The sequence below is a fragment of the Aureimonas sp. N4 genome (genome assembly GCF_001463925.1).
Classification (GTDB): Bacteria; Pseudomonadota; Alphaproteobacteria; order Rhizobiales; family Rhizobiaceae; genus Aureimonas; species Aureimonas ureilytica_A.
Genome location: NZ_BBWS01000029.1, coordinates 1 through 56,113, shown reverse-complemented (window position 1 = coordinate 56,113; position 56,113 = coordinate 1). Strand labels below are relative to the sequence as shown.

Annotated in this window: 53 protein-coding genes and 1 riboswitch (1 of these 54 cut by a window edge); of the genes, 30 read left to right on the top strand and 23 right to left on the bottom strand. The window is 64.9% G+C overall.

Features of this window, described 5'->3' with window-relative positions; genetic code table 11:
• The 8 genes from betC to AUL28_RS08805 all read left to right on the top strand — a co-directional run.
• Positions 1–1,495 carry the 3' portion of a choline-sulfatase gene (gene betC, locus AUL28_RS08840; RefSeq protein WP_062231730.1) on the top strand. 29 nt of this gene lie to the left of the window's left edge, so only the last 1,495 of its 1,524 coding nucleotides appear in the window; its start codon lies beyond the left edge, outside the window; it ends in the stop codon at positions 1,493–1,495.
• A 100-nt stretch (positions 1,496–1,595) separates the two neighbouring features.
• Positions 1,596–1,683, top strand: a riboswitch (glycine riboswitch).
• Positions 1,684–1,829: 146 nt separating this feature from the next.
• The gene (locus AUL28_RS08835; RefSeq protein ID WP_244493458.1) at positions 1,830–3,143 is read left to right on the top strand and encodes a D-amino acid dehydrogenase; all 1,314 of its coding nucleotides are present in this window, start codon (positions 1,830–1,832) and stop codon (positions 3,141–3,143) included.
• A gap of 126 nt (positions 3,144–3,269) precedes the next feature.
• Positions 3,270–3,875, top strand: coding sequence for an N-acetylmuramidase domain-containing protein (locus AUL28_RS08830; protein ID WP_062231863.1), 606 nt, complete (start codon positions 3,270–3,272; stop codon positions 3,873–3,875).
• 95 nt (positions 3,876–3,970) lie between these two features.
• Positions 3,971–4,732: a trehalose-phosphatase gene (gene otsB, locus AUL28_RS08825; RefSeq protein WP_062231726.1), complete on the top strand. Its 762-nt coding sequence runs from the start codon at positions 3,971–3,973 to the stop codon at positions 4,730–4,732.
• On the top strand, positions 4,729–6,180 hold the full coding sequence (locus AUL28_RS08820) for an alpha,alpha-trehalose-phosphate synthase (UDP-forming) (RefSeq protein ID WP_062231724.1): 1,452 nt from the start codon (positions 4,729–4,731) through the stop codon (positions 6,178–6,180). The genes otsB and AUL28_RS08820 overlap by 4 nt, the downstream gene beginning before the upstream one ends.
• A 76-nt stretch (positions 6,181–6,256) precedes the next feature.
• On the top strand, positions 6,257–6,898 hold the full coding sequence (locus AUL28_RS08815; protein ID WP_058600173.1) for a 2-dehydro-3-deoxy-phosphogluconate aldolase: 642 nt from the start codon (positions 6,257–6,259) through the stop codon (positions 6,896–6,898).
• Positions 6,899–7,009: 111 nt separating this feature from the next.
• On the top strand, positions 7,010–7,879 hold the full coding sequence (locus AUL28_RS08810; protein WP_062231861.1) for an alpha/beta hydrolase: 870 nt from the start codon (positions 7,010–7,012) through the stop codon (positions 7,877–7,879).
• Positions 7,876–8,550, top strand: coding sequence for a GNAT family N-acetyltransferase (locus tag AUL28_RS08805; protein ID WP_062231722.1), 675 nt, complete (start codon positions 7,876–7,878; stop codon positions 8,548–8,550). The genes AUL28_RS08810 and AUL28_RS08805 overlap by 4 nt, the downstream gene beginning before the upstream one ends.
• Positions 8,551–8,609: 59 nt before the next feature.
• On the opposite strand, the gene AUL28_RS08800 is transcribed toward AUL28_RS08805, so the two are convergent.
• From AUL28_RS08800 to AUL28_RS08780, 5 genes are all read right to left on the bottom strand, one after another.
• On the bottom strand, positions 8,610–9,053 hold the full coding sequence (locus AUL28_RS08800) for a hypothetical protein (protein WP_058600175.1): 444 nt from the start codon (positions 9,051–9,053) through the stop codon (positions 8,610–8,612).
• Positions 9,054–9,550: 497 nt separating this feature from the next.
• Positions 9,551–10,681 (bottom strand): autotransporter outer membrane beta-barrel domain-containing protein, encoded by a 1,131-nt coding sequence (locus AUL28_RS08795; RefSeq protein ID WP_062231720.1) that lies wholly within the window; start codon positions 10,679–10,681, stop codon positions 9,551–9,553.
• Between the two features lie 90 nt (positions 10,682–10,771).
• Entirely contained in the window at positions 10,772–11,752 is a 981-nt protein-coding gene (locus AUL28_RS08790; protein WP_062231718.1) for a 2-hydroxyacid dehydrogenase, read from the bottom strand.
• A gap of 11 nt (positions 11,753–11,763) precedes the next feature.
• Positions 11,764–12,801, bottom strand: coding sequence for a LacI family DNA-binding transcriptional regulator (locus tag AUL28_RS08785; RefSeq protein ID WP_058636741.1), 1,038 nt, complete (start codon positions 12,799–12,801; stop codon positions 11,764–11,766).
• Between the two features lie 157 nt (positions 12,802–12,958).
• The gene (locus AUL28_RS08780; protein WP_062219573.1) at positions 12,959–13,426 is read right to left on the bottom strand and encodes a MarR family winged helix-turn-helix transcriptional regulator; all 468 of its coding nucleotides are present in this window, start codon (positions 13,424–13,426) and stop codon (positions 12,959–12,961) included.
• 144 nt (positions 13,427–13,570) lie between these two features.
• On the opposite strand from AUL28_RS08780, the gene AUL28_RS08775 reads away from it, so the two are divergent.
• The 3 genes from AUL28_RS08775 to AUL28_RS08765 are packed head-to-tail and all read left to right on the top strand — an operon-like array spanning position 13,571 to position 16,571.
• Entirely contained in the window at positions 13,571–14,419 is an 849-nt protein-coding gene (locus AUL28_RS08775; protein WP_062231716.1) for a creatininase family protein, read from the top strand.
• A 5-nt stretch (positions 14,420–14,424) separates the two neighbouring features.
• Positions 14,425–15,594, top strand: a complete 1,170-nt coding sequence (locus AUL28_RS08770; RefSeq protein ID WP_062231715.1) for a CobW family GTP-binding protein — start codon at positions 14,425–14,427, stop codon at positions 15,592–15,594.
• Entirely contained in the window at positions 15,594–16,571 is a 978-nt protein-coding gene (locus tag AUL28_RS08765) for a WD40 repeat domain-containing protein (protein ID WP_062231713.1), read from the top strand. The genes AUL28_RS08770 and AUL28_RS08765 overlap by 1 nt, the downstream gene beginning before the upstream one ends.
• Before the next feature lie 140 nt (positions 16,572–16,711).
• On the opposite strand, the gene AUL28_RS08760 is transcribed toward AUL28_RS08765, so the two are convergent.
• Together AUL28_RS08760 and odc2 are read right to left on the bottom strand one after the other, a co-directional pair.
• Positions 16,712–17,302: a GNAT family N-acetyltransferase gene (locus AUL28_RS08760; RefSeq protein ID WP_062231860.1), complete on the bottom strand. Its 591-nt coding sequence runs from the start codon at positions 17,300–17,302 to the stop codon at positions 16,712–16,714.
• Positions 17,303–17,550: 248 nt separating this feature from the next.
• Positions 17,551–18,684, bottom strand: coding sequence for an ornithine/lysine decarboxylase (gene odc2 / locus AUL28_RS08755; protein ID WP_058600184.1), 1,134 nt, complete (start codon positions 18,682–18,684; stop codon positions 17,551–17,553).
• A gap of 529 nt (positions 18,685–19,213) precedes the next feature.
• Here odc2 and AUL28_RS08750 point away from each other — a divergent pair.
• The 4 genes from AUL28_RS08750 to AUL28_RS08735 all read left to right on the top strand — a co-directional run bounded on the left by AUL28_RS08750 (position 19,214) and on the right by AUL28_RS08735 (position 22,592).
• A complete protein-coding gene (locus AUL28_RS08750; RefSeq protein ID WP_058636735.1) occupies positions 19,214–20,131 on the top strand; it encodes a LysR family transcriptional regulator in 918 nt (305 codons plus the stop codon).
• A gap of 41 nt (positions 20,132–20,172) precedes the next feature.
• The gene (locus AUL28_RS08745) at positions 20,173–20,691 is read left to right on the top strand and encodes a L,D-transpeptidase (RefSeq protein WP_058600186.1); all 519 of its coding nucleotides are present in this window, start codon (positions 20,173–20,175) and stop codon (positions 20,689–20,691) included.
• Positions 20,692–20,799: 108 nt separating this feature from the next.
• Positions 20,800–21,471, top strand: coding sequence for a DUF1007 family protein (locus AUL28_RS08740; protein WP_062219564.1), 672 nt, complete (start codon positions 20,800–20,802; stop codon positions 21,469–21,471).
• Positions 21,472–21,515: 44 nt separating this feature from the next.
• Complete coding sequence (locus AUL28_RS08735; protein ID WP_062231711.1) at positions 21,516–22,592, top strand: nickel/cobalt transporter; 1,077 nt, start codon at positions 21,516–21,518, stop codon at positions 22,590–22,592.
• Positions 22,593–22,618: 26 nt separating this feature from the next.
• On the opposite strand, the gene AUL28_RS08730 is transcribed toward AUL28_RS08735, so the two are convergent.
• Positions 22,619–23,383, bottom strand: a complete 765-nt coding sequence (locus AUL28_RS08730) for a gamma-glutamyl-gamma-aminobutyrate hydrolase family protein (RefSeq protein ID WP_062231710.1) — start codon at positions 23,381–23,383, stop codon at positions 22,619–22,621.
• Positions 23,384–23,662: 279 nt separating this feature from the next.
• Between AUL28_RS08730 and AUL28_RS08725 the strand changes: the two genes are divergently transcribed.
• From AUL28_RS08725 to AUL28_RS08710, 4 genes are all read left to right on the top strand, one after another.
• Positions 23,663–24,370, top strand: coding sequence for a hypothetical protein (locus AUL28_RS08725; RefSeq protein WP_058600190.1), 708 nt, complete (start codon positions 23,663–23,665; stop codon positions 24,368–24,370).
• A gap of 101 nt (positions 24,371–24,471) precedes the next feature.
• Positions 24,472–25,017 carry a regulatory protein RecX gene (locus AUL28_RS08720; protein WP_062231707.1) on the top strand — a complete coding sequence of 182 codons (546 nt, stop codon included), beginning with the start codon at positions 24,472–24,474 and terminating at the stop codon, positions 25,015–25,017.
• Positions 25,018–25,179: 162 nt separating this feature from the next.
• The gene (locus AUL28_RS08715) at positions 25,180–25,743 is read left to right on the top strand and encodes a type 1 glutamine amidotransferase domain-containing protein (protein ID WP_062231706.1); all 564 of its coding nucleotides are present in this window, start codon (positions 25,180–25,182) and stop codon (positions 25,741–25,743) included.
• 139 nt (positions 25,744–25,882) lie between these two features.
• Positions 25,883–26,137, top strand: coding sequence for an aa3-type cytochrome c oxidase subunit IV (locus AUL28_RS08710; protein WP_058600193.1), 255 nt, complete (start codon positions 25,883–25,885; stop codon positions 26,135–26,137).
• 64 nt (positions 26,138–26,201) lie between these two features.
• On the opposite strand, the gene AUL28_RS08705 is transcribed toward AUL28_RS08710, so the two are convergent.
• From AUL28_RS08705 to AUL28_RS08690, 4 genes are all read right to left on the bottom strand, one after another.
• Entirely contained in the window at positions 26,202–26,702 is a 501-nt protein-coding gene (locus tag AUL28_RS08705; protein ID WP_062231703.1) for a DUF992 domain-containing protein, read from the bottom strand.
• A gap of 201 nt (positions 26,703–26,903) precedes the next feature.
• On the bottom strand, positions 26,904–27,767 hold the full coding sequence (locus tag AUL28_RS08700; protein ID WP_058600287.1) for a tetratricopeptide repeat protein: 864 nt from the start codon (positions 27,765–27,767) through the stop codon (positions 26,904–26,906).
• A gap of 440 nt (positions 27,768–28,207) precedes the next feature.
• Positions 28,208–28,447, bottom strand: a complete 240-nt coding sequence (rpsU, locus tag AUL28_RS08695) for a 30S ribosomal protein S21 (protein ID WP_026358568.1) — start codon at positions 28,445–28,447, stop codon at positions 28,208–28,210.
• A gap of 149 nt (positions 28,448–28,596) precedes the next feature.
• Complete coding sequence (locus tag AUL28_RS08690) at positions 28,597–30,576, bottom strand: FUSC family protein (RefSeq protein ID WP_062231701.1); 1,980 nt, start codon at positions 30,574–30,576, stop codon at positions 28,597–28,599.
• 344 nt (positions 30,577–30,920) lie between these two features.
• Between AUL28_RS08690 and AUL28_RS08685 the strand changes: the two genes are divergently transcribed.
• Positions 30,921–31,829, top strand: a complete 909-nt coding sequence (locus AUL28_RS08685; protein WP_058634738.1) for a hypothetical protein — start codon at positions 30,921–30,923, stop codon at positions 31,827–31,829.
• Positions 31,830–31,932: 103 nt separating this feature from the next.
• Here the strand turns inward: AUL28_RS08685 and AUL28_RS22600 are convergent, their stop codons facing one another.
• The gene (locus tag AUL28_RS22600; protein WP_156419938.1) at positions 31,933–32,082 is read right to left on the bottom strand and encodes a hypothetical protein; all 150 of its coding nucleotides are present in this window, start codon (positions 32,080–32,082) and stop codon (positions 31,933–31,935) included.
• Positions 32,083–32,428: 346 nt separating this feature from the next.
• Between AUL28_RS22600 and AUL28_RS08675 the strand changes: the two genes are divergently transcribed.
• The 3 genes from AUL28_RS08675 (at position 32,429) to AUL28_RS08665 (ending at position 35,187) form a co-directional block, all read left to right on the top strand.
• On the top strand, positions 32,429–33,340 hold the full coding sequence (locus AUL28_RS08675; protein WP_058600198.1) for a class I fructose-bisphosphate aldolase: 912 nt from the start codon (positions 32,429–32,431) through the stop codon (positions 33,338–33,340).
• A gap of 143 nt (positions 33,341–33,483) precedes the next feature.
• Positions 33,484–33,906, top strand: a complete 423-nt coding sequence (locus AUL28_RS08670) for a Fur family transcriptional regulator (RefSeq protein ID WP_058600199.1) — start codon at positions 33,484–33,486, stop codon at positions 33,904–33,906.
• A gap of 492 nt (positions 33,907–34,398) precedes the next feature.
• A complete protein-coding gene (locus tag AUL28_RS08665) occupies positions 34,399–35,187 on the top strand; it encodes an outer membrane protein (protein ID WP_058600200.1) in 789 nt (262 codons plus the stop codon).
• A 153-nt stretch (positions 35,188–35,340) separates the two neighbouring features.
• On the opposite strand, the gene AUL28_RS08660 is transcribed toward AUL28_RS08665, so the two are convergent.
• Both AUL28_RS08660 and AUL28_RS08655 read right to left on the bottom strand, forming a co-directional pair.
• Positions 35,341–36,294 carry a carbohydrate kinase family protein gene (locus AUL28_RS08660; RefSeq protein ID WP_062231697.1) on the bottom strand — a complete coding sequence of 318 codons (954 nt, stop codon included), beginning with the start codon at positions 36,292–36,294 and terminating at the stop codon, positions 35,341–35,343.
• An 86-nt stretch (positions 36,295–36,380) separates the two neighbouring features.
• Positions 36,381–37,133: a DUF3750 domain-containing protein gene (locus AUL28_RS08655; RefSeq protein WP_062231695.1), complete on the bottom strand. Its 753-nt coding sequence runs from the start codon at positions 37,131–37,133 to the stop codon at positions 36,381–36,383.
• A 127-nt stretch (positions 37,134–37,260) separates the two neighbouring features.
• On the opposite strand from AUL28_RS08655, the gene AUL28_RS08650 reads away from it, so the two are divergent.
• Positions 37,261–38,259: an asparaginase gene (locus tag AUL28_RS08650; RefSeq protein WP_062231693.1), complete on the top strand. Its 999-nt coding sequence runs from the start codon at positions 37,261–37,263 to the stop codon at positions 38,257–38,259.
• Here the strand turns inward: AUL28_RS08650 and AUL28_RS08645 are convergent.
• A complete protein-coding gene (locus AUL28_RS08645) occupies positions 38,240–39,529 on the bottom strand; it encodes a TIGR03862 family flavoprotein (RefSeq protein ID WP_062231691.1) in 1,290 nt (429 codons plus the stop codon). The genes AUL28_RS08650 and AUL28_RS08645 overlap by 20 nt on opposite strands.
• Positions 39,530–39,714: 185 nt before the next feature.
• On the opposite strand from AUL28_RS08645, the gene AUL28_RS08640 reads away from it, so the two are divergent.
• From AUL28_RS08640 to AUL28_RS08625, 4 genes are all read left to right on the top strand, one after another.
• Positions 39,715–40,110, top strand: coding sequence for a VOC family protein (locus tag AUL28_RS08640; protein WP_062219535.1), 396 nt, complete (start codon positions 39,715–39,717; stop codon positions 40,108–40,110).
• 64 nt (positions 40,111–40,174) lie between these two features.
• Positions 40,175–40,717 (top strand): twin-arginine translocation signal domain-containing protein, encoded by a 543-nt coding sequence (locus AUL28_RS08635; protein ID WP_062231689.1) that lies wholly within the window; start codon positions 40,175–40,177, stop codon positions 40,715–40,717.
• Between the two features lie 103 nt (positions 40,718–40,820).
• A complete protein-coding gene (locus AUL28_RS08630; RefSeq protein WP_062231687.1) occupies positions 40,821–42,389 on the top strand; it encodes a GMC family oxidoreductase in 1,569 nt (522 codons plus the stop codon).
• A 193-nt stretch (positions 42,390–42,582) separates the two neighbouring features.
• The gene (locus AUL28_RS08625) at positions 42,583–43,032 is read left to right on the top strand and encodes a pseudoazurin (protein WP_062231686.1); all 450 of its coding nucleotides are present in this window, start codon (positions 42,583–42,585) and stop codon (positions 43,030–43,032) included.
• A 54-nt stretch (positions 43,033–43,086) separates the two neighbouring features.
• Here AUL28_RS08625 and AUL28_RS08620 read toward each other — a convergent pair whose 3' ends face one another.
• Positions 43,087–43,386 carry a ribbon-helix-helix domain-containing protein gene (locus AUL28_RS08620; protein WP_058600209.1) on the bottom strand — a complete coding sequence of 100 codons (300 nt, stop codon included), beginning with the start codon at positions 43,384–43,386 and terminating at the stop codon, positions 43,087–43,089.
• Between the two features lie 136 nt (positions 43,387–43,522).
• Between AUL28_RS08620 and pyc the strand changes: the two genes are divergently transcribed.
• On the top strand, positions 43,523–46,984 hold the full coding sequence (gene pyc, locus AUL28_RS08615; protein ID WP_062231684.1) for a pyruvate carboxylase: 3,462 nt from the start codon (positions 43,523–43,525) through the stop codon (positions 46,982–46,984).
• Between the two features lie 29 nt (positions 46,985–47,013).
• On the opposite strand, the gene AUL28_RS08610 is transcribed toward pyc, so the two are convergent.
• The gene (locus tag AUL28_RS08610; RefSeq protein ID WP_062231682.1) at positions 47,014–48,090 is read right to left on the bottom strand and encodes a glycosyltransferase family 2 protein; all 1,077 of its coding nucleotides are present in this window, start codon (positions 48,088–48,090) and stop codon (positions 47,014–47,016) included.
• 10 nt (positions 48,091–48,100) lie between these two features.
• A complete protein-coding gene (locus AUL28_RS08605) occupies positions 48,101–50,416 on the bottom strand; it encodes a Tex family protein (protein ID WP_062231679.1) in 2,316 nt (771 codons plus the stop codon).
• Positions 50,417–50,548: 132 nt separating this feature from the next.
• Here AUL28_RS08605 and AUL28_RS08600 point away from each other — a divergent pair, with 132 nt between their 5' ends.
• Positions 50,549–51,370 (top strand): bifunctional allantoicase/(S)-ureidoglycine aminohydrolase, encoded by an 822-nt coding sequence (locus AUL28_RS08600; RefSeq protein WP_062231677.1) that lies wholly within the window; start codon positions 50,549–50,551, stop codon positions 51,368–51,370.
• 262 nt (positions 51,371–51,632) lie between these two features.
• On the opposite strand, the gene AUL28_RS08595 is transcribed toward AUL28_RS08600, so the two are convergent.
• The 4 genes from AUL28_RS08595 to AUL28_RS22045 all read right to left on the bottom strand — a co-directional run.
• Positions 51,633–52,601 carry a glutathione S-transferase family protein gene (locus tag AUL28_RS08595; RefSeq protein WP_062231676.1) on the bottom strand — a complete coding sequence of 323 codons (969 nt, stop codon included), beginning with the start codon at positions 52,599–52,601 and terminating at the stop codon, positions 51,633–51,635.
• Positions 52,602–52,613: 12 nt separating this feature from the next.
• Entirely contained in the window at positions 52,614–53,447 is an 834-nt protein-coding gene (locus AUL28_RS08590; protein ID WP_062231674.1) for a VOC family protein, read from the bottom strand.
• 558 nt (positions 53,448–54,005) lie between these two features.
• Positions 54,006–54,833 (bottom strand): DUF4435 domain-containing protein, encoded by an 828-nt coding sequence (locus AUL28_RS08585; RefSeq protein ID WP_062231672.1) that lies wholly within the window; start codon positions 54,831–54,833, stop codon positions 54,006–54,008.
• A 112-nt stretch (positions 54,834–54,945) separates the two neighbouring features.
• Positions 54,946–56,113 (bottom strand): AAA family ATPase (locus AUL28_RS22045; protein ID WP_210168746.1); only part of this gene is annotated, 1,168 nt, incomplete at its 5' end.

Sequence of the window (56,113 nt, the reverse complement as noted above, 5' to 3'; positions counted from 1 at the left end):
CGTCATCATGGTGGACCAGCTCAACGGCACCTTGTTTCCCGACGGGCCGGCGTCGTTTCTCCATACGCCGCATCTCAAAGCCTTGGCCGAGCGCTCGGCGCGCTTCGTGAACACCTACACGGCGAGCCCGCTTTGCGCGCCGGCCCGCGCCTCCTTCATGAGCGCGCAACTCCCGTCCAAGACGCGCGTCTATGACAACGCGGCCGAATTCGCCTCGGATATCCCGACCTTCGCCCACTATCTGCGCCGCGCGGGCTATCGCACTGCGCTGTCGGGCAAGATGCATTTCGTCGGCCCGGACCAGCTTCACGGCTTCGAGGAGCGGCTGACGACGGATGTCTACCCGGCCGATTTCGGCTGGACGCCGGACTACAGCAAGCCCGGCGAGCGGATCGACTGGTGGTATCACAATCTCGGCTCCGTCACCGGGGCAGGGGTGGCCGAGATCACCAACCAGCTCGAATATGACGACGAGGTCGCCTACCACGCCAAGGCGAAACTCTATGATCTGAGCCGGGGCCATGACGAGCGGCCCTTCTGCCTGACCGTCTCCTTCACCCATCCGCACGACCCCTATGTCGCGCGCCGGCGCTTCTTCGATCTCTACGAGGGCGCGCCTCATCTCCTCCCCGAAATCGGCCGTCTGCCCGACGAGGCGCAGGACCCGCATTCGCGCCGTCTCATGGCCGCCTGCAACGATCAGGACTACGACATCACGGACGAGATGATCGCCCGCTCGCGCCGGGCTTATTTCGCCAATATCTCCTATATCGACGAGAAGGTAGGGGAACTGATCGACGTGCTGGAGGCCACGCGCTTGGCCGACAACACCGCCATCCTCTTCGTCTCCGACCATGGCGACATGCTGGGCGAGCGCGGTCTCTGGTTCAAGATGAACTTCTTCGAGGGCTCGGCGCGCGTGCCCATGATGCTGGCCGCGCCGGGCGTGGCTGCTGGCACGTTCCGCCAGCCCGTTTCGACGCTGGACGTCCTGCCGACGCTCGCCGATCTCGCCGGCGTCGATCTCGGCTCGGGCGCGGACTGGATCGACGGCGTGTCGCTGATCGACACGATGGCGCGGGGCGAGCGGCGCGCGGCGGTTCCGATGGAATATGCGGCCGAAGGCTCGGTCGCGCCCATGGTCTCGATCCGCGAAGGGCGCTGGAAGTTCAACCGCTGCCCGTCCGACCCGGACCAGCTCTTCGACCTCGACGCCGATCCGCACGAACTGACCGATCTGGCGGGTGATCCTGCCCATGCGCAGACGCTGGCAGCCTTCGCGCAAAAGGCCGAATCGCTGTGGGATCTCCACCGCTTCGACCAGGAGGTGCGCCAGAGCCAGGCGCGCCGGCATGTCACCTACGAGGCGCTGCGCAACGGGGCCTATTACCCCTGGGATTTCCAGCCGCTTCAGAAGGCGTCCGAGCGCTATATGCGCAACCATATGGATCTGAACATTCTGGAAGAGTCGCAGCGCTTCCCGCGCGGCGAATAGAATTGCCACGATTTTGAGCGCCGTGCCTTAACTGAGGCACGGCGTGCCGGCTCTTCGCGCTTGCTGCGGCATGGGATGTCGCGTATCTTAAAGTCCATATTCGCTGTATGCGGGAGAGACCGGCATTTGCCGGCGCCGAAGGAGCAACCGCCCCGGAAACTCTCAGGCAAAAGGACCGCGCGGCGCAAGACACATCCGGAGAGTGACGGCGATTCCACGCAGCCGTCCGCCGAAGGAGAAAGCGGTTTCGGGGGATAATCCTCGTGCCGTGAAACTCTCAGGCCAATGACGGAGGGGCACGACCAGACCCGATGCGCTCGGGCGAAGGATGATCGTGACCTCTGTTGCCGTTATTGGCGCCGGTATCACCGGCGTAACCACCGCCTATAAGCTCATGTCCCAGGGCCTTGACGTGACGGTGTTCGACCGGAACGCCTATTCGGCCATGGAAACCTCCTTCGCCAATGGCGGCCAGCTTTCGGCTTCCAATGCCGAAGTCTGGAACTCGCCGGCTACGTTCCTGAAGGGCATCAAGTGGATGCTCAAGAAGGACGCCCCGCTGCTCGTTCATCCGAGCCCGACCTGGCACAAGCTGTCCTGGATGTTCGAATTCGTCATGGCCGCCCGCTCCTATGAGGAGAACACGGTCGCGACCGTGAAGATGGCCATCGCCGCCCGCCAGCACCTGATGGACATGGCCGAGCGGGAGGGGTTCGACTTCGACTGCGTGAAGCGTGGCATCCTGCATGTCTATGAGACGGAATCGGAGTTCAAGCACGCGCTGCGTGTCAACGAGCTTTATGCCAAGGGCGGTCTGCACCGCGACGTGCTCGACGATGCCGGCATCCACCAGATCGAGCCCGCGCTCGCTGGCACGTTCCGTGGCGGCTTCTTCACGCAGAGCGACTTCACCGGTGATATCCACAAATACACGCGCGGCCTTTCGGCGGCCTGCGAGCGCAAGGGCGTCTCCTTCCGCTACGAATCCGACATCACGCAGCTTTCCACCCGTGAGGGCGGGGGCGTTGCCGTCTTCTCCCGCAAGGCAGGGACGGACGGCGAGGGCATCCGGCAGGATTTCGACGCGGCGGTGATCTGCGCCGGCGTCGGCTCGCGCCGCTTCGCCGCCATGCTGGGCGACCGGGTGAACATCTATCCCGTGAAGGGCTATTCGATCACCGTCAATCTCGAGGACGAGGCGAGCCGCGAGGGCGCGCCCTATGTCTCGCTTCTGGATGACAAGGCCAAGATCGTCACCAGCCGGCTCGGCCCCAATCGCCTGCGCATCGCCGGCACGGCGGAATTCGCGGGGGAAAATCGCGACATTCGCATGGCGCGGATCAAGCCCTTGGTGGACTGGTGCCGCTACCGCTTCCCCGGCGTCTCGACCGCCTCGGTCGTGCCCTGGGCGGGCCTGCGCCCGATGATGCCCGACATGCTCCCGCGCGTCGGCCGGGGCAAGGCCAAGGGCGTCTACTACAACACCGGCCACGGCCATCTCGGCTGGACGCTCTCGGCCATCACGGCCGATACGATCGCCGCCGAAGTGGCGGGCGATTACAAGACCTCCGGCACCCCGGTGCGCGGCGAGTTGAAGTCGGTCGACACGGTTCGTGCCGAGGCCGAGCGGCTGACGGAAGCGGCCTGACGCAGCCCTTTTCCAGCGTCTCACGAGGGGCGCTGGAAGGCTCTCGTGCCTGCAATCTATCCTCATTTTATCCCCGCCCGCTGGCGAGCGCCCATTCTGGCGCTCGTTCAACAGGCGGGGTTTTTCATGCCGATCTCCAGGGAAGTTCTCGATGCCGCGCGCGAGGTCGAACGCGCCACCGGCGCACCGGCGGCCGCGCTCGTCGCCATCGCCATCGTGGAAACCAATGCACGGGCCTTCGCGCCGGTGGGCGAGGGGCGCGAGCCGCTGATCCGCTTCGAAGGCCATGTGTTCGATCGGCGCCTCAACGAAGAGAAACGCCGGATCGCGCGCACGGCTGGCCTTTCCGCTCCGCGCGCCGGCCAAATCCGCAACCCAGCGGGGCAAGACGCGCGCTGGCGTCTCCTGCGCCAGGCTGCGGCGATCGATGCGAATGCTGCCTATGAGGCGACCTCTTGGGGGCTGGGGCAAGTGATGGGCCTGCACTGGCAGACGCTCGGCTATGCCAGCGCGTCCGCGTTGGCAGAGGAGGCGCGCCGGTCCGCCGAGGGGCAGTTCGCTCTGGTCGCGCGCTTTCTGAAAACCGGGCCGTTTGTCGAGCGGATGGAGCGAGGCGATTGGGAGGGCTTTGCTCGGCTCTACAACGGCCCCGGCTTCGCCGCCAACGCCTATGACCGGAAGATCGAAAGCGCCTTTCGGCAGGCCTCGCGCCTTCTGTCCAACGCGGCTTAACCCGCCGAACGAAGCGAGGCGGGGGGGGGAGCAAAGCGGCCTTTTTGCGGCACCGGCATGTTTCCAAATCGGCAAAAGGGCCTATCTCGAAAGGCATGAACCTACCGCCTCCGATCGACCCCGCCCGCCACGCGCTCTTCATCGACTTCGACGGAACGCTGGTGGATCTCGTGGACGACCCGACCGGCGTCGTCATCTCGCCCGAGGCGGTGGAGCGCCTTGGGCAGTTGCAAGCGGCCTGCGCCGGGGCCTTCGCCGTCGTCAGCGGCCGGCGCATCACCGATCTCGACCGTTTCCTCCAGCCCTTGCAATTCGCCGCGGCCGGCGTTCACGGGCTGGAGCGCCGCGACCAGCCGGGCGCGCCGGTCGTGCCGCTCGCCGGCCCGGAAGGGCTCGATCCGATCCGCGTGGCGCTCGCGGCGGGTGTCGTCGCGGAGCCTCGGTTGCGGCTTGAGGATAAGAAGACCGCGCTCGTCGTGCATTATCGCGGCTTTCCCGAGTTGCAGGAGGCCGCGATCCGCCTCGTCTCGGCGGCGGTCGGCGAGGAGCCGGGCTTCGCCGTGATGAAGGGTGACAACATCGTCGAGGTGCATCTGGCCGGCATGGACAAGGGCAAGGCCATCGAAGCGCTGATGGCCCATGCGCCGTTCCAAGGGCGCCAGCCCATCTATGTCGGAGACGACACGACGGACGAATTCGGCTTCTATGCCGTTCGCAAACTGGGAGGGATCTCGATCAAGGTCGGCGACGGAGCGACCGAAGCGGAATTCCGTCTGGCCTCGGTAGACTCGGTCCATCGCTGGCTCGGGGTTGCGAGGCGGGAGGCCTCGCAGCAGCAAGGGGAAACACAGTCATGAGCGAAACCCAACAGCGACTTGTCGTCGTCTCGAACCGCGTCGGCCCCTTGAGCGACGAAGGCAAGGCAGGTGGGCTCGCCGTCGGTCTCGCGGACGCACTGCGCCGGCGCGGCGGCCTTTGGTTCGGCTGGAGCGGGGACGTGTCCGAGGATGCAGCCAGCAGCGACTATCGCACCGAGACCCACGGCCATACCTCGCTCACCACGATCGACCTGACGCAGGAGGAACTGGACGGCTTCTATTTCGGCTATGCGAACCGTTCTCTCTGGCCGCTCCTTCACTACCGGCTCGACATCGCCTCCTTCGACCGCGCTTCGGCCCGCACCTATCGACAGGTGAACCGGCGCTTCGCCGAACGGCTGAGCCCGCTTCTGACGCCCGACGATCTCGTCTGGGTCCACGACTACCATTTCTTCTTCATGGGGCAGGAGCTGCGCCGTTGCGGCTATGACGGGCGGCTCGGCTTCTTCCTCCATATTCCCTTCTGCCCGCCCGATCTGATGTCCGCGTTGCCCGGCAGCCAGGATATGGTGCGCGCCATGCTGGCCTATGACGTGATCGGCTTTCAGACCGAAGGCGACCGGCGCAATTTCGTGGCCTTCTGCGTGCAGGAACTGGGCGCGGAGGATATCGACGGAGACCGCGTGCGTACGCAGGACGGGCGCATCGTGCGCGCGTCTGCCTTTCCGATCGGCATCGACGCGCATGGCTTCGCCGAGTTCGCCCTGTCGGACGAGGCGCGCGAGCACGAGGCCATGGTGCGCGACATCTCGCGCGGCCGGCATCAGATCGTCGGCGTCGATCGCATGGACTATTCCAAGGGCCTGCCGGAGCGGTTTCGCGGTTTCGAGCAGCTTCTGGAGGACGAACCGGAGCAGCGTGGCAATGTCCAGTTCCTCCAGGTTGCGCCGCTGTCGCGCTCCGAACTGGAAGCCTATGCCGATCTTCGGGTCGAGCTGGAGGGGCTGGCCGGCAATATCAATGGCCGCTTCGCGACGCTCGACTGGAACCCGATCCAGATCATGGTCAACGGCTTCACGCGCCGAGCCCTCGCGGGCATCTACCGCGCGGCGCAGATCTGCATGGTGACGCCGCTGCGCGACGGCATGAACCTCGTCGCCAAGGAGTTCATCGCCGCGCAGGACCCGGCCGATCCCGGCGTCCTCATCCTGTCGCGGTTTGCCGGAGCGGTGGCCGAGTTGCCCGAGGCGCTGATCGTCAATCCCTATTCCACCGACGAGATCGCCCACGCCCTGTCGCGCGCGACCGCCATGCCGCTGGAGGAGCGGCGCGAGCGTCATGAGGCGATGCGCGCCCGCGTCTTCGCCAACACGGCCCATAACTGGTGCGAGACGTTCCTGGCCGTTCTGGACGATCGCAACGAGCGTGAGCTTCAGCCGCGCTCCTGGTGGCATCGCCTGGGCTTTGGCGGCGCGCCGCGTTCCTAAAATCGTTTCAGCTCGGCCGCCGATGGTTTAAGGAGGCGGCGGACACTTGTGACCTGCCGCCCGAAGGGACCGGACGATGACCCAGAAGACCCATGCGCTGCTCGAAATCCTGCAAGTTCAGCCGGTCATGCCCGTCGTGGCGGTGGAAAGCGCAGCCGATGGCGTGAAGCTCGCACGCGCGCTCGCCGAAGGCGGCCTGCCGGCCATCGAAGTGACGCTGCGCACCCCGGCCGCGCTCGACGCGATCCGCGCCATTTCGGCCGAAGTGCCGGAGGCGATCTGCGGCGCGGGTACGATCCTGACGCCGCGCCAGTTCGACGAAGCCGTCGAGGCCGGCTCGCGCTTCATCGTCTCGCCCGGCACGACGCATGAGGTGCTGGACGCGGCCAAGTCCTCTGACGTGCCGCTTCTGCCGGGCGCGGCGACGCCGAGCGAGCTGATGGCCATGATCGAGGAAGGCTACGAGATCCTGAAATTCTTCCCGGCCGAGCAGCTGGGCGGCATTCCCTATCTGAAGTCGCTCGCCCCGGTCTTCCCGAAGATTCGCTTCTGCCCGACGGGCGGGGTGTCGCCCAGCAATGTCGGCGATTATCTGGCGCTGCCGAACGTCATCTGCGTCGGCGGCTCCTGGGTCGCGCCCAAGGACATGGTGTCGGCCGGCCGCTTCGATACGATCACCCAGCTCGCCCGTGAGGCGGCTGCGCTGCGCGTCCGTTAAGGCTCTCCGTCAGGGGAGGGAGGCTGTCGCCCGACTCCGACCACCCGCCTTGCGGTGGCGATTTTTCGCCGCCGCACCATCTTCTCGCGCGACCTCTGCTTTGGATGTGCCATGCCGCGCCTGTTTCCCAGCCTTCTCGGCCTCCTGTCGCTTTGCGTGCTCGCGGGCTGCTCGGGGCCGGCCGTTCTCAACGCGTTGACCTCACGCGCCGGTTTCGAGACGACCCGCGATCTGCGCTATGCGCCGGGCGAGCGCGGAACCTACGACCTCTACGTTCCCGACAATGCCGACACCCGCACGCCGGTCGTCGTGTTCTTCCATGGCGGCAGTTGGGACGGCGGCTCCAAATCGCTGTATCCCTTCGTCGGCCAGTCGCTGGCCACCGCCGGTTTCGTGGTGGCGATTCCCAATTATCGGCTCTACCCACAGACCGTCTTTCCCGGCTTCGTGGAGGATGGCGCGCGCGCCGTGGCGGCGGTTGCACGCCTTGCGAGCCAAGGCGGCCACGGACTGCCCGCCGGGCGCCATCCGCTCTTCGTCATGGGCCATTCGGCCGGCGCGCAGATCGGCGCGCTATTGGCCTTCGACGGGCGTTATCTCCAGCGTGTCGGGCTCGATGCGCGAGCACTATCGGGTTTCATCGGGCTGGCCGGGCCTTATGATTTCCTGCCGATTCAAGAGGAACGCTACAAGCGCATCTTCCCGCCGGCGGTCCGGGCCGACAGCCAGCCCGTGCGCTTTGCCAGCGGCCGCGCGGCCCCGGCGCTGCTCATCACGGGTCTCGCCGACACGACGGTCGAACCGAAGGAAACGCAATCCATGGCCCGCGCCATTCGCGAGAAGGGCGGACAGGTGGACGTGCGCACCTATCCTGGCCTCGACCATGTGGGTGCTGTCAGCTCCCTTGCCACGGCGCTGCCGCTGGGTAACCGTGATGTCCGAGATAGCGTGATTCGCTTTGTGAAAGACCATTCGAGATGACCGAACGCTCCCTCGCGAACTGGCAGCCGTGCGCCCTTCCGGGCAACGAGCCGTTGGTCGGCCGCCATGTTCGCGTGGAGCCCATCGTGGACGACCGGCATTTCGCCGATCTCGAAGCGGCCTTTCGCGGCCATGACGCGCTCTGGACCTATCTCGCCTATGGGCCGTTCGATGGGGCGGAGGCGTTTTTGCGCTATGCGCAGGCGACCTATCTCTCAGCCGATCCGAAGTTCCACGCGATCATCCCGGCCGGCTCGGGCAAGGCAGAGGGCGTCGCGGCGCTGATGCGGCTCGACCCTGCCAATGGCGTGGCCGAGATCGGTCATATCTGCCTCGCGCCCACGCTTCAGAAGACGCGCGCTTCGACGGAAGCTTTCGCACTTCTCTACGGGCGCGTCTTCGACGAGCTGGGCTATCGCCGCCTGGAATGGAAGTGCGAAAGCACCAACGCGCCCTCCCGCCGCGCGGCGGCGCGCTACGGCTTTCAGTACGAGAGCCTGTTCCGACAGCATATGGTGGTGAAGGGCCGGAACCGGGATACGGCCTGGTTCTCGATCATCGATCCTGAATGGCCGGTGGTGAAGGCTGGTTTCGAGCGTTGGCTGGCGGACGAGAATTTCGATGGCGAGGGCCGGCAGCGCCGCTCGCTCGAAGCCTGCCGCGAGGGCTGAAGGCCCAAACACAAACGGCGCCTGACGGCGCCGTTGTCATGTCCGATGGACAGCTCGGCTCAGCCGCGCGCGGGGACGATCGTGATCAGTGCGTTGTTGGGATAAACGCTCTCATACATCACGCCGTCGCCCGGCATGAACTCCAGAACCGTTTCGCCGTGATGGTCGGTCATCACCAGCGACCCGTCATCTTTGCGCTCCCAATAGGCGACACGGGCGAGGTCCGGCGACTTCGCGCAGGACGGACCCATGGGCACGCGATGCACCACATCGTCCTCGACCGGACCATTCACCTTGCAGCTTGCGCCATTGCGCAGATCGATCAGGCGAACCGCCTCGGCGGCAGCCGGCTGGCCGTCGACGGGGATGGAGGCGGTGATCTCGGGCGCTGGCGACATGGCGGCCACGAGGCTGTCGGTCGAGGCGACGGCAGGCCCCTGAAGGTAGGAAGCCAGGATCGTACCCGCGAATCCGACGACGAGAGCGACGGGGGCGAATCTCATATTCGATCTCCTGCGGCACAGGCCCCGCGCGCATTGGGGGAGAAAGCGCGAGTGTCCTGAAAATCGAGGCGAACGGGCCACACTGACGCGACCATGTTCACTGAGGAGGCACTATCACCCCATTAATCTTACCTGAAGGTTAACGCGGCGAATTTGCAACGAGTTTTTCGCAAGTGCGAAATGTATCCTTCGTCATGATCGGCGTCACATTCGGGTCGAGGCAGGAGATTCGGAGGCCATTTCCACGCGTTTCGAAAGTCGTCGGGGAATCAATCTGCTCGCGCGATAAGCGCCCGGCCGATAGAGCCTCTTCAACTGCGCGGGCTTCTTCCGACGGGCGATCAGCTTGGCGATCACCGGGTTGCCCGCCTGGCCGTAATGCTTCGACGCCGAAGCGAATCCGCTCCGGCACAGCGCGGACCAAGATCGAAAGCGCTTACCTGAAATGCGCGGCGGGCAGATGGTGCAGCAAGAGCGACGTGCGGATCAAACTCGCGCTAGAACTTGCCGCTGATCTTCATTTCCATTGATGAGCGAGGCGCGGCGTTCTCCCAAACCGTCTTATGCTCGATGCGGGCGCTCCAATCGGGCGTGATATCGGCGCGGATACCAGGCGTGAAGGTGAGACTGGCGAAGCCCGACCGGCCGAACGCATCGTCCGCGCCAATGGCGCGGGTGCGCGAGAGGTCGCGCAGCATCTCGACGCGCAGGCCGGGGCGCAGCGATAGCCCATAGGCCTTCAGCGTGTAGTCGGTGCGCAGGCCTGCCACGGCCGAGGCTTTGCTCGCGCCGACGCCGTTGGATGCGGAACCGAACGAGGGCAGATCAGTCCCGAGCCGCGAGACCTGTGTGCGGCCATAGGGCGAGATCATCCAAGGGCCGCTGCGGTGCTCATAGCCGAAGGTGAGCGCGCCGAAGCCCTGCGCCAACCCGCCGACAAAGGCCGGGCTCTCCTGCGTACGGCTTTCAGTGAGCCGCGCGCCGCCTGCCACGACATCCACGAAGGTTCGCTCGGTCGGATGGAAACTGCCATAGGTCGCCATACTGAGGGCGCTGACGGTGGAATCGCCGATGCGCTGGTCGATCCCCAGCGCCATGCCGAGCGAGGCGCGCGAGGACAGGGCGAGATCGAAGCCGCCGGATAGGCCGGCCGAACTGCGGCCGCCATCCAGCATTCCCGACCGGGCGCGGCCCATCTCGACCTCGCCGGCGGTCCAGAGATTGAGCGGCGTCGCGCTTTTGGCCTGCCTGCGGATTTCGAGCGTTCGGTTGGGTACTTCCCGCGCGTTGAAGTCGTCGTCGAGATAAAGGCTGGGCAGAACCGGCATGGGCACCGGGTCGAGAAAAGGGTCCAGCGTGCGGTCGGCATGAGCTTGGCCGATGCGCAGCGTCAGGTCGAGATCGGTGTTGTCGGTCTGCGCGGGGTCGCGCAACTCTTCCATCCGCTCGCCCAGCCGGGCGATCGTGCCCGACGCCAGATCGGCGGCGAGACCCGTGGAGCCTTCGACGGTCTGCGCGGCTTGCACGGGCGGAGACAAGAGACTTGCGCCCAGCGCCGCCGGCAGGATCATGTTACGAAGCCATGCCCCGGAGAGATGGGGCACGGTTGTGAGCAAGGCGTCGGTCATGAACCGCCTCCCTGTATTCCGATGCTTAAAATTCTTCGCATCGCAATATGACGCCAAGCTGGCGCGGGCGGAACCCTCAGTTCGCGCGTATCAGCCCTGCCGACGCGTCAGACCGGCCTTTTCGCTTTCGGGAACGGGCGTTTCCAGCCGCTCGCCAGCAAACCAGCGCGACAGATTGTCGGCCACCAGATTACCCATCAGAATGCGGGTGTCGCGCGAGGCGGAGGCGACATGGGGCAGGAGAACCGTGTTGCGCAAGGCCCGCAGCCGCTCCGGGATGCGGGGTTCGTCCGCGAAGACATCGAGCCCTGCCGCCGCGATCGTGCCTTGTTCCAGCGCCTCGATCAGCGCGGGTTCATCGACCGTCGTGCCGCGCCCGATATTGATGAGGATGCCCTCGTTACCGAGCGCGGTGAGAACGTCCGCATTCACTGCCTTCTCCGTCGCCGGCCCGCCGGGCGCGGCGATGAGGAGGATGTCGGACTTCTCCGCCAGCGCTTCGAGCGATGCATCATAGGGATAGGCGACGTCGCTGCGCTCGGAGCGGTTGTGATAGCGGATCTTGACGCCGAAGGCTTCGAGCCGATGCGCGATGGCGAGGCCGATGCGCCCGAGGCCCATGATGCCGACCACCTTGTTGCGCAAGGAGAAGCGCGTCAGCGGATAGGGGCCGGAGCGCTCCCACTCGCCCGAGCGGGCATGGCTCTCGGCATGGTGCAGCTCGCGCACGGTCATGAGCACGAGGGCGACGGCGGTGTCGGCGACTTCCTCGGTCAGGACGTCGGGCGTGTTCGTCACCGCCACGCCGCGCTCGGCCGCATGGGCCGCGTCCACCCCGTCATAACCGACGCCGAAATGACCGACGATCTCCAGCGCGGGCAGGGCGTCCATCGTCTCGTTCGGCAGATGGCCGGCGACCGCCACCGCCTTGACCTCGGCGCACTCCGCCTCGCTCAAGCCTTCGAGGGTGCGGCTTTTCTGATGCCGGACCGTGAAGCGGCGTTCCAGCTCGGCCAGGCCGTCGCTGTTATAGGGGCCGAAGACGAGAACAAGCGGGGAGGGGGAGGCCAAGGCGTCGTCCTTCAGGAATGAGGCGGTTCGGAGCCGGTATGTTTCAGGAAGCTGGAGCGGCGGATGCGAAGCTCCGGCTTGATGAGTTCCACCTGCTCCACGGCGGGCGCGCCGGACAGGCGGGCCAGAAGCGCGCCGGCGGCGCGGTGGCCGACCTCGCTCTGGCCGTTGGAGACGGTGGTGAGCGGCGGCATGGCGATGGCCGCCTCGTCGATGTCGTCATAACCGCAGACGGCGATATCGACGCCCGGCCGCAGGCCGGCGCGCGACAGGCCGTACATCAGCCCGAGCGCGACGAGATCGGAAAAGCAGACGACGGCATCCGGCCGATCGGGCAGGTCCAGAAAGGCGCTGGCCGCGTCGAAGCCGGAATGGCGCGAGCGCGGCCCCTTGATCCACCATTCCGGGCGCACGGGCAGGCCGGCTTCCTCCAGCGCGTTTTGATAGCCGCGCTGACGGTCGCGTCCGGTCGAGGTCTGTTCGGTGCCCCCGATCAGGGCGATCTTCCGGTGCCCTTCTTCGATGAGATGGCGCACCACGAGCGACATGCCGTAGGTGTCGTCGCCCCGGAATGAGGTGACGCCCGAGCCCTCGACGGTTCGCGCGATCAGCGTCACCGGCAGATCGTTGGTTTCGGCCAGATGAATGTCGGAAGCGGGCGTGCCGATGGCGGGCGACAGGATCAGCCCGTCCGCGCCGAGCTGCAGCAGCGTATCCAGAAAGGCGCGCTGCTTGGCCAGATCGTCATAGTGATTGCACAGAATGAAGGTCTGCCGGTGCCGGTCCAGCTCGTCCTCGATCGACTTCAGAATCTCGCCGTAGAAGGGGTTCATGATGTCGTGGACGCAAACGCCGACAATGCCGGATTTGGAAGTGCGAAGGCTGGCGGCGCGGCGGTTGTAGATATAGCCGGACTGGCGCGCTTCTTCCTTGATGCGCTCCCGCGTCGCCTCGGCCACGAGCGGGCTGTCACGAAGCGCCAGCGACACCGTTGCCGTCGACAGGCCGAGCGCCTCGGCGATCGTCGATAATTTGACCTTTTGAGCCACCTATACGCCGTTCCGCACTCGCCCGGTTGTCCCTGACCTATGGGTTTAAGGACTGGCCGGCGCGCGCGCAACAGGAGGCGTGCGGGATGCCCGCTGGCGAGCCGGTTCGGGTGGGTGTTCAATGCGCGGAAAGCGTCGTTCCGCACCGGGGAAGGGGTTACTCGTCGCTCTCCGGCGCCAGCATGGCGTCGTCCACCGCGCCGAGATTGCGCTCGATGCGGCGCAGGAGCTTTCGCAGAAGCTTGCGCTGCTTGGCCGAGAGACCGGCCAGCGCGCGCTTTTCGGTGGCCGCCTGCGCGCGCCGGACGCCCTCCACCAGCGACTGTCCGCGCTCCGTCAGATGTACCGTGCTGCCGCGCCGCTCCGGAGGGCCGGCGCGCTTTTCCACCAGATCCTGCGCGGCGAGGCGGCTGATCGTCTTGGTGACGGTGGGCGGGCGAACGCTCAGCTTGTCCGCGAGATCGCGCAAGGTGAGATCGTCATGATCGGCGATCACGAGCAGCGCGGTGTCCTGGCCGGGATGCAGGCCCTCTCCGGCGAGCCGGGCCGACAGGCTGGTGCGGGCCGCGCGCGAGGTCAGCGTCAGTTGCCCCAGAACCTCGCGCTTCTTCTTCTTGCCTCTCATGCCGCTCCCATGCCCTCTTTTCGCGCGGGCAGCATGAACCGGAGCCCGTGTCATAGTCCATCCGAAACGCCGCGCTCGCCGGTTTGCAGCGCTTGCGGGGGACGTTAAGAGGCTCCATCCGTTCGAACGCCCGGAAGGCCCGCCATGACGACGCTTCGTCCCCGCTTCGAAGAAAACACCAGCGCCGGTCTGGCGGCGCTTGGCCCCGCCCTCGCGAAGGCGGTCGCCGTCGTGCCTATCTCCGCGATCGAGCAGCATGGCGCGCATCTGCCGCTCGGCACGGACGCGATCATCGCCGACGCCATGGTGGAACGGGCCATGGAACGCTTGCCGGACGGGTTGATGGCGAGCTTTCTACCGGTGCAGCGAATTGGCACCTCGGACGAGCATTCGAACTTTCCGGGCACCCTGTCGCTCGACTGGCGAACCGGGGTGGAAACCCTTCTGCGGATCGGGGAAGGGCTGGCGCGAACGGGCTTCCGCCGCCTTTGCATCGTCTCCTCCCATGGCGGCAACACGCAGATCATGGAGCTGGCCGCGCTCGATCTGCGCCGCCGATTCGGCCTCCTTTGCGCCACCGCCGCTTGGCAGCGCTTCGGCCTGCCCGAGGGGCTGGTGCCAGAAGATGAGCGCGCGATCGGCATTCACGGCGGGGCGGTGGAAACCGCTCTGATGATGGCGTTCCGGCCCGATCTGGTGGTGACCTCGAATGTTCAGAATCAGCCCTCGCGACAGAGCCGCATGGCGGAAGAGTTCCGGCATCTGCGCGCCCATGGTCGGCTCGGCTTCGGCTGGATGGCGGAGGACCTGAACCCGGTCGGGACCGTGGGCGACGCGCGGCTCGCCAGCCCTGAGATGGGCGAGGCGATCGCCCGGCATCAGGCGGCGCGCCTTGTAGAGCTTCTCCAGGACATCGCCCGGTTCGATCTTGCGACAGCCCCCGTGCAATCGCCATCGGGCGGGACTATATCGGGCGCACCTTTCATGGAGTGACCTCGATGTCCGAAACCGCTCGCGGCTCCGAAACCCAGATTCCCGTCACCGTTCTCACCGGCTATCTCGGCTCCGGCAAGACGACGCTGCTCAACCGAATCCTCTCCGACAATCACGGGCAGCGCTACGCCGTCATCGTGAACGAGTTCGGCGAGATCGGCATCGACAACGACCTCATCGTCGAGACCGACGAAGAGATCTATGAAATGAACAATGGGTGTGTCTGCTGCACGGTGCGCGGCGACCTCGTGCGCGTGGTGGAAAACCTCACCAAGCGCCCTGGCCGGTTCGACGCCATCATCGTCGAGACCACGGGCCTTGCCGATCCCGTACCCGTCGCGCAGACCTTCTTCATGGACGACGATGTGCGCGCCAAGACGCGGCTCGACGCCGTGGTGGCGCTGGTGGATGCCAAGCACCTGCCGCTGCGCCTCAAGGACTCGCGCGAGGCCGAGGATCAGATCGCCTTCGCCGATGTCGTGATCGTCAACAAGACAGATCTCGTGACGCCCGAAGAACTCGCCCGCATCGAGGCGACCGTTCGGGCGATCAACCCCCATGCCGTGATCCACCGCGCGGAGCGCTCGGCCATCGACCCCAAGCGCGTGCTCGGGCAGGGCGCGTTCGATCTGAAGCGCGTTCTGGATCAGGAGCCGGAGTTCCTGGAAGAGGCCGCGCACGGCCATGACGATCATGTCTGCGGGCCGGACTGCGACCATGATCATCACCATCACGACCACCATGCCCATGGGCACGATCATCACGACCACGATCATGGGCATCACGACCACGGCCATGACCACCATCATCACGACCATGGCCATCATCACCATGGCGAGGCGTCGCCGATCCATGACGTGACGGTGAAGTCGGTGTCGCTACGCGGCGGCGAGATCGACCAGCGCAAGTTCTTCCCCTGGATTCAGGATCTTACCCAGACGCAAGGCGCGAACATCCTGCGCCTCAAGGGCATCATGGCCTTTGCCGGCGACCCGGATCGCTATGTCGTGCAGGGCGTTCATATGATCATCGAGGGCGATCACCAGCGGCCCTGGCGCGAGGGCGAGGCGCGCGAAAGCCGGCTCGTCTTCATCGGGCGCGAGCTGGACGCCAAAGCGCTGGAAGAGGGCTTCAAGGCCTGCTTCGCCAAGTCCCCCGCGGCAGCCGGCGCCTGATGCCTCAGGTCGTCCCCTACACGTTCGACACGCATGTGGAAGCGGCGCTGTTCCTCAAGGACGCGCCGGTCTTCGCTCTGTCGGACGGCACGATCCGCTTTCCCGCCGGCGGCGAGAAGGTGCTGGAAGCGCACAAGGGCGGCCTCGTCACCGCCCGCTACGACGCCTTTTCCCATCGCCTCCTCACGGGTGGGGAGGATGGGCGCGTCGTCGCGACGCTCCCTGACAGGACCCTTAGCGAACTCGGCTCGGCTGGCCGAAAGTGGATCACGGCGGTGGCCGGAGGCCCCGGCGGGGCGATCGGCTATGCGGCCGGTCGCTCGGCCTTCGTGCGCGAGGCCAAGGGCGAAGCACGCGAATTCGTCCATGCCCGCACGGTGGAGGATGTCGCGTTCGCGCCCAAGGGGTTGCGGCTCGCCACCGCGCGCTATGACGGCGCCAATCTCTTCTTCGCCGGCACGGACGCCAAGCCGCAGGAACTGGACTGGAAGGGGCCGCACACGGACGTCTTCTTCTCGCCGGACGGGCGCTTCCTCGTCACCGTCATGCAGGAAAACGCCCTGCATGGCTGGCGTCTGGAAGACGGCAAGCACATGCGCATGACCGGCTATCCCGCCAAGGTAAAGAGCTGGTCCTGGTCGGCCAAGACCAAGTTCCTGGCGACATCGGGCGCGCCGGCTGCGATTCTCTGGCCCTTCTCGTCCAAGGACGGGCCGATGAACAAGGCGCCGCTGGAATTGGGCACGCGCGGCGACACGATGGTCACCGCCGTCGCATGCCATCCGAGCGACGATATTCTCGCCATCGGCTATGCGGACGGCATGATCCTCGCGGTGCGCTTTGCCGATTCGAAGGAGGCGCTCCTGCGCCGGGGCGGCTCGGGCGGCGTCACGACGCTTGGCTGGGACAAGGAAGGCCGCTTCCTCACCTTCGGCTCCGACAGCGGCGAGGCGGGCGTCGTGGACATAGCCTCCTGACGGTAGCGTCTGGTTGGTCGCCCAGCGCTTACGGGCTGGCCGATCGTTTCAGCGTCTGAATGCATGAGGTCGGAACGCGCGGGGGAAGCCCCTTCGCGTTCCGGCCTGTTTATTGGCCCGCACGGGCAAGACAGGGGTGATCAGGCGGCTGCGGCGATAACCTCTGACGTGATCTCACGGCCTGTGGCAGCGATCATGCCTTCTGCGCCGCGAAGCGCACCCGGCTCGATTTCGAGGCCAAGCAGCCGATGCCGCTCGAACGGGCCGGGCATGGTGAGGCCTGCGGCCACATCAGCCGAGAAGCCGAAGCGCTCGTAATAGGGCGCGTCGCCCACCAGCACGATCGCATCATGCCCCCGGAATGTGGCTTCCGCGATGGCGCGGCGCATCAGCGATGAGCCGATGCCGAAGCCCTCGAAGCCCGGCAGAACCGCCAGGGGTCCGAGCAAGAGGGCGGAAACGGCCGCGCCGCCCCGCTCGCCCGCCGCGACGTTCCACAGGCGCACGGAGCCGGTGAGCGTGCCGTCCTCGGTTTCGGCGACGAGCGCCAGACCGTCGGCCGGCAGCCGCCCGCGACGCAGCGCCTCGGAGGACTTGCGCACGCGTCCCGGACCCATCGCGGCGTCGAGCAGCGCTTCGCGCGCGCTCACATCCCCCGGCATCTCGGCGCGAAGGTGCACGATCGGCTGGGAGCGCAGGAGTTCGAACAGGGAAACGGGATGCGCGGCCATGAGGCGATCCTCGAAACAGGGGCGAGCGAACTCGCGCGTCGGCCGAGAGGCGAACGCGCGCGTGAGGGCAGGCGGCCGGGCGGGGCTTGAGGCCGCGTCCGGGCATGGCAGCGATAAAATCAGCGCGAAGCGCCAAGGGCGCGAGGGCACCATCGGGCGAGGGGCAAGGCGCCGGGCCCTCACGAGCCTCGGCGGTGTCACAGGGAGATCGATCCAGTCGGCGGCTTTTTAAACCGGCCGGACGACGCTCAGATGACGTAGGAGCGAAGCGGCTCGAAACCGTTGAAGGCGACGGCCGAATAGGTCGTCGTGTAGGCACCCGTACCCTCGATCAGAACCTCGTCGCCCACCGTCAGCGAGATCGGCAGCGGATAGGGGGTCTTCTCGTAGAGCACATCGGCCGAATCGCAGGTCGGGCCGGCGAGCACGCAGGGCTCCTTACGGTCCTCGTCGCGCGCCGTCACGATCGGATAGCGGATCGCCTCGTCCATCGTCTCGGCCAGGCCGCCGAACTTGCCGATGTCGAGGAAGACCCAGCGGTTCGCGTCCTCGACCGACTTCTTCGACACGAGAACGACCTCGGCCTTGATGACGCCGGCATCGCCCACCATGCCGCGACCGGGCTCGATGATCGTCTCCGGGATGCGGTTGCCGAAATGGCGGCGCAGCGCGGCGAAGATCGAGCGGCCATAGGCCTGCGCGGTCGGCACGTCCTTGAGATAGCGCGTCGGGAAGCCGCCGCCCATGTTGACGAGGGTTAGCGTGATGCCGCGCTCGGCCAGCGTGTTGAACACGAAGGCGGCGTCGGCCAGCGCGCCGTCCCAGGCCTCGGTATCGCATTGCTGCGAGCCGACATGGAAGGAGACGCCCGTCGCCGTCAGGCCGAGCGCATGGGCGTGGGTCAACACGTCCACGGCCATGGCCGGAACGCAGCCGAACTTGCGCGACAGCGGCCATTCGGCGCCCGCGCCATCCGTCAGCACCCGGCAGAAGACGCGCGCGCCGGGTGCGGCGCGAGCCACCTTCTCGACCTCTTCCACGCAATCCACCGCGAAGAGCGAGACGCCGAGCGCATGGGCGCAGGCGATGTCGCGCTCTTTCTTGATCGTGTTGCCATAGGAAATGCGCGAGGGCGTCGCGCCGGCGTTCAGCGCCATCTCGATTTCGGCGACGGAGGCGCAATCGAAATTCGAGCCGAGCGAGGCGAGAAGGCGCAGGATTTCGGGAGCCGGGTTGGCCTTCACCGCGTAATAGATCGCCGAATCCGGCAGCGCGCGGCGGAAGGACTGATAATTCTCTTCCACCACGTCGAGATCGACCACGAGGCAAGGGCCGGTGGGACGTCGGGTGGCGAGGAAGTCGATGATGCGCTGCGTGGCCATGGGTCAGCTCCAGTGAACCGCTTGGGTTGACGAGGAGCGCACGCGCTCAAGCCCACGAACGGCCGGTGGAGACCCCGCTCATGGATCGAACGCGAAACGCGAATAGCCTCCCACATCGGGCAGCCGAACGGCCGAACGAGAGCGGAAGATTGTGCCATGGCTTGGAGGGTTGGACCCGCCGCACTTCAGGCAAGGAAGGTGTGCCTCTACAGAATTCCCGGCTATGGAGACCGGGAGAGACCAGAAAGGCCCGCACCGTCGTTGCTTCAAGGCGTCCACGATTTCGCCAGCAGCGAAACCGACCTGGAGGAAACCTCCAGTGACCGACCCGGTGATCTTCGCATTCGAAGGACCGGGGGACGCCCACAGGCACGTGCGACATTGGGCAAGGGCGGATATAGGACCGCCAGATGTCGCATACAAGCGAAAAATTCACCCTCTCGCGAGGTTGCGAACCTGATATGGAAGCGTTTTGGCCGGTGTCGCGATGGGGCAACACGGGTCGGTTTGAGGCAAGGAAATTGTGCCGATGGATACGTTGACCCGGATGCGCGCCTTCTTGTCTGTCGTGGAAAGCGAGGGCTTCTCGGCGGCGGCACGCAAGACCGGTCGCTCCAAGGCGCTTCTGTCCAAATATGTGCGCGAGCTGGAGGACGAACTGGGCGTTCTCCTCATCAACCGCACCACGCGCCAGATCGCGCTGACGGCGGCGGGCGAGGTCTATGTCGCGCGCGCCTCCACGATCCTCGCCGATCTCGCCGCGCTGAACGAGGAAGCGCGTGAAGCGACCGGCGAGGCGAGGGGGGCGCTGCGCGTCACCGCCGCGCGCACCTTCGGCGACGCCGAACTCGGCCTCAGTCTGGTCGAGTTCTCCGCCGCCCATCCCGACATCACGCTCGATCTTCATCTCAACGACAGTTTCGTCAATCTGGTGGAGGAAGGGTTCGACGTTGCGATCCGCATGACGCGTCTTACCGATTCGGCCATGATCGCGCGGCGTCTCGGCCAACTCGATTTCGCGATCTGCGCGACGCCGGAATTTTTGAAGGCGCATGGCACGCCGACCCATCCGACCGACATTTCCCGCCTGCCGGCCGTGATCGATTCCAACGCCAAGACGCTCTACAACTGGACCTTCAAGGACCCCAAGACCGGCGATCCGATCCCGATCAACGTGTCGGGGCGCTTTTCCGCCAACTCTCCCTATACGGTGCGGGCGGCGACGCTGGCGGGCCTCGGCGTCGCGCTGATCCCCGAATTCGTGGTGCGCCAGGACATTGCCGACGGCCGCCTCGTCTCGATCTTGGACGACTTCGTGCCGCGCGATGCCGGCATCTATGCGGTTTTTCCGCATCGGCGGCATCTTCCTGCGCGAACGCGCGTGTTTGTTGACTTCTTGGCAACCTGGTTTCGAAAGAATTGTCCGGGTCGCGAACCGGCAGCTTGACGGATCAAGCTTGTCCGGCCGCTCATGATTCGAGGTTCTCCATGGTCCGTTTTCGCGCCCTCGTCGCATCGGCCGTCATCGCCTGCGCCACGATGCTCACCCCCGCCTATGCCGCGCCCTCGCGGGATCGGGAGGAAACCCTGTTTCTAGGGGACTATGAGCCAGGCACGATCGTGGTCATGACGGGCGCGCGGCAGCTCTTCCTGGTGACGGGCCACGAGCGGGCGCTGAAATACGACATCGCCGTCGGCAAGCCGAGCGAGCAGTGGTTCGGCACGAGCTGGGTTTCCAAGAAGCGCCTCAACCCGATCTGGGTGCCGACGCCATCCATGCGCGAGGCCAAACCGACCCTGCCGGCCTCGGTCGGCCCCGGCCCGAGCAACCCGCTCGGCCGCCGGGCCATGAATCTGGGCTGGGGCACCTATCGCATCCACGGCACGAATTCGCCGAACTCGATCGGCTCGGCCGCGTCCGCCGGTTGTTTCCGCATGAGAAACGCCGATGTGGAAGACCTGTTCGAGCGCGTTCACGTGGGCGCGCAGGTCGTGGTGCTGCAGTAAGATGCCCTGAGCCAGCGCGATCCCCCGCAAGGGTTCGCGCTGGACTTCTCCCCAATTTGGCCGTTCTTTGCGCCTCCAAGAGACGCCGGACGAACGGGGACTGCGAGCATGGGTGTGAGACGGGCGGCCGCGATCGGCGCTGGCGCATGGGCGCTTGGTCTGGTCGCCAGCGGCGGGGCTGAGGCGCATCCCCATGTCTTCGCCGACTCCAAGATGGAGATCGTCGGCACGGCCGATGGCAAGCTGTCCGCGATCCGCAACATCTGGCGCTTCGACGAGCTTTTCTCTTCCAGCGTCGTGGTGGATTTCGACAAGAACGGCAACGGCAAGCTCGATCCGGAGGAACTGGAGGCGGTGGGCAAGACCGTGCTCGGCTCCATCGCTGAGTGGGAGTTCTACACGTTCGTGTCCATCGGCAAGCGCGACATCAAGCTCCATCCGCCCAAGGAAATCCGCGGCCTCTTCGACCACGGGCAGCTGACGCTCTTCTTCGAGATGACGCCCGCCGAGCCGGTGGACCTGAAGAAGGATAAGGTGACCTTCTCCGTCTATGACGAGAGCTATTTCGTCGCCTTCGACTTCGCCGACGAGAACGCCTACCAGCTGCTCGATCTGCCGAAGACCTGCACCAAGAGTTTCACGCGGCCCGACCCGGATGCCGATGCGTCGGAATGGATGAACTCGGTCTCCATGCTGAAGCCCAATCAGCAGCTTCCCGACGATGGCGTGAATTTCTCGCAGCTTCTGGCGACGCGCATCGACGTGTCATGCGCCAAGTAAAATCCCCTGCTACAGACCGTTCGTCGCATTCGAAAGGCCCGACCATGCGTTCGCCCTTGCGCCTCGCCGGACCCACGCTTCTCTGTTTGTGCCTGCTGACAGGCGTGGCCCTCGCGCAGTCCTCGCTCGGCATTGGCAATGCCGAGGTGACACCGACGCCGAGCGGGCCGTTCGCCGGCCTCATGATGGAGATCCTGCGCATCCAGCGCGGCTTCTTCGTGGACTTGCGCCATGCGCTGGTCGCGATCCGAGACGGGCAGGGCGGTTTCGGCTGGCTGGTCGGTCTGTCCTTTATCTACGGCATTTTCCATGCGGCCGGCCCGGGGCACGGCAAGGCCGTGATCTCCTCCTACATGCTGGCCAACGAGGTGGAGCTTCGGCGCGGCATCGCGCTGTCCTTCGCCTCGGCCATCGCGCAGGCCTTATCCGCCGCCGTGATCGTCCTGTTCGGATGGATGGTCCTGCGAGGCACGTCCTTGTCGATGACGCAGGCCGCTTTCGGTCTGGAACTGATGTCGTATCTCGGTGTCGCCGCCATCGGCATCTGGCTGGTCCTGCGCAAGGGCCATGCCCTCCTGCGCCGTCTTCCCGTTCTGCCGCTTGTCTGGCGCGCGCCGCAAAGCGGACCCCAGGGGCTAGCCTTCGCGGGCGCGGGCACCTTCACCGACCGCACGCCGGGCGGGCCGAAGCTGCTGCCGCGCGCCTCCGGCGCGTATGGCTCTGATGTTTGCGACGACGCCGCGGGTGACGCCTGCGACTGCGGCCGGCCGCATATTTTCTCGGCCAGCGAACTCGGCGGCAAGGGGTTCTCCTGGCGTTCGGCCCTGGCGGCGGTGGTGGCCGTCGGCCTTCGGCCCTGTTCGGGCGCGATCGTGGTTCTGACCTTCGCGCTTCTGAACGGGCTCTACGGCTCGGGTCTTCTCTCGGTCTTCGCCATGGCGCTCGGCACCGCGATCACCGTGTCCGCCCTCGCGGCTCTGGCGGTCGGCGCCAAGGATGTCGTGTTGCGGTTGGGCCAAGGCGCGTCGCGCCTTCGCCCCTTGCGCGCCCTTCTGGAATTCTCGGGGGCGCTGCTGCTCGTTTCTCTCGGCTTCGGTCTGTTCTTCGCCTCGCTGGCGTGAAACTCCCTGCGAAAGCGCCGCGCGGATTATCCGGCCGTGCGCGCGTCCCGGCGCTCGCGACACGCGGCCGCGAAAGCCTCGAAGATCGCGCGGGACGGTCCATCCGTCGCTGCCCAATATTCCGGGTGCCACTGGACACCGAGGGCGAAGCCGCGCGCCGAGGGCACGGACACCGCCTCGACGGTTCCATCCTCTGCCCGTGCCTCGACCGCGAGCCCATCCGCCAGCCGGTCGATCCCCTGCCGGTGCAGCGAATTGACGGCGAAGGGCTCCTCGCCCACTAGAGCGGCCAACCGGCCGCCCTCTTCCGGGCGGACGGGATGGCGCAGTGCGAAGCGGCCGGCCTGCTCGGGATGCTCGGGCGCGCGATGATCCATCCGGCCCTCGCCGTCCTGAATTTCCGTCGCGAGCGAGCCGCCGAGCGCCACGTTCAACTCCTGATGCCCCCGGCAGATCGCCAGAAGCGGCACGCCGGTTTGGAGGGCGCGGCGGATCATGGTGAGCGACAGGCGATCCCGCTCCCGGTCGAAGGGCTCGTGCGAGGCGCTGGGCTCGACGCCGTAGAGGGCGGGGTGGACGTTGGAGGCCGATCCGGTGACGAGCACGCCGTCGATCCGCTCGAACAGGATGTCGAGATCGCTCTCATCGACCAGCGCCGGTACGATCACCGGCACCGCGCCCGCGACCTCGCGGATGGCGGCGAGATAGGTGCTGGGGCTCGCGTGCCAGTGGTAGTTCTCGAACTCCCTGACATCGGCCGGCACCGCCACGAGAAGCCCTGTCGCGCCCATCGAACCTATCTCTCCTGATGAAATGGACCCCTCGCGGAGCTCCGAACCTGTCGCATGGCATAAGCCTCGCAGCCTCTGCAAGCCCGGCGTCAGTTGCAGGCCGGGGGCGGGCCGCCGCGTTAAGGTCTCGTTAACCATCTGCATTTTTAATCAATCTTGCGAATTGCTTAACGGCTGGCTCCCCCCGCCGCTCCCATGACGAACCCGTTTCCTTCTTCCCGCGCGACGCCACGGCACCTTGGCGGCGAAAGCCCCCGCGCGCCTTGCGAAAGACCTGGCATGATCCCCGTTCTGTCCATCGGTTCCCTGAAAACCTCCGGTTCCTCCACCCTCGCCCTGACCCTGGCCAGCGTCGCCAATGCCGCCGACATTCCCGTCGTGCTGATCGACGCGGCCCGCGACAAGGATCTCGTCGATTGGGCGGCGAAGGAGGGGCGTCCCTCGCGCTGCACGGTCGAGGTCGCCGACGATGAAATGTCGCTGGAGCGCCTCGTGCGCGCCGCGCGCCGCCGGGGCGAGATCGCCATCATCGATGCGGGCGACAACCCGGACCTCCTGCGCGCCGGCGCGCGCCTGTCCGACCGTGCGCTGATCCCGGTCCGCTTCTCGCCGCTCTCGGCCTATGCCGCGCTCGCCACCGACCGTCTCCTGCGCCTGGAAGCGGGCAAGGGCCGACGCGACCGCGACTGGGCCTTCGTCGCCAGCGCCGTGACCACCATTCCGAGCCGCGTCGCCCGCGCCATCGAGACCATGATCGAGCGGTCCGAAACGCCGCGCCTCGACGTCGGTCTGGTGCATCGCGCGGCCTATGAAGCGCCGTTCTACCACGGCGGCACGCTGTTCACGCTGGGCGAGGAGCATGTGTCCGGCCTCGACCGCGCCCGCGCCGAAGCTGCGCAGCTCGCCCACGAGGTCGGCCTGCTCGGCGGCCCGATCGGGATCGAGACGGATCATCGCGTCCAGCCGGGCCTCGCCTACGCCGCCTGAGCTTCCATCCTGAACGTGTCGAAAGGCCAGTCCTTCGGGATTGGCCTTTTCGCGTCGAGCGCCCTTGGTGGTGCAACGGGCCGACCCTATAGATTCACTCCATGCGCCGTCCGAGCCCCACCGAAGAGCCCAAGCCGCCGAAGCCCATCACCGCCGATTGGCTGTTTCGGGCCGCCGCTCATTATCTGGAGCGCTACGCCGCCTCGACGGCGCATCTGAAGCGCGTCTTGGAGCGCAAGGTCATGCGCCGGGCCATGCTGCGCGGCGAGGAGCCGGGCGAGTTCGCCGGCCTGGTGGACGAGACCGTCGCGCGCTTCGTCGAACTCAAGCTTCTAGACGATCGCAGCTTTGCCGAGGCGAAGCTCGCGAGCCTCCGGCGGCGCGGATCGTCGCGCCGGCACAGCGCCCTGAAGCTCAGCGAAAAGGGCGTCGATCGTGAAACCGTCGCCGCCGTTCTGGAGGCCGACGAGACGGACGAGGAGAGTGCGGCGCGCGCTCTCGCCAAGCGCCGACGCTTGGGGCCGCACCGCTTGAGGGACCGCGCCGAGCGGCGGGACAAGGATATCGCGGCCCTGATGCGGGCGGGGTTTTCCTATTCGATTGCTGCCGCCGCGATCGATGCCGAAGTTGAAGCGGATGCCTTCTAGGGTGCGGATCGCGATGTAATCGCGTCCAAACAATCGCGTCCCGCCGATCCCGGCGCGGAGGAACCATCCTGAATCGACCCCGTTAGCTCCTCGAACGGCCGGACGACGCAGGCGACCCTTAGGGAGCCGCGCCGCAGCCGATACCCGAAAGAGGACTATCCCATGCCAAGCATTCAACAGGCCAAGATCGCCATTCTCGCCACTGATGGATTCGAGCAGTCCGAGCTGATGGTGCCGCTGGAGAAGCTCAAGGCGGCCGGCGCCAGCGTTCATGTCGTCTCCCTCAAGAGCGGCGAGATCAAGGGCTGGGACGAGACGGATTGGGGACAGAGCGTTCCCGTCGACAAGCTCCTGTCGGAAATCAGCGTCTCCGACTATGACGCGCTCGTTCTGCCGGGCGGCCAGATCAACCCCGACAAGCTGCGGGCCGAAGAAGCCGCCGTCTCCTTCGTGCGCGATTTCTACAATTCCAAGAAGACGCTGGCCGCGATTTGCCATGCGCCCTGGCTTCTCATCGAGGCCGGCGTGATCGAGGGGCGCGATGTCACGTCTTTCAAGTCGATCAAGACCGATGTCGTGAACGCCGGCGGCCGCTGGCATGACGAGACGGTGGTGACCGATCAGGCCCTGATCACCTCGCGCAACCCGGGCGATCTCGACGCCTTCGTCGCCAAGATCATCGAAGAGGTCGAGGAAGGTCGACACGAAAAGCGTCAGGCCGCCTGACACGCGCGGCTGAGACCTGTGAGACTGGTGCGGAGCGTCCCATGGGCGCTCCGTTTTCACAGGTGGAGGCGGGGCGTCGATTGCCCGTTTCCCGCCTTTTGGCTATTCATGACGGCAGGCGAACAGTTCGAGGGAGGCGATGATGGCGCAAGAGGCGGGATACGAACCCGGCAAGGGTGCGGAGATGGACTATCGGGAGCACCAGCGCACCTATGCCGGCTTTCTCTGGCTCGTGAAATACGGCTCTGCCGCCGTGATCGCGATTCTCGTCGGCATGTTGATGGGGCTGATCGTCGGTGCGGGCGTGATCATGAGCGTGCTCAGCGTCGTGATCGTGATGGTCGTGGCGCATTTCGCCGTTCTCAAGGGCGACGAAGTCTCCATGACGCATTAGGCGAGTGCGCCTCCAGCCATGAAAAAAGCCCCGCAGACGATGCGGGGCTTTTTTGTGTCGAGGTTCACGGCTTGTAGACGGCGCCTGCGGGAGCGGCTTCCTCAAGGGTCAGCCGCGCCACGCCGAGCGTGGCGTTCACGCCTTCCTGGATCTGAAGGCTGGTCGGCTGGAGAGTGAAGCCGCGATCCGGACCGCCGATCAGCGATTTGCCGCCGACGCCCACCGCGAAGGACGCATCGACGCTGGTGCCGTAATAGCGGCCGGCCAGCGACTGCGGCTCGCCTTCGGTGAAGCTGGCGGCCAGAACCGACCAGACCATCCTTGTGCGACCTGTGATGCCGAGATCGATGCCATAGGTGTCGAGCGTGCCGACATAGGTCTCAGTGGAAGTCCAGCGACCCAGAGGCGCGTAAGTGCACAGCACCGTCTCCGAGGAGGTGACGATCTGATTGATCGTGCCGTTGCTCCGGCATGTCAGGGTGCCAATCTTGGCGCCGGCGGAGGCGGGAACGATGGAAGCGGCCAGCGCGAGCGCGCCGAGGGCGGCGGTGAGAGGGAGTTTCATGGTCTGCGATACTCATCGTGATGACACAGGATGTCGCAATAACCATCGTCGCGCGGGATCGGTTTCCGCGACCCGTTAAATTCCATTCACAAAGATTAACAGCGACGGGCGGATGTGAAGTCGCCCGCGATCGAACGAAAGAAGCGCTCAAACCGCCGCCGGCCCGTGAGCGCGGCGGCGGACTGGGTGATGATCAGCCGATCAAGAACCGGCGGAACCGCGCGTGCGCGCCACGCCGTCCTTGGCCGGCTGGTAGTTCGGGTCCAACTGCGCGGCATGGGCGAAGGAGCGATAGGCCTTGGCCTTGTCGCCGCGCGCTTCCAGAACGAGGCCCTGATTGGCCCAGAATTCGGCGCGCTTGCCGTCGAGAAGAATGGCGCGATTGATGTCGTCGGCCGCGTCATCGACATTGTTCAGTGCCAGATAGGACACGGCGCGGCCGGAATAGGGCTCGGGCGCGTTCGCATCCATCGAGATGGCCGTCGAGAAGTCCTCGATCGCCTGACGGTGCTGCCCGTCCAGTTGGTAGAGCAGGCCGCGATTATGATAGGCGCGCGGATCGGTCGTGTTCAGGTCGATGGCGCGCTGGAAGTCGGCCAGCGCTTCGCGGTTGCGATTGGCGACACGGTAGATATTGCCACGGCCGATATAGGCCGTGTCATATTTCGGGTTGATCTGGAGCGCGCGGTTATAGTCCGCCACCGCTTCCACATTCTTGTTCATCTGGCGCAGCACGAGCGCCCGGTTCGCATAGGCCTGATAGAAATTCGGATCGAGCTGGATCGCGGTCGAGAAATCCTTGATCGCGCGATCATTGTCGCCTGAGCGACCATAGGCGATGCCGCGAACATTGTAGGTCTCGGGATTGCTCGGGTTGGCGTTCACGGCGGCCGTCAGCGACGAGAGATTCTCGGACGAGCCCTGCGCCTGATCCAGCGCGATGGATTGAAGGGCGGGGCCGGTCTGGCACGCCGAAAGAGCGAGGCCGGCGGCAGCCAGGACCAGACCGCGCGTGCGGATGAAGGCGGCGGCGGAGCGGACTGACGTCCGGTGAGTCTTCGTCATGGTGAGCACGCGGCGACTTCCTTCAAGGCACGGCGATCGAGGTCGAACGAATTCGGCCTCCTGGGGCATGAGGCTCGCTCCTGTCGAGGGGCGCGGGCCGGCGCGTCAGAATAAAGAGGCAAGCTTACCTGAGGCCGATGTCTCGACCCTTCGAAATGTCTGCTCTATCCGTCCGCACCGCTGGAGATCGTCCAAGACAGAGACTGTTTCGATATGCCTTGCGAGCCTGCCATTTCAAGACAGGATCGCAACATCCGAACGCGTCATTGCGGCACGGGGCGGAGCCATGGCCGGTCCGAGCGGGCCGACTCGCTCTTTGGTCGATGCGCGATGCCGAGCGCCTCCAAGATCATAGCTCGCAGCGCCGACACATAAACGAAAAGGGCGACGCAGCCGATAGCTGCACCGCCCCGATCCAATTCTAGAACTGAGCGATGCGCTCAGCGAGCCGCGGCCGGCTTGGCGCGGCCACCAGCGACGAGACCCTCGCGCTGGGCCTGCTTGCGGGCCAGCTTGCGAGCGCGACGAACCGCCTCGGCCTTCTCACGAACGCGCTTCTCCGAGGGCTTCTCGTAGAAGTTGCGCATCTTCATTTCACGGAAGACGCCTTCCCGCTGAAGCTTCTTCTTGAGAGCGCGGAGAGCCTGATCGACGTTGTTGTCGCGAACGAGTACCTGCACAGAATGATCCGTTTCCAAGGGTCCAAAGGGTTGCGTGGAGACGGGGCGGAACGCGCCGGGTCTCCCGCGGGAAGCATCCTTCCCGTGATCGTGGCGGCTTCCATATCAGAAGCCCGGGCACCTGTCGAGCGCCATACGTTCCATCGGCCTCAGGGGGCGATGGCGGAACGGGTCGATCCGCCGGCGGCATCGGCGGTCGCCTGATGGAGGATATGGCGCAGCGCATGAAGCGCAAGAGCTGCATCGGGTGCGTCCAGATCACGGCTGGCCGAAACCCAATCGGTCGGTGTGAGGGCTGGTGTTGTGGAGTGGCGAAAGAAGTGCCCGACGCCCGAGCGCAGCGTTGCGATATCGGCTCGGCACCGGGCGATCGACCGGTCGAACTCCTCCGCGTCCGGCTCTTGAGCATCCGCGCTTCGAGGCATGTCGGCGGTGCTGGCGAGGCGATGGGCCCAGTAGGCAAGCGTGGCCAGCCGCAGAAGGCCAAGGCGCACGAGCTTGCGCCGGGGCGCGGAAATCCAGCCGCTCTCGAGCGGGCGCGCGATGGTCACGATCTCGGTGTGACGCCGGTCGAGCGCGCGTGTCACGGCTAGAACCTTCCATGATGAGGCATTGCCCCGCCGATTTTCGAGAATCGTCTCCAGAAGGCGATCGAGTTCGGCGAGGAAACTGTCGACGCCGCGCCGCGAAATATTCTCCGTGCGCGTCGGGAAGACGAAAAAGGACACGAGCATTCCCGCCAGCGCGCCGACCAGCGTTTCCTTGAGGCGCAGGACGAGAAGGTCGGGCGAGAAGCTGCCGAGAAGCCCGTAAACCAAAGACAGCGCCACGGTGACGAAGAAGGTCAGCGCGCCGTAGGAGACCTGGACGAAATAGAAGGCCAGAAACACGCAGAGCACGATGAGGCCGAGCGGCAGGGCGAAGCTCCCATGCAGGAGCGTCGCCACCAGAATGCCGACGACGATTCCCACCCCCGTGCCGATCGCCCGATCGACGCTGCGCAGAAGCGCGTCGCCGCGCGACTGCGTGTTGACGAACACCAGAAAGGCCGTGAGGACAGCCCAGAACCAGCGCTGTTCCGAAACCCAGAGCCCGCCCGCCATGGCGAGGGCGCAGGCGAGCGTCACCTGGAGCGCCAAGCGAAAGGCGGGCTGGCGGTGCCATGGAACGGGTGTCTGCGCCGCGCTCGGCAGCGCAAGCCCTGGCCCTTCGAGCTGGTGTTCATCGAGCCCGTCCGCCGAGCGCCGCAGCTGGAGCCGCGCCTTGGCCAGCCGGTCCAGCGTGCCGGCCAGACGGCTTTCATGGGATGCGGCGTCAGCCTCCGTGTCGAGGGCCGCGGCGAGCGTCGTTTCGGTCGCCAGATGCAGGTCGAAGAGCTTGATGGCGAGGAGGGCGGCCGGCGTCTGGCGCTCGGCGCCACTGGCGTCGTCGGGCAGGAGCCCTTCCGCGATGGCGATGGCGCTTCTGACCTGGCCTTCCGCCGCGATGGCGGCGCGGCGGGCCTCCTCCGGCCAGCCGGCGCGCTTGCCCGCGCGGATGCGCGAGACCAGCGTTCCGATGCGCTCTTCCACCGCCCGAAGCGTCTGGGCGAAATCGAAGGCGGGCCGATCCGGCAGCAGGATCTCCCGCACCAGATGCGCCACGCCGCCGCAAAGCAGAAGCGCGAGAGCGATCGTCGGCAGATCGGAAACGGCGGCGTGGAAATAAATGCCGACGAAGCAGGCCATGAAGGCGAACATGCCCGCCGCATTCCAGCGCAGCCCCCATTTGCGGGCATAGACCGCCGCGAAGGTCACGACGAGAAAGAAGCCGTCCAGAAGGCCGGAGCGTTGGCCGACAAGAGCAATGGGCACCAGCACTCCGAGACCGGCCGCCGCGCACAGAACGCGGGTCTGGGCGCGTCCGACGGCGCTGCGATCCTTGATCGCAATGGCGTTCTGCAACGCCAGAATGAGACCGATCGCGAAGCTGATAACGGGCAATGGCAGAACGAGATTCAACAACATCAGCGACAGGCCGACGAAGACGAGCGTCAGCGTCACGCGGCCGGCCATGCGAAGGCGCACCAGGCCGGGATCGGTGCCGGCCAGCCAACCATGGAGACGTTCGAGAAAGGCGCTGCGCGGCATGGGGCTCCATCCAGACAAGTCTCATGGATTGGAGCGCGGAACGAAAAGCGTCAACTCGCTTCGACAAGCAAATGGGCGCGGGGCGTCGCGACAGGTCTGGTTGGAAGCGCCCGCTGGAATCAGCAGGTATAGGAAATAAAAGTAAAACTTACGATCACCTTCACCAAGTGATGGGCGGGCGAGTCCGGATCGAAGTCACCGCCTCGCATTTCGTTCGGGCACAAGAAAAAGCGTACGGCACATCTGGAAGAGTGTCGTGGCCGACCATTTACCTAGACCATGGTGCCTCGTCCGAGGCCCGCCTTTCGTGAGCGCGATGCGCCACCCGAGTTTGGAGTGAAGATATGGTCGATATTGTGGATCGCGGCGCTGTCGCGGGCGTGGGAATTCGTCGCATTTCGTGGGGCGCCATCATCGCCGGCACGATTCTGACGCTCGTCGTCCAGATCATGCTGGCCCTTCTGGGATTGGGCATCGGCCTTGCATCGATCGACCCGATGTCCGGCGATACGCCTTCGCTCGCCTCCTTCTCGTCGGTCGGCGGCATCTGGACCGCGCTCACAGTCCTGATCGCGACCTTCGTCGGCGGCTACGCCGCTGCGCGCTTTGCCGGTTCCACCATGCGCCGCGACGCCGCCCTGCACGGCATCACGACCTGGGCGACCTCGACGCTCGTCATCGTCTATCTCCTGACGAGCGGCGCATCCGCCCTGATCTCCAACACGTTCGGCGCGCTTGGCTCCACGATCTCCTCCATTGGTCAGGCCGCTGGGGCGGTTGTTCCCAATTCGCTGGACTCGCTGCCGCCGCAGCTTCGCCAGCAGGCGCAGCAGCTTCTGGCGCGCGGCCAGCAGCAGGCCAATCAGGCCGCCGATCAGGTGCAGAACGAGGCCAACCAAGCCGCGCAGAACGCTCGTCAGGCCGCCGGCACGCAGGATCTGGGCGCGGCTGTCACGGAAATCTTCAAGGGTCTTGGCCGCGATGCGACGCCTGAGCAGCGCCAGAGCGCCGTCAACGCCATCTCCTCGCAGGCTGGCATCAGCACACAGGAAGCCGAGCAGCGTCTGAACCAGTTCCAGGGCCAGTATGACCAGGCTGTCGCGCAAGCTCGCGAAGCCGCGACCAAGGCTGCCGAAACCGCCTCTACCAGCGCTTTCGTGGCTTTCGTCGGCCTTCTCCTCGGCCTCATCGTCGGTGCTGTGGGCGGCGCGGTCGGCCGCACCGATCGTCTGGCCGGCTACTATCGCGACTGAGCGCGTGGCGTTTGGTCACAAAGGAAAGGCGGGCTTCGGCCCGCCTTTTTTGTTGGCTTGAATAATCGGGGACGGGGCGGTCGGTCCAAGCCCGCTCGCCCGATCAGAAATAGTTCAGGAAATAAAGGCTTCCGGCCAGAACAAGTCCGATGGCGGCAGAGGACCAGAGCGCCGGCGCCATGCCGCCGGATCTGGAAGTTCTGCGCTGCGCCTCGATTTCTTCCAGCCGGCTTGCAACGCGACCCTGCGCCATGAGGCGGATGTCCGCGCCTTGAATGGGGGCGCGTCGAGGCGACGTCGCCGCGCGCGGGCGAGGCACGGGATAGGCCCGAAGGTCTTGTCCGCTTGCCACGGTCGGATCGCAGCCGAATCCTGTTGGGAACATCATCTGCCCACGCATCGCTTCGCCCCTCCATGGTCACAAGTCTTAACGCGGGAGCGGGGAATGAGGTTGCAGAGGCGGCCTCGGGATCGTTGGGAAAATTCAAACGATTTTAATGTGTTGGGCCGTGAGCGAACGGCTTTACGCTGCGAAAGACCTCGTTAATACGGGACCGGGGCCGCCGAGAAGCGAGCGGCTGGCGAGGATTGAGGAAACCATGCTGAGAACCGAAACCGTCCGCAAGATCTTGTCTTGGTACGAGGGCGAGACGCCGGGACTGAAGTCCAACCTGTCGCGCCTTCTCATGCATGGGCGTCTGGCGGGCACGGGGCGGTTGGTGATCCTGCCCGTGGATCAGGGCTTCGAACACGGTCCGGCGCGGTCCTTCGCGCCCAATCCGGCCGCGTACGATCCGCACTATCTCTATGAGCTGGCGATCGAGTCGGGCGTTTCGGGCTATGCCGCCCCGCTCGGTCTTCTGGAGCAGGGCGCCGACACGTTCGCCGGCGAGGTTCCGCTGATCCTGAAGCTCAACAGCGGCAACTCGCTCGTCAATGCCCAGGATCAGGCGCTGACGGGCACGGTGGAAGATGCCCTGCGCCTCGGCTGCGTCGGCGTCGGCTTCACGATCTATCCCGGTGCCGAAGCGTCCTACGGCATGATGGAGGAGCTTCGCGAGATCACGCTGCAGGCCAAGTCGCGCGGTTTGATGACGGTGGTCTGGTCCTATCCGCGCGGCGGCAAGGTGACCAAAGCCGGCGAAACGGGCGTCGACATCATCGCCTATGCCGCGCATATGGCCGCGCTGCTGGGAGCCACCATCATCAAGGTCAAGCTGCCCTCCGATCACGTCGACCTCGCCGAGGCAAAGTCCACCTACGAAAAGAACGCCATTCCCGTCACCACGGGGGCCGATCGCGTGCGCCATATCATGCAGGCGTCCTTCGCGGGCAAGCGCATCGTGGTCTTCTCGGGCGGTGCTGCGAAGAACACCGAAGAATTGCTCGATGAAGTCCGTGCTATCCGCGACGGCGGCGGCAATGGCTCGATCATCGGTCGCAACTCCTTCCAACGCTCGCGCGAGGATGCGCTGAAGCTTCTGGCCGAAGTGATGGATCTCTACGCCTGACGGATCGCCGCGTCGGCTTGTGTCGAGCCGATCGGATCGTTACCTGAAGGGGCAGGGGGACTTTTCGTCCCTCTGCCCTTTTTCCGTTCGAGGCCAAGGTCTTCCGCTTTCGATCCCTCGACATCGATGGAGCCCGTCGCGGCATGAAAGACGAACTCCGCCTGACCCGCAACGAAACGCTTGTCCTGTCCGTCCTGCGGGACGAGAGCGGGCCGCACACCGCCTATCAAATTCTCGATCGTCTGCGCGGCGACGGCTTGAAGGCGCCCTTGCAGGTCTACCGCGCGCTGCGCTCCCTGTCCGAGCGCCATCTCGTGCACCGGCTCGAAAGCCTCAATGCCTTCGTTGCGTGCAACCATCACCACGGCGACCACCACCACGCGACGATCTTTTCCATCTGCCAGACCTGCGGCCAAGTCAGCGAGGCGACGGACGCCACCCTCGACGCGGCGCTGGCGGCGCTGGCGCAGCGGCAAGGGTTCAAGCTGGAAAATGCGGCGGTCGAGATCCGTGGCCTATGCTCCGCCTGTGCGTCAGCCACGCATTCTAGCCCAGACGAGGCTTGATTCTTTCGCCAAAGATGGCGACAAAGTGGTGACGAAAGGGCAGACTTGGGCTGCGCCGAAAGCGGCAAGGCCACGGCGACTCAGAAAAAAGAGTTCGCCCCCGTTTTCCCCGCAATACCCACTCCGCTCGGGAGGCGGCGTATTTCAGCCCCGCGTCAGCCTTCAACTCTTCATTACGTTCGATCGAAAGCGTGATCTGAGCCGCATGGGGAGGGAAACCCCTTTTGCGTCAGTTGTTTGGCGGTGATGGGGCAATTCGCGCAGTTAAACGAACCTTAAGATTGTCGGTTTAAATCTCCGTTCGAACGCTGCTGGCGGATCATCAGGCTGTTGCCGGGTGGCCACACAGCGGTCGGTATCGAAAATGGTGCCATTGTTCAGGCACGGTGTCGAACCATAAATCGTCCCAAGCCCGAACGATCGGGTCTGAGCTTCCGAGCCGAAAGGTTTGGCAGCACTAAACGTCGCCAAGGCGACAGTGGAGTATCGAACATGAATCGCTTTGCCCTTCTTCTCGCTTCGACCGCTTTCGTGACGCCGGCTCTGGCCGCTGACGTCGTGTACGAAGAGCCTGCGGCGCCGGTCGTCGCTCTGGCTCCTGCGTATTCCTGGACCGGCTTCTACGTCGGTGGCCAGGCCGGTGTTGCGTTCAACCGCGACGCGGGCGACGTCCGCTACAACCCAGGCACGGGCACGTTCACGACGACCCAGTTCTCGGGTAACTCGCGCGACAGCAACGACGCAGCCTTCATCGGCGGCGTGCACATCGGCTACGACTACCAGATCAACAACTTCCTGGTTGGTGCCGTCGCCGACATCAACTACATCGACGCGAAGTCGAACTCGACCTACAACATCACGTCGGCTCCGGGCGTCGTCGACACCTTTGGCCTGTCGAACGACATCAACTTCGTCGGCACCGTTCGCGCCAAGCTCGGCGTGACCGCTGACCGCTTCGCCGTGTACGCCACGGGCGGTCTGGCTTACGCCGACACCGAGACCAAGTACTTCGCTCCGGGCACGCTCCGCGCGACGAACGGCTTCATCCCGACCGTCAACTCGAACTCGGACGACGTCGGCTACGCCGTCGGCGCCGGTGTCGACTACCTCGTCACGCCGAACTTCTCGCTCGGCCTCGAGTACCTCTACACCGACCTCGGCAAGACCGACACGAAGATCACCTACACGAACGGCGTCACGCAGACCTCGTTCAACGCTGACTCCTCGTCCAACCTCGACTTCCACACGGTCTGGGCCAAGGCTTCGTTCCGCTTCAACTAAGATTGGTCGACCAGCCTTTTCGGAGGCTGGTCTTCTTTTCAGCCCGCCGCGATTTTGGTCGCGGCGGGTTTTTTGCGTTCTGGGGACGATGGACATGAAAAAGGGCCGCGCGGTGACCACCGCGCGGCCCTTTTCAGGCTTAAGAACTTGTCATCAAACGAGCGGCGGAAGGTCCAGATCGGCCCGGCGCGGCAGGTCGGCACCCCGGCGCGAGCAGGTGATGGCAGCGGCGCGTACCGCAAAACCCAGAAGTCCGGTCAGAGCATCCTCGCCCAGCGAGCCGGCGGCCTCGGCGCTCAGATTGCCACCTTCCTTGAGCCCGGCCAGCAAAGCCGCCTGGAACGTATCGCCCGCGCCCACCGTGTCGGCCACTGCAACGGAGCGGCCCGGCACTCGGACCGTCACCCCCGAACGGTTGGCGGCTATCGCTCCATGCTCGCCCAGCGTCACCACCGCAAGCGAGGCGCCGGCCGACAGCCAGTCCGCCAGAACCGTCTCGACCGCGCGGCCGGGATAGACTTGCTCCAGATCCTCCTCGCTGGCTTTGACCAGCGCGGAAAGCGGCACCGTCGCGCCGATGCGCGAGCGCCAGATGTCGAGATCGGGCTCAATGCTGGCTCGGATATTTGGATCGTAGGAGATGAAGCGGCGCGCGTGCTCCTGCGCCGCGAGCCGGGCGAGGGCGCTGGCGGTCGGCTCCGTTACCGTCGAGTAGGAGGCGAGGTGGATCGCCTCGATTTCATTCGGCAGCGAGGTCGGGACTTCCGTCGGCTCGATGGAGCGGTCGGCCGTGCCTTCGATGTAGAAGTCGTAGCGCGGCGTCCCGGCGCTCGACAACGAGACCATGGCGAGCGTCGTGTTGCGATCGGTGTCGATTAGGAAGTTCTGGGCAATTCCTTCGCGCTGCATGAAGGCGCGGATGCGTCGGCCGAACGGATCGCCCGAGACCTTGGTGAAATAGCCGGTCGAATGGCCGAGGCGCGCCAGACCGAGGGCGACGTTCAAGGGCGACCCTCCGATCCGGCCATTCAGCGAGATCGACGCCACATCGGCTTCATCGCCGCCGGCAAACACATCGAACAAGGCATCGCCGCAGCTTAGAAACATCCGCTTCCCCCAAATCTGGCTGGTCGCCTGTTCGCTATCAAACTTGCGCCGATCTGCAAATGGACAGGTGCCTCGCCCGAGACGTGTCAGGCGATGCGCGGTGCGAAGCCGAACGCGCCAAAGGCGGGGATCTTGATCTGCCAGCGGAAGGGGTCGATGCCCGCGACGAGGCCGAGCAGGTTGACTTCGAAGCCGCTCTGCATCCCGATGGACAGGCCGGCATAACCGAACAGCGAGACGCTCAACTGCCGCGCCTCCCGGTCGAGCCGGACGAGGCGCCCATCGGTCGGGTAGTCGCGCCCGACGGCGGCCGGCGGTAGAACCGCGCCGAGCGCCGGAACCTCCCGCAGGACATGAGCCACGAAGCTGTTGCTGTTCGGGCCGGGAAAGATGCGATAGCCGCCGCGCGCGGCGAAGGGGTAGGATCGGATGGCGCGTGCGATATCAGGCAGGGCCGCTTCCGCCGCGCGGCCATGCAGTGCCGCGACGACGCGCGGCTCGTTGGAATACCAGCGTCCGTCCGCCGCGTAGCCATTGTGACGGATCGGCATGCCCCAGCCGACCTTGTCGTAGCGCTCGTATCGCTGCGCGCCAGGGGCTTTGGTGACGATCCACGAGTGTTCGGACAGCGCGCCCTTGAGGCCGCCGGTGCGCGCCGCCAGAATATAGACCGCTGCGTCCTTATCCTCGCCGGCAAGCGGCAGAAGGGACGCGGAACTCCAATCCGCCTTGCTCCAACTCGTGGGATGTTGGCCCATCCACCAAAGCCCGGTCGCCAGCGCGGCCGGCAGGAGATAGATCAGTACGAAGGCCAGAAGAAGCGGTCTGATAATCAGCATGGTTCGGCCGGTTTGACAGAGCGTGATAGGCAGGTTCGCTTCGTCAGATGGGGACGAGGCGAGCGAACGAACATGCCATGCGACGCTGAGGGCCGCCATGCCCCGCCGAGACCGGAAAGGACAGGACATGAAGCCGATCATTATCGAGGTCACCCGAGGCGGTTCTGTGGAAAGCCGACATCATGTCAGCCTGGCCGTGGTGGACGGCGCGGGCCGCGATGTCGCCGCCCACGGAGATGTCGGGACGCCGGTGTTTCCCCGTTCGGCGGTGAAGGTCTTTCAGGCGCTACCGCTGATCGAAAGTGGGGCGGCGGATCGCTTCGGGCTCGACGCGCGCGCCTTGTCGCTGTGCTGCGCCTCGCATTCGGGCGAGGACGGGCATGTGGAACTCGCCGGCACGATGCTGGAGAGAACTGGGCTCGGCGAAGGTGATCTCGAATGTGGATGCCATTGGCCCTTCGATCAGCCCGTCGCGCTTTCGCTGGCGAGACGAGGTCTCCAGCCGACGCAGCTTTATAACAATTGCTCGGGCAAACACGCGGGCTTTCTCTGCACGGCCGTCCATCTGGGGGAAGACCCGAAGAGCTATGTCGGCGCGGAGCATCCCGTTCAGCGCCGCGTGCGGGCCGCCATCGCCGATGTCACCGGACTGGCGGAAGGCGACCTGCCGATGGGCATTGATGGTTGCTCGATCCCGACCTATGCCGCACCGCTGCGAAACCTGGCTGACGGCTTCGCGCGGCTGGCAAGTGGAGAGGGCGTTGCCCCGGAGCGTGCGCGCGCCGGGCAAAGGCTGATGGCGGCCTGCATGGCCGAGCCCTGGCACATGTCCGGCACGAAGCGCGCCTGCCTGCGCCTGATGGAAGCCGCGCCCGGCCGGGTCTTCGCCAAGACGGGCGCGGAAGGCGTGTTTTGCGGCGCGGTGCCCGAGCTGGGCTTAGGCTTCGCCTTGAAGGTTGAGGATGGCGCAACGCGCGCGGCAGAGGCGGCCGTCGCCGCGACGCTGGCCCGGCTTTGGCAGGGGCACGATGCGGACCTCGCGGAGCGCTACGACAGCCTGTCGCGCACCCATCTGCGCAATTGGCAGGGAACCGAGGTGGGCGAAGTCAGGGCTGAATGGCCTTGACGGATTTTCGCGCTCGGCTCCGGCCTTTCTTGGCGGTCTCTCCCAGCCATGCGTCCACGCCGAGGCCCCCGGCGCGGCCGGTGGCCAGGCAGGCGGTCAGGAGATAGCCGCCGGTCGGCGCTTCCCAATCCAGCATTTCGCCGACCGCGAAGAGGCCCGGGCGCTGGGTCAGCATGAAGCGCGAGTCCAACTCGCCGAGCTTGATCCCGCCGGCCGATGAGATCGCCTCCGCGATTGGGCGAGGGCGCAGGAGCCGTAGGGGCAAAGCCTTGATGGAGGCCGCGAGACGAGCGGGATCGGCGCGTTCCGCTTCGGACGTGCCGTCGCGTAGGAGCGCGGTCTTCACAGCATCCAGCCCCGCGCCCTTGCGCATCCGCGTCGAAAAACTCGCCTTGGCCGGCTGGCGGGCGAGAGACGCCGCGAGATCGGACAGGGTGCGGCCGGGCGCGAGGTCGAGTTCGAGGCAGGCACTGCCGTCCCGCTCGATCGCGTCACGCAGCGCCGCCGCGTGGGCATAGACGAGACTGCCTTCGACGCCGCTCCTGGTCAGCACGAACTCGCCCTGAGACTGTCCTGCGCTGGAGCGCGCGGTGACCGCTTTCACCGGCGCGCCGGCGAAACGCTCGCGCAACGGCGCGCTCCAATCGACGTCGAAGCCACAATTGGCCGGGCGAAGCGGGGCGGTCGCAATGCCGAGGTTTTGGAGAATCGGCATCCATGTGCCGTCCGAACCGAGCTTCGGCCAACTGGCTCCGCCCATTGCCAGCAGCGTCGCGCTCGCAGGGACCAGATGCTCACCTTCGGGCGTGGCAAAACGAAGCGCCGCGCCCTCGAACCCCAGCCAGCGATGGCGCGGGAAGAAGCGCACGCCGGCCTCCCTCAACCGCTTCAACCAGGCGCGCAACAGCGGCGAGGCCTTCATCGCGACGGGGAAGACGCGGCCCGACGAGCCGACGAAGGTCGGTGCGCCGAGCGCCTCGGCCCAGGCTCGAACGGCCTCCGGGGTGAACCCTTCGAGAGCCGACGCAAGATGCGCATTCGCCTCGCCGAAGCGCGCGGCGAAACGCTCATAGGGTTCGGCATGCGTGAGATTGAGGCCGGACTTGCCGGCGAGCAGGAACTTGCGCCCGAAGCTCGGCATGGCGTCGAACACGCCGACGGTCCGCCCGCGCGCGGCCAGCATCTCGGCTGCCGCCAGCCCTGCCGGCCCCCCGCCCACGATGGCGACTTCGATGGTGGCGAGTGGATCGCCCGCTTCCGCTTTCGTCATGCGAGCAGCCTGTGAACCGATCCCGGCCGCAGGACAAGAGGGTGATCTTTGCCGCGATGCGTCAAAGGGGACCGGCATTGTCGTATCGGGCTACTACCCTTCACCCAAAAACCGTCCTTAATCTGTTGATTGTTCAATGATCCCTTCCGATCCAAGGGAAGGGCCTCAGTCAGGGTTCGTTTCGCGTGGCCAAGCTCATCCATTCCATGATCCGCGTGCTCGACGAAGCGCGCTCGGTCGAGTTCTATCGCACCGCCTTCGGGCTGGAGATCGCCGATCGGATCGATTTCGACAGCTTTACCCTGATCTACATGAAGAATGCCGAGACGGATTTCGAACTGGAGCTGACCGTCAACAAGGGGCAGTCCGGGCCCTACGATCTCGGCAATGGCTATGGCCATCTGGCCGTCTCGGTCTCCGGTCTCGAAGCCGAGCACGAGAGGCTGAAGGCTGCCGGCCTCTCGCCCAAGGACATCAAGGAGCTGAAGACGCCGGATGGCAACGCCGCGCGCTTCTTCTTCATCGAAGATCCCGACGGCTACAAGATCGAGGTTCTCGAGCGGAGCTGGCGCTTCGCCTAATTTCTACCGCCGCCCCGGCTGGGAGGCCTTGAGGGGCGGCCGCCATTTCATCTGGGAGGAATGAATGACCACGCGGTCTCTCGCTGCGCCGGGCCTGTCCCGCCGCGTCTTTTTGAAAGGGGCGGGCACCACGCTCCTCGCCATCGCCGTCCTGCCGAACGGCCTCGTCACCGGCAAGGCCTGGGCGCAGATGCCCAAGGCCACCAAGCCCGAAACCTTCGCCTCGCTCGTCCAGATGTCGCGGGACTGCTACCCGCATGACAAGATCGCCGACAAGCACTACGCCACGGCCGTCGAAATTCTGGATGAGGCGGCGCGCGGCTCGCCCGACCAGCTGACCCTTCTGGAAGATGGCATGGCCGCGCTCAACAAGGCGGCCGCGACGGCGCATGGCGTGCCCTATGCCAAGATCGCGGGCGAGGCCGACCGCGTGGCGCTGCTGAAGGCGATCGAGCCCACGCCCTTCTTCCAGAAGGTGCGCGGCAATCTGGTGGTCGGGCTCTATAACCAGAAGGACCTCTGGCCTGTCTTCGGCTACGAGGGCTCTTCCTTCGACAAGGGCGGCTATCTCGAGCGCGGCTTCAACGACATCAACTGGCTGACCTGATCGCCGGTTTTGCGGGCTTCAATCGAATGAAGACGCCCGGCGGGCCGCAAGAGGCTTCGCGGCAAGACGAAGCCCGGCCTGCGCGCGGCGGGGAGGAACAATCATGGCAGCACCCTACGACCTCAATGACGGCAGCGTGTTCGTCATCGTCGGCTCGGGCGCGGGCGGCGGAACGCTCGGCACCCAGCTGGCCTTGAAAGGCATCGACACCGTCATCCTCGAAGCCGGCAAGCGGCACGAGACCTGGGACTTCATCAACGACGAATGGGATTCGTTCAGCCAGCTTGCCTGGACGGACAAACGCATGACCTCGGGAAGCTGGGACATTTCCCGCACCTTCCCGAACCTGCCGGCTTGGATTGTGAAATCCGTCGGCGGCTCGACCGTCCACTGGGCGGGCGCCTCGCTGCGCTTTCAGGAGCACGAGTTCAAGACGCGCACCCATTATGGCGAGATTGCCGGGGCCAATCTCCTGGACTGGCCCATCGACCTGAAGGAACTGGAGCCCTGGTACGCACAGGCCGAGGACCGGATGGGCGTCACGCGCACCAACGGCATTCCAGGCCTGCCGGGCAACAACAACTTCAAGGTGCTGGAAGCCGGCGCCAAGAAGATCGGCTACAAGGAAGTCCATACCGGCCGCATGGCCATCAATTCCGAGCCGCGCGACGATCGCGGCTCCTGCATGCAGCTCGGCTTCTGCTTCCAGGGCTGCAAGTCCGGCGCCAAATGGTCGACGCTCGTGGCCGAAATCCCGAAAGGCGAGGCGACCGGCAAGCTGGAGGTTCGGCCGGAATGCCAGGTCCTGCGCATCGAACATGATGCACAAGGCAAGGTGACGGGCGTCGTCTATGCCGATGCCAATGGCGTCGAGCAGCGGCAGAAAGCGAGGGCAGTGGCGGTCGCCGGCAATTCGATCGAAAGCCCGCGCCTGCTTCTCAACTCGCATTCGAACCACTTCAAGGACGGGCTCGCCAATTCCTCGGGGCAGGTCGGGCGCAACTACATGCGTCACACCACGGGCTCGGTCTACGGCATCTTCGACAAGCCGGTGCACATGTATCGCGGCACGACCATGGCCGGCATCGTGCGCGACGAGGCGCGACACGACACGAGCCGTGGCTTCGCCGGCGGCTACGAGTTCGAGACGCTGTCGCTTGGTCTGCCCTTCATGGCCGCCTTCCTCGACCCTCAGAAATGGGGCCGGGATTTCTCCAGCGCCATGGACCTGTACCAGAACATGGCCGGGCTCTGGATCGTGGGCGAGGATATGCCGCGCGAGGAGAACCGCATCACGCTGGCGGACGAGAAGGACGCCTTCGGAATGCCCGTCGCCTCGGTCCATTTCGACGATCACGAGAACGACACGGCGATGCGCAACCACGCCTACAAGCAGGGTTCCGCGATCTACGAGGCGGTGGGCGCGGTGCGCACCATCCACACGCCGCCCTATCCCTCGACCCATAATCTCGGCACCAACCGCATGAGCGAGAAGGCGAGCGACGGCGTCGTCAACCGCTTCGGCCAGACGCACGACATTCCCAATCTCTTCGTCTCCGATGGCTCGCAGTTCACCACGGGCGCGGCGGAAAACCCGACGCTGACCATCGTCGCCTTGGCGCTGCGTCAGGCCGACCATATCGCCGGGCGCATGGCGCGCGGCGAACTCTGACCGGACTGCGCGGGCTCCGCGCCCTGGCTCGCCTCGCCCTACGCGGAAGAGGCGGGCTATGGCCGACCGGCCCGTTGATCGCGGTGTCCGGCCCGCTCTCCCCTTGGACTGGACACCGCCGCGCCGGCGCCATCATCCTTCCTTGGCGCCGGCGCGCTCCAATGCTTGAAACTCGCAACGACGGATCATCGACATGCCGAACGGAACTGCCCGCGCCTTTGGCCTTCTCGCCCTCGTCTGTGCCTTCGCCCCAGCCGCACAGGCGGCCGACCACGAGGTGAAGATGCTCAATCTCGGCACTAAGGGCGCGATGGTGTTCGAGCCGGATTATATCGTCGCCGCACCAGGCGACACGGTCACCTTCGTGCCGACGCAGCCGGGGCACAATGCCGAGTCGATCAAGGGCATGTGGCCGGACGGGGTGGAGCCCTTCAAGAGCGGCTTCAACCATCCCTACACGCTGAAGATCGAGAAGGAGGGTGTCTACGGCATCAAATGCACGCCGCATTACGGCATGGGCATGGTCGCGCTGGTGGTGGCGGGCAAGCCGGACAATCTGGAGGCCGCGCGCGCGGTCAAGCACCCCGGCAAGGCCCAGCCGAGTTTCACCGCGCTTCTGGACGAAGCCGCCAAGGCGAAATAGCGCCTCTGCCAAAGCCTCCGGCCGCAAGGCCGGAGGCCGATTGAAAAGGCGACGTCAGGCCGCGACGCGCACCATGGGCTTGGGCGCGGCCGCGTTGCGCCGCTCGGCGTCCTGAAGACAGACGCAGCGCAAGAGCGAGGTGAAGTTGCGCGCCTCCCCATGCAGCTCCAGCACTTCGTCATAGAGCACGGTCAGGAAGCGTGGCAGCGTCATGCCCTGCGAGCGCGCCAGCTCTTCCAGCGCCTGCCAATAGACCGCTTCCAGGCGGATCGACGTGGCGTGGCCACCAAGGCGCACCGAACGCGTCTCGCTCTCGTATTGCGAGAGGGGAATCCCGGAAAACAGATGACACATGGCAAGCCTCCTCCCTGGAATGGTTCCAGTATGGAGAATTTGCGCTTCGATACAATCGCTCTTCGCTGCTGCATTGCAACGCAGCGGAACTTGGCGTTAGTTCGCTATCGAAACGTCGATTTGGGGGAATGGGCAGTTGGCGATAGCGAAGATTCTCGTGGCGAACCGTTCGGAAATCGCGATCCGCGTCTTCCGGGCAGCGAACGAGCTGGGTCTCAAGACCGTCGCGATCTGGGCGGAAGAAGACAAATACGCCCTGCATCGCTTCAAGGCCGACGAGAGCTATCAGGTCGGTCGCGGCCCGCATCTCACTCGCGATCTCGGCCCCATCGAAAGCTATCTGTCGATCGAAGAGGTCATCCGCGTCGCCAAGCAGTCGGGCGCGGACGCGATCCATCCCGGCTATGGCCTCCTGTCCGAGAGCCCCGAATTCGCCGACGCCTGCCGCGAGAACGGCATCACCTTCATCGGTCCATCGCCGGAAACGATGCGCCGCCTCGGCAACAAGGTCGCCGCGCGCAATCTGGCGATCGAGGTCGGCGTGCCCGTGGTGCCCGCCACCGATCCGCTGCCCGACGATATGGGGCAAGTCGCGCGTCTTGCCGAGGAGATCGGCTATCCGGTGATGCTCAAGGCCTCTTGGGGCGGCGGCGGGCGCGGCATGCGCGCCATCCGCAAGGCCGAAGACCTGGCGCGCGAGGTGCTGGAAGCCAAGCGCGAGGCCAAGGCCGCCTTCGGCAAGGACGAGGTCTATCTCGAAAAGCTGGTCGAGCGCGCCCGGCACGTCGAGGTGCAGATCCTCGGGGACACGCATGGCAACGTGGTGGATCTCTTCGAGCGCGACTGCTCCATCCAGCGCCGCAATCAGAAGGTCGTGGAGCGCGCGCCCGCGCCTTACCTGAACGACGAGCGCCGCCGCGAACTCGCCGCCTATGCGCGCACGATCTGCGCGGCGACGAACTATGTCGGCGCGGGCACGGTCGAATTCCTGATGGATGCCGATTCGGGCGAGTTCTACTTTATCGAGGTCAACCCGCGCATCCAGGTCGAGCATACGGTGACGGAGGTCGTCACCGGCATCGACATCGTGAAGGCGCAGATTCACATTCTCGATGGCGCGGCCATCGGCACGCCGGAATCGGGCGTGCCGGCGCAAGCCGACATCAAGCTCAACGGTCACGCGCTGCAGTGCCGCATCACGACCGAAGACCCCGAGCACAATTTCATTCCCGACTATGGCCGCATCACCGCCTATCGCGGCGCGACGGGCTTCGGCATCCGTCTGGACGGCGGCACGGCTTATTCGGGCGCGATCATCACGCGCTTCTACGACCCGCTTCTGGAAAAGGTGACGGCCTGGGCCCCCAGCCCGCAAGAAGCGATCGCGCGCATGCACCGCGCGCTGCGCGAATTCCGCATCCGGGGCGTGGCGACGAACCTCACCTTTCTCGAAGCGATCATCACGCACCCGGCCTTTGCCGACAATTCCTACACGACGCGCTTCATCGACACGACGCCGGAGCTCTTCGCGCAGGTGAAGCGGCGCGACCGCGCGACCAAGCTTCTGACCTATCTGGCCGACGTCACCGTCAACGGCCATCCCGAGACCAAGAACCGGCCGCGCCCGCCCGCCGATGCGCGCCTCCCGGTCGCGCCGCAGTTCCGGGGCGAAATCCAGCCCGGCACGCGCCAGAAGCTGGAAGCGCTGGGGGCCAAGGGCTTCTCCGAATGGATGCGCGCGCAGCCCCAGGTTCTCGTCACCGACACGACGATGCGCGACGGGCATCAGTCGCTGCTCGCGACCCGCGTTCGCACGCATGACATCGTGGGCATCGCGGACGCCTACGCCCGCGCGCTGCCGCAGCTTCTCTCGCTTGAATGCTGGGGCGGAGCGACCTTCGACGTCGCCATGCGCTTCCTCACCGAAGATCCATGGGAGCGCCTGTCGCTGATCCGCGAGAAGGCCCCCAACATCCTCCTGCAGATGCTGCTGCGCGGCTCCAACGGCGTCGGCTACACCAACTATCCCGACAATGTGGTGAAGCAGTTCGTACGCGAGGCCGCGAGCGGCGGCGTCGATCTGTTCCGCGTGTTCGACTGCCTGAACTGGGTCGAGAACATGCGCGTCTCGATGGACGCGGTGCTGGAATCGAGCAAGCTCTGCGAGGGCGCGATCTGCTACACGGGCGATCTCTTCGACCCCGCCCGCTCCAAGTACGATCTGAAATACTATGTCCATCTCGCCAAGGAGATGGAGCGCGCGGGCGCGCATATCCTGGGCCTGAAGGACATGGCGGGCTTGCTCAAGCCCGCCGCCGCGCGGGTGCTGGTCAAGGCGCTGAAGGACGAGGTGGGCCTGCCCATCCATTTCCACACGCATGATACGTCGGGCATCGCGGCGGCCACGATCCTTGCCGCGGTGGACGCGGGCGTCGATGCGGTGGACGCGGCGATGGACGCGCTGTCGGGCAACACCTCGCAGGCCTGCCTCGGGTCGCTGAACGAGGCGCTCCGTGGTTCGGAGCGCGATCCGGGGCTCGACCAGGAAGCCATCCGCCGCATCAGCTTCTATTGGGAAGCGGTGCGCAACCAGTATGCGGCCTTCGAGAGCGACCTGAAGGGGCCGGCCTCGGAAGTCTATCTCCACGAAATGCCGGGCGGCCAGTTCACCAACCTGAAGGAGCAGGCGCGCTCGCTCGGGTTGGAGACCCGCTGGCACGAGGTGGCGCAGGCTTATGCCGACGCCAACGCCATGTTCGGTGACATCGTGAAGGTCACGCCGTCCTCCAAGGTCGTGGGCGACATGGCGCTGATGATGGTGGCGCAGGATCTGACGGTCGCGGACGTGGAAAGCCCGACCCGCGACATCGCCTTCCCGGACTCGGTGGTCGCCATGCTGCGCGGCGATCTCGGCCAGCCTCCCGGTGGCTGGCCGGAAGGCTTGCAGAGGAAGGCGTTGAAGGGCGAGGCGCCGATCGCGGTTCGTCCCGGCTCGCTGATCCCCGACGCCGATCTTGCCGCCGAGCGCGCCAAGATCGAGGAGAAGCTCGGCCGGAAGATTTCCGATCAGGAGTTTGCCTCCTACCTCATGTATCCCAAGGTCTTCACGGATTTCGCGCTGGCCGCCGAAACCTATGGCCCGGTCTCGACCCTGCCGACCGCCAATTATTTCTATGGCATCGGCACGGAAGAAGAGATTCTGGTCGATCTCGAACCCGGCAAGACGCTGGTGGTGCGCTGCCTCGGCACGGCCGATACGGACGAGAAGGGCCGTCGCACGGTCTTCTTCGAGCTGAACGGCCAGCCGCGCCGGGTGAAGGTGCCGGACCGTTCCAAGGCGGGCGGCGCAGGCGCGTCTCGCCCGAAGGCGGAAGCCGGCAACCCGGCCCATGTCGCGGCCCCCATGCCTGGCGTCGTCTCGACGCTCGCCGTGCAGCCGGGTCAGGCGGTGAAGGCCGGCGACATTCTTCTCTCCATCGAGGCGATGAAGATGGAAACCGCGCTTCATGCCGAGCGGGACGGGACGATCGCGGCCGTGCACGTGCGGTCTGGCGATCAGATCGACGCCAAGGACTTGCTAGTGGTCTTCGTGGCCTGACGAACAGGGGCGGCCTTCGGGCCGCCCTTCTAGTTTCTGAGGTCGCGCATGAAGCCGCGACGAACGAGATCTTCCGAGGACTGGAAGCGCAGCGAACCCTCGTAGCGGAAGTCCGTGTGCGGGCCGAACTCGTCGCTCTTCACGATCGCCTTGTAGAATTCCGCGCCGTTGAAATGCGCTTCCTCGCCCGCCAGCGTGCGGAAGATTTCCACCGCGCCGGGCGCGAATTTCTGATGCAGCAGCACCGCGTCGGGCGGGGCAAAATTGCGCGCGAGCGGCAGCGGGCCATGAGCAGTGTTGGTCGCGAAATGCAGCGCCGCGTCGGAATAGAGAAGCGGGAACTTCGTCATCCGCATCTGTGTCCCGAAGACACGATTGCGCGGACCGCCTCGAATGGACGTGCAGAACTTTTCGTCCGCCACCTCGTAATGCGATCCGTCGAACAGAGGGCAGAGCGCGGTCGGCGGGCTCAGCGCATCGGCTGATGGTTCGACGCTGCCGATCGGCCCTTCCGGGTAAAGATCGATCATCGGCGCCATGGCGCGCTTCAGCCCGACGCGTTCGAGATCGGTCACGAAGCTCTGCAGCGGGCGCGTCTCGCAGCCGGGGAAGATCAGATATTCGTCGCTGTCGATCGAGAGGACCCAGCGGCCCCGGCCGATCCGGTCCAGCATCCTATCGCGCCAGACGAGGCCGCCGCCCGAGGTCAGGAAATTGCCGGCGGAGGTGAAGAGCGCGAGGTCCGGCTGCGCTTCGAGAAAGGCGCGGCTTCCGTCCGTGGAGGCGTCGTCCACGACGGCGAAATGTTGCACGCCCAGCCGCCGGTAATGGTCGAGAAACGAGGGCAGCGTCGCCATCGCATTGCGCACCACCGTGATCAGCACGATGTCGCGCGGCTCCGGCGCTGCGGCCATCGGCTTGACTTGCGTCAGGCGGCAATCGCCCGTGGCCTTGCCGCGCTGGCGGTAGCGCCGCTCGCGCCAGACGAGTTGAAGCCGCGCGAGCCAGCCGAGCGCGCCGTAGCGCGGCCAGAGCGCGGGGTTCGGATTGGGATAAGGCAGGGCGCCCCGCCCGTTCGCGCCGGGCGGGCTCGGTGATGCGCGCAAGGCCAGCGTCCTATCGGCGCTTGAAGGCGTCGGCCAAAGCCGCGCCGAAGCCGCCGACCTGAGGCGCGGCGGGCTTCGCCTCGCGCCGATCCGGCCGGGCTTGGCCTTTGGAAGCGCCAGCCTCGTCGCGCTTGCGAGGGGCGGCATCCGGCTCGGCCTGTGTCTTCATCGACAGCGAGATGCGCTTGCGCTTCTCGTCCACCTCGACCACGCGCACACGGACGACCTGACCGGCCTTCACCACCTCGGCCGGGTCCTTCACGAACCGGTCCGAGATCTGCGAGACGTGCACGAGACCGTCCTGATGGACGCCGATATCCACAAAGGCCCCGAAGGCGGCGACATTCGTCACCGTGCCTTCCAGCATCATGCCGGGGCGCAGGTCCTTGATCTCGTTGACCCCTTCCGCAAAGCTCGCCGTGCGGAAGGCCGGGCGCGGGTCGCGGCCGGGCTTCTCCAGTTCCGCCAGAATGTCCTTCACCGTCGGCAGGCCGAACCCGTCGCCGACGAAACGCTGCGGGTCGAGCTTTTTCAGCGCCGCGCCGTCGCCCATCAGCGAGCGCAGATCGCGTCCGCAGGCCTCGACGATCTTGCGCGCCACGGGATAGGCTTCTGGATGCACCGCCGAGGCGTCCAGCGGCTCCGTGCCGCCCTGAATGCGCAGGAAGCCCGCACATTGCTCGAAGGCTTTCGGCCCCAGGCGCGGCACTTTGAGAAGCGCGCGGCGCGTCTTGAACGGGCCTTCCTTGTCCCGGTGCGCGACGATCGCGTCCGCCAGCGACGGGCCGATGCCAGAAACATGGGAGAGAAGCGCGGCGGAGGCGGTGTTCACATCCACGCCGACCGCGTTCACCGCATCTTCCACCACGGTTTCCAGTGCGCGGGAGAGGGAGGGCTGATCGACATCGTGCTGATACTGGCCGACGCCGATGGCCTTCGGGTCCACCTTCACGATCTCGGCGAGCGGGTCCTGCAGGCGGCGCGCGATGGACGCCGCGCCGCGCAAGGAGACATCGACGCCCGGCAATTCGCGCGAGGCGATCTCGGAGGCCGAATAGACCGACGCGCCGGCCTCCGACACGACGACCTTGGTGGGCCTCGCCCCCGGCAGCTTGGCGATGACATCGGCCGCGAGCTTTTCCGTTTCGCGGCTGGCTGTGCCATTGCCGATGGCGACGAGTTCGACCTTGTGCTTTTCGATCAGGCCCGCCAGCACCATCATGGCGCCCGCCACGTCGTTGCGCGGCTGGAAGGGATAGACCGTCGCCGTGTCCACCAGCCGCCCGGTTCCGTCCACGACGGCGACCTTGACGCCGGTGCGGATGCCCGGATCAAGACCCATCGTCGCCTTCGGCCCGGCGGGGGCGGCGAGCAGAATGTCCTTCAGATTGCGCGAGAAGACGCGGATCGCCTCGGCATCCGCGCCTTCCTTCATGGTCGCCATCATCTCGTTGGAGAGCGAGCCGTGGATCTTCTGCCGCCAGGCCCAGCGCGCCACGTCCATCAGCCAGCGCTCGGCCGGCGTGCCGCCTTGCGTCTTCACGCCGAACTGCCGCGCGATCATCGCTTCCACCGGCTTCACCGGCGAGGGGTCGTCGGCATCCACTTCGATGTCGAGCGAGATGACGCCTTCCTTCTCGGCGCGCAGGAGCGCCAGAACGCGGTGGCTCGGAGCCGTCGCCCATTTCTCTTCATGATCGAAATAGTCGGAGAACTTGGCGCCGGCCTCTTCCTTGCCCTTCTGCACCTTGGCGCGAATGCGCGCCTTGGCGACGAGATGGGTGCGGATCGCGCCGACCAGCGCCGGCGTCTCGGCCATGGTCTCGGCCACGATGTCGCGCGCGCCCTCCAGCGCCGTCTTGGTGTCGGCCACCTGATCTCCGAGGAAGCGCTTGGCCAGTGCCTCCGGGTCGGCGGAGCGATCGGTCAGGAGCGTTTCGGCCAGCGGTCCGAGGCCCTTTTCGCGCGCCGCGTCTGCTCGGGTGCGGCGCTTGGGACGGAAGGGGAGGTAGAGGTCTTCCAGTGTGGCGCGGGTGGTCGCGCCCTCGATCTGGCGCGAGAGCGCATCCGTCAGCTTGCCCTGTTCGCGGATGGAGCGCAGCACCGTCTCGCGCCGCGATTCCAGCTCGCGCAGATAGGTGAGCCGCACTTCCAGCGTGCGAAGCTGCGCGTCGTCCAGCCCGCCCGTTGCCTCCTTGCGGTAGCGCGCGACGAAGGGAACCGTCGCGCCGCCGTCGAGCAGCGCGACGGCGGCCGCGACCTGCGCCTCCCGCGCGCCGATCTCTGCGGCGATGAGGCTGTCGATGGATGGGCGCGGGGCGGTCATGGGCGTGTCGTCTCCTCAGTCAGCCGAGGCTTACTCTCAAGCGCGGCCAGACGGCAAGAAAGAGGCGTTGCCGCTGGAGCCTTCCTCATGCGATGCGAAGCCTGATTCACCATTCAGAGGAAGGCGTCGGCCATGACACAACGCTCCTACTTCTCGCCGCCCGGCGGCCTGCCGGGGCAGGACCAGCTCCTGTCCGGCAAGGCGGTCTTCACGAACGCCTATGCGATCATCCCGCGCGGCGTTTACAGCGACATCGTGACGAGCTTCCTGCCGCATTGGGAAAAGACGCGGCTCTGGATCATCGCGCGGCCGATGACCGGCTTTTCCGAGACCTTCTCGCAATACATCATGGAAGTGCAGCCGGGCGGCGGCAGCGCCAAGCCCGAGCCGGACGAGGAAGCGCAGGGCGCGCTCTTCGTCGTCTCCGGCGAGATCAGCGTGACGCTGAACGGCGAGACGCATCGCCTTTCGCCGGGCGGCTTTGCCTATCTGCCGGCTGCGTCCAATTGGACCCTGCGCAACGAGGGCGAAGCGGCAGCGACGTTCCATTGGGTCCGCAAGCGCTACGAGGCCGCCGAGGGGATCGCCAAGCCCGATCCGATCTTCACCAACGAGAAGGACATCGCGCCGACGCCGATGCCCGACACGAACGGCGCATGGGCGACAACGCGCTTCGTCGATCCGAACGATCTGCGCCACGACATGCATGTCACCATCGTCACCTTCCAGCCCGGCGGCATCATTCCCTTCATGGAAACCCACGTCATGGAGCACGGGCTCTATGTCCTGGAGGGCAAGGCCGTCTATCGTCTGAACTCGGATTGGGTGGAGGTCGAGGCCGGGGACTTCATGTGGCTGCGGGCCTTCTGTCCGCAGGCCTGCTACGCCGGTGGCCCCGGCCCGTTCCGCTATCTCCTCTACAAGGACGTGAACCGCCACGCGGCGCTCTGGTAGGTCGCGGCGCAGGCACAGGATGATCCGCTTTCTCGCGCGGATCATGCCCGGCGTCGTCGGTTGTCTCTCTGCCGCTTCGAGATGCTTTCGTGCGTCAGGGCCCGCTTTGGGTCCGGCCATGCGGGCCGGGGCGTTGATGATCGGGGAAGGGAGCAACGAGGGGGCCTGCCCCCTTCGTTGCCTTCGGCCGCAAACGCATCGAAGGCGGACAAGAGGACGGCCAGCCGCCTGATGGTCGCGGCTGGCTTCGTGTCCGCCGTGCTCAGGCGCTTGTTTGCGCGGCCCAGGGCAGGTCCGGCCCGAGCGGCACGATGCCGGTCGGGTTGAGAGCCCGGATCGAATAATAGCCGCGCTTGATATGATCGATGCTGACGGTCTCACGAACGCCCGGCAGCGAAAGAATGCGCAGCATATAGGCTTGAAGCGCGGGGTGGTCGGCCAGGCGGCGCTGATTGCATTTGAAGAGCCCGTAATAGGCCGCGTCGAAGCGAACCAGAGTGACGAACAGTCGGATATCGCTTTCCGTCAATCGGTCGCCGAACAGGAACGGCCCGCCCTTCGATATCCGGTCCTCCAGTTCGCCCAACTCCGCGAAGACATCCGCGAAGGCTTCCTCATAGGCCAGTTGCGTCGTCGCAAAGCCGGCGCGGTAGACGCCATTGTTCAGGCGCGGATAGATCCGTTCGTTCAGGGCGTCGATTTCGGCGCGCAGGTCCGTGGGGTAGAGATCGACACGATTCTTTGCCAGATCGCCGAAGCCCGAATTGAACATGCGAAGGATATCGGCGGACTCGTTGCTGACTACCGTATCCGTCTGGCGATCCCAGAGGAGGGGAACCGTCGCGCGGCCGGTGTAATGCGGGTCGGCGCGGGTGTAGAGTTCGTGCAGATAGCGCGCGCCGTGGAGCGGATCGGGATCGCCCAGGCTTCCGTCGCCGAAGCGCCAGCCCTGATCGGTCAAAGCCGGCTCGACGATGGACACGCTGACGGATGACTCCAGCCCCTTGAGCTTGCGCGCGATCAGCGTTCGCGAGGCCCAGGGACAGATCAGCGCGACATAGAGATGATAGCGTCCGGCCTCGGCCTTGAAGCCGGCCTCACCCGTCGGCCCGGCCGAGCCGTCCGGGGTGATCCAGTGGCGGAAGCCCGAGACCTGACGAACGAAGCCACCTTTTTCGTCCTTGGCCTGAACCGGCTGCCAGTTCTCCACCCATTTGCCATCGACCAGCATGGTCCGATCTCCTTATCGAACGAGAAGCGCGATCCGCGTGCCCCAGGGGTCGGCGAGCGTGAGCGGCGTCTGGGTATCGCTTTCACCGCCTGCTCCGATTCCCTCCGCGCGTGCCGGAGCCACATGGACTTCGAGTTCCGAAAGCCCAGTCGACGGGAAGGCGCGGGGACCCGCCTTTCGGCTGTTCCAGATATTGGTCGCGAGGTGATGGTGATAGCCATCGGCCGCAAAGAAGATCGCGCCGGGATAACGGCAGGTCACATCGAGGCCCAGACGGCCGGCATAGAAGGCTTCGGCCTCGTCCAGCGCGCCGACCTGAAGATGCACATGCCCGACCGAGCTTTCCTCCGGCACACCGGTCCAGGGCGCGCCGTCGCTGGCGGCGAGGAGGTCCTCGACATCAAGGGCGTCCGTCGTCATGGCGACCGCGCCATTCTCCCATCGCCATTGGTCGCGCGGACGATCGGCATAGATTTCGACGCCGTTGCCTTCGGGGTCCGACAGATAGATCGCTTCGCTCACCGCATGGTCCGACGCGCCGACGACCGGCCTCTGCCGGCGCATCGCCTCGCGCGTCCAGTTCGCCAGCGCCGTGCGGCTCGGCAGCAGAAAGGCCGTGTGAAACAGTCCCGCCTCGCGCATAGAGCGACGCCGCGCCGCCGGGTCGTGCCGCAACTCGAGAAGAACGTGATTTCCGACCCCCAGTTCGGCGCTGGCTGCATCCCGACGAAGGAGATGCAGCCCGACGGCTTCCTCATAGAATGCCACGACGCGATCGAGATCGTGAACCGTCAGCGTGACGCGGCCCATCGTGAGCGTCGTCGAAGGAGAAGCGTCCAGAGACATGGCCTCGATTCCAATGATCCGACCCAGACGCTAAATGCCGGAGCCGGAAAAGGCGACCACGATGTCAACCGCATTCGCGTCCGGACCGTTCACCGTTTCAATGCCGATTTTGTTCGCGAAGACGCTTCGCAGTCATGCCTCGCATCATACGGCGCACCGGTCACATAGGTCGGCGCGAGGAGGGAGGGGATTTGGACCGCACGAATGGAGATCGCCAGAGTTCGGCGCCATTTCCAGAAAGCGAATCGTAACGAGCTGTTAACAGACACGATCTTCCCGTTCGGCTCGATCGACAGGATCAGTCTGCGACGGCGATTGTCTAATCCGAGTGTCTGAAACACGTGAGATGCGTCGCCTCACGAAGAGCCTTGGCGCCTGAATTCTTGTAAGTCAGGGATTTTAACTGGCTGGGGAACCTGGATTCACTCCCCCAGCCCGGCATAAACGCGCGATTTCAGTAACTTAGACATATTTGCGTCCGCACCTTGGGGCGGATTGTGGGGTATGTCAACCCGCCCCGAACAGAATGGGATGTGGGTTCCGAAGCGCCCGCTTTGGTCAGGAGGGCGTCTCAATCGATCTCAGGAATTCTTTGAGTCCTTTAGGCGGCTGTGAGCGGGAAGCAAGAACTGCAAGAGTAAGATCACTAACTCGAATTGTTCCGGCAGGATCAAGCCTTAACATTGCATCGGTAGTCGGGTTGCTCCTTTCATACTGCAAGCAACGCATCCACTTCATTAGAAAATCGAAAGCGAACTTCCCCCTGAATCGTAGGCGCGGGTCCAAACATTCGAAACTTTCCCTGAGAGGCTGAGCTTCCTCCTCGGTCGGCTCCCGCTCCAGCGGAAAGTACTCCTCTACGGTATAAGTTTTCTGCTGAACTTCATCAAAGCGAATATCAACAAGCTCGGATATTTGGTCAGGCAGACTAGCTGATGTGTGAATTGGTAATATTTTGGAGACGAAAAGACGGAAGTTTATTTCTTTCGTTGCAGCCAAGAACTTATCATAAAGAGCATCAAACAGGTCTAAGACCTCCTTTCTCTCTGCGGGAGAGCCATGGAAGTGGAAATCGTCAATCAGTGATTGCTCAATAACATCCCTCTCAACCAGATAGTTCTCAATAGAGTAACGGTCCGTAACAAAAATGTCATATCCGGGAACTTGACCTTGTAATTCGTCAAAGTCTCGGTCAACGAAAAAGTATACATCTTTTCGGAGATTCCCTAGATCATATTGAAGGCTTCGTCTCAGAGAAAGCGACTTTCGTTTTGTTCCGCCTAATATGGGCTCGTACTTCAGTTCGGGGCAAATCGCCCTAATCCACTGCAAATATACAGGCTTATCTTCTTTGCCCTCGAAGACAAATATCGTTCCTTCTTGCATTGAGGATCTTAGTAAAGCAAGACGCATCTTTAGTGTCGCTGAGCTATCACGCGCGGATGACATTGCTTTCACATTCGGATCTAGCGATTTCACTTGTATACGAGTCATCGTGTTATTCATGGATCTCAAGATCGTCGTCCGACTCATTAGTAGGCAGTTCGCTCACATGAATCTTTGTCAGCATGGTGCGAGCGAACGGCTCTAACTCATTGTCAAACACGAATGGCGAATGAGTTATAGCAACAACTTGTTTGCATCGTGATGATCTAAGTATGTCGAGAATGATATTTCGCTGCCAATCGATTGAAAGAGAAAGCTCAGGCTCATCAATCAGAACAATCTTTTCTTTGTTATAGAGATAAAGTTTTGCAAACATCGAAATCATTTGCTTTTCGCCAGAAGAAAGCGAGTCCAGCGGCACTTTACGATTGAGCGCGGTGCTTACGACTTGAACATTTAAGTTTCTGCGGTTCAAGACGAGCTCTTTCCCATCGTTTTCGATAAACGGGGACGGATGACGATGAAAATCCGGAGAAGTGCTGCTGTCAGTCCTAGAAAGATACTTGTTACAAATTTTCACAAAATCTTCGGCCATAACTTCGATGTCACGTGTAGCTTGGATCGCAGAATTCAAACGACTTAAGAAATACATCAGAAACTTGTTTGTTGAGTCTGGAATGCCGCCTGAATAAATTCGCTCAATATTAGGTATCGCTACGTCGGAGTACGGTCCCGCGCGTCGACGACCCTGCTGTAGTCTTGAAAAGAAAAGTTCCAGTTCCTTTTGGTCTGGAACGCTCTTCTGCGTCTCCTGCCATTGATCGAAAGATGAGTCCAATAGGTCATTGATAATGTTGGCGCTGATCTCTCGGTAGCTTAGATTTGAGTCAGCTAATAACTGCTGATTGAGCTCACGCAATCGATCCTGAATATCAGCTAGACCAAACTGGATGTCGCCTGTAAATAGACCCTTGTTACCAAATGGAAGCTTAAAGCGCCTGCGCCCACCTCTTGCTGTCTCGCGCTCGTCGAGTGGAAGCTCGATCCGCCTGTACGTTGGCAGATAAACTAGGTCGATTCCGGACAGGGCCTCTCGAATAGTCTTTCGTATCGTATCGATGTTTTCATCGTTGCGAAAATACGAGTCACGAAGATTCTTACAGATCTCTGTAGCCTGTCTCCTGTTGTATTCAGTATGACGCATTAAGCGCGCAAAAGTCGGATTCTCCTCCAATTCTCTATATACAAAATTGGGTTCATCCACGAATTCATTCTCTAGG

Bases quoted from the DNA above. Each gene is read 5' to 3' on its own strand.
- AUL28_RS08830 (WP_062231863.1), top strand. From the start codon at position 3,270: ATGCCGATCTCCAGGGAAGTTCTCGATGCCGCGCGCGAGGTCGAACGC.
- otsB (WP_062231726.1), top strand. From the start codon at position 3,971: ATGAACCTACCGCCTCCGATCGACCCCGCCCGCCACGCGCTCTTCATC.
- AUL28_RS08820 (WP_062231724.1), top strand. From the start codon at position 4,729: ATGAGCGAAACCCAACAGCGACTTGTCGTCGTCTCGAACCGCGTCGGC.
- AUL28_RS08815 (WP_058600173.1), top strand. From the start codon at position 6,257: ATGACCCAGAAGACCCATGCGCTGCTCGAAATCCTGCAAGTTCAGCCG.
- AUL28_RS08810 (WP_062231861.1), top strand. From the start codon at position 7,010: ATGCCGCGCCTGTTTCCCAGCCTTCTCGGCCTCCTGTCGCTTTGCGTG.
- AUL28_RS08805 (WP_062231722.1), top strand. From the start codon at position 7,876: ATGACCGAACGCTCCCTCGCGAACTGGCAGCCGTGCGCCCTTCCGGGC.
- AUL28_RS08800 (WP_058600175.1), bottom strand. From the start codon at position 9,053: ATGAGATTCGCCCCCGTCGCTCTCGTCGTCGGATTCGCGGGTACGATC.
- AUL28_RS08795 (WP_062231720.1), bottom strand. From the start codon at position 10,681: ATGACCGACGCCTTGCTCACAACCGTGCCCCATCTCTCCGGGGCATGG.
- AUL28_RS08780 (WP_062219573.1), bottom strand. From the start codon at position 13,426: ATGAGAGGCAAGAAGAAGAAGCGCGAGGTTCTGGGGCAACTGACGCTG.
- AUL28_RS08775 (WP_062231716.1), top strand. From the start codon at position 13,571: ATGACGACGCTTCGTCCCCGCTTCGAAGAAAACACCAGCGCCGGTCTG.
- AUL28_RS08770 (WP_062231715.1), top strand. From the start codon at position 14,425: ATGTCCGAAACCGCTCGCGGCTCCGAAACCCAGATTCCCGTCACCGTT.
- AUL28_RS08765 (WP_062231713.1), top strand. From the start codon at position 15,594: ATGCCTCAGGTCGTCCCCTACACGTTCGACACGCATGTGGAAGCGGCG.
- AUL28_RS08760 (WP_062231860.1), bottom strand. From the start codon at position 17,302: ATGGCCGCGCATCCCGTTTCCCTGTTCGAACTCCTGCGCTCCCAGCCG.
- odc2 (WP_058600184.1), bottom strand. From the start codon at position 18,684: ATGGCCACGCAGCGCATCATCGACTTCCTCGCCACCCGACGTCCCACC.
- AUL28_RS08750 (WP_058636735.1), top strand. From the start codon at position 19,214: ATGGATACGTTGACCCGGATGCGCGCCTTCTTGTCTGTCGTGGAAAGC.
- AUL28_RS08745 (WP_058600186.1), top strand. From the start codon at position 20,173: ATGGTCCGTTTTCGCGCCCTCGTCGCATCGGCCGTCATCGCCTGCGCC.
- AUL28_RS08740 (WP_062219564.1), top strand. From the start codon at position 20,800: ATGGGTGTGAGACGGGCGGCCGCGATCGGCGCTGGCGCATGGGCGCTT.
- AUL28_RS08735 (WP_062231711.1), top strand. From the start codon at position 21,516: ATGCGTTCGCCCTTGCGCCTCGCCGGACCCACGCTTCTCTGTTTGTGC.
- AUL28_RS08730 (WP_062231710.1), bottom strand. From the start codon at position 23,383: ATGGGCGCGACAGGGCTTCTCGTGGCGGTGCCGGCCGATGTCAGGGAG.
- AUL28_RS08725 (WP_058600190.1), top strand. From the start codon at position 23,663: ATGATCCCCGTTCTGTCCATCGGTTCCCTGAAAACCTCCGGTTCCTCC.
- AUL28_RS08720 (WP_062231707.1), top strand. From the start codon at position 24,472: ATGCGCCGTCCGAGCCCCACCGAAGAGCCCAAGCCGCCGAAGCCCATC.
- AUL28_RS08715 (WP_062231706.1), top strand. From the start codon at position 25,180: ATGCCAAGCATTCAACAGGCCAAGATCGCCATTCTCGCCACTGATGGA.
- AUL28_RS08710 (WP_058600193.1), top strand. From the start codon at position 25,883: ATGATGGCGCAAGAGGCGGGATACGAACCCGGCAAGGGTGCGGAGATG.
- AUL28_RS08705 (WP_062231703.1), bottom strand. From the start codon at position 26,702: ATGAAACTCCCTCTCACCGCCGCCCTCGGCGCGCTCGCGCTGGCCGCT.
- AUL28_RS08700 (WP_058600287.1), bottom strand. From the start codon at position 27,767: ATGACGAAGACTCACCGGACGTCAGTCCGCTCCGCCGCCGCCTTCATC.
- AUL28_RS08690 (WP_062231701.1), bottom strand. From the start codon at position 30,576: ATGCCGCGCAGCGCCTTTCTCGAACGTCTCCATGGTTGGCTGGCCGGC.
- AUL28_RS08685 (WP_058634738.1), top strand. From the start codon at position 30,921: ATGGTCGATATTGTGGATCGCGGCGCTGTCGCGGGCGTGGGAATTCGT.
- AUL28_RS22600 (WP_156419938.1), bottom strand. From the start codon at position 32,082: ATGGCGCAGGGTCGCGTTGCAAGCCGGCTGGAAGAAATCGAGGCGCAG.
- AUL28_RS08675 (WP_058600198.1), top strand. From the start codon at position 32,429: ATGCTGAGAACCGAAACCGTCCGCAAGATCTTGTCTTGGTACGAGGGC.
- AUL28_RS08670 (WP_058600199.1), top strand. From the start codon at position 33,484: ATGAAAGACGAACTCCGCCTGACCCGCAACGAAACGCTTGTCCTGTCC.
- AUL28_RS08665 (WP_058600200.1), top strand. From the start codon at position 34,399: ATGAATCGCTTTGCCCTTCTTCTCGCTTCGACCGCTTTCGTGACGCCG.
- AUL28_RS08660 (WP_062231697.1), bottom strand. From the start codon at position 36,294: ATGTTTCTAAGCTGCGGCGATGCCTTGTTCGATGTGTTTGCCGGCGGC.
- AUL28_RS08655 (WP_062231695.1), bottom strand. From the start codon at position 37,133: ATGCTGATTATCAGACCGCTTCTTCTGGCCTTCGTACTGATCTATCTC.
- AUL28_RS08650 (WP_062231693.1), top strand. From the start codon at position 37,261: ATGAAGCCGATCATTATCGAGGTCACCCGAGGCGGTTCTGTGGAAAGC.
- AUL28_RS08645 (WP_062231691.1), bottom strand. From the start codon at position 39,529: ATGACGAAAGCGGAAGCGGGCGATCCACTCGCCACCATCGAAGTCGCC.
- AUL28_RS08635 (WP_062231689.1), top strand. From the start codon at position 40,175: ATGACCACGCGGTCTCTCGCTGCGCCGGGCCTGTCCCGCCGCGTCTTT.
- AUL28_RS08630 (WP_062231687.1), top strand. From the start codon at position 40,821: ATGGCAGCACCCTACGACCTCAATGACGGCAGCGTGTTCGTCATCGTC.
- AUL28_RS08625 (WP_062231686.1), top strand. From the start codon at position 42,583: ATGCCGAACGGAACTGCCCGCGCCTTTGGCCTTCTCGCCCTCGTCTGT.
- AUL28_RS08620 (WP_058600209.1), bottom strand. From the start codon at position 43,386: ATGTGTCATCTGTTTTCCGGGATTCCCCTCTCGCAATACGAGAGCGAG.
- AUL28_RS08605 (WP_062231679.1), bottom strand. From the start codon at position 50,416: ATGACCGCCCCGCGCCCATCCATCGACAGCCTCATCGCCGCAGAGATC.
- AUL28_RS08600 (WP_062231677.1), top strand. From the start codon at position 50,549: ATGACACAACGCTCCTACTTCTCGCCGCCCGGCGGCCTGCCGGGGCAG.
- AUL28_RS08595 (WP_062231676.1), bottom strand. From the start codon at position 52,601: ATGCTGGTCGATGGCAAATGGGTGGAGAACTGGCAGCCGGTTCAGGCC.
- AUL28_RS08590 (WP_062231674.1), bottom strand. From the start codon at position 53,447: ATGTCTCTGGACGCTTCTCCTTCGACGACGCTCACGATGGGCCGCGTC.
- AUL28_RS08585 (WP_062231672.1), bottom strand. From the start codon at position 54,833: ATGCAAGAAGGAACGATATTTGTCTTCGAGGGCAAAGAAGATAAGCCT.